This window comes from Methanospirillum lacunae (genome assembly GCF_003173355.1).
GTDB classification, from domain to species: Archaea; Halobacteriota; Methanomicrobia; order Methanomicrobiales; family Methanospirillaceae; genus Methanospirillum; species Methanospirillum lacunae.
Window position 1 is genome coordinate 57672 of the sequence record NZ_QGMY01000002.1, and the last position, 57671, is coordinate 115342.

Annotated in this window: 48 protein-coding genes (2 of these 48 cut by a window edge); 25 read left to right on the forward strand and 23 right to left on the reverse strand. The window is 42.3% G+C overall.

Going from position 1 to position 57671, the window contains the following annotated elements:
• On the reverse strand, positions 1-969 hold the start of the coding sequence (locus DK846_RS00630) for a chemotaxis protein CheB (protein WP_109966992.1). The gene continues 2661 nt to the left of window position 1, outside the view; 969 of the gene's 3630 nt are visible here — the first part of the coding sequence; the start codon lies at positions 967-969; the stop codon falls past the left edge of the window.
• A 595-nt stretch (positions 970-1564) separates the two neighbouring features.
• On the opposite strand from DK846_RS00630, the gene DK846_RS00640 reads away from it, so the two are divergent.
• The 8 genes from DK846_RS00640 (at position 1565) to DK846_RS00675 (ending at position 11103) form a co-directional block, all read left to right on the forward strand.
• The gene (locus DK846_RS00640; RefSeq protein WP_109966994.1) at positions 1565-4378 is read left to right on the forward strand and encodes a PAS domain-containing sensor histidine kinase; all 2814 of its coding nucleotides are present in this window, start codon (positions 1565-1567) and stop codon (positions 4376-4378) included.
• 6 nt (positions 4379-4384) lie between these two features.
• Positions 4385-5734: a response regulator gene (locus DK846_RS00645; protein ID WP_109966995.1), complete on the forward strand. Its 1350-nt coding sequence runs from the start codon at positions 4385-4387 to the stop codon at positions 5732-5734.
• Positions 5735-6286: 552 nt separating this feature from the next.
• Positions 6287-6571 (forward strand): Hsp20/alpha crystallin family protein, encoded by a 285-nt coding sequence (locus tag DK846_RS00650; RefSeq protein ID WP_109966996.1) that lies wholly within the window; start codon positions 6287-6289, stop codon positions 6569-6571.
• A gap of 98 nt (positions 6572-6669) precedes the next feature.
• A complete protein-coding gene (locus DK846_RS00655) occupies positions 6670-6906 on the forward strand; it encodes a hypothetical protein (protein ID WP_109966997.1) in 237 nt (78 codons plus the stop codon).
• 273 nt (positions 6907-7179) lie between these two features.
• On the forward strand, positions 7180-7692 hold the full coding sequence (locus tag DK846_RS00660; protein ID WP_109966998.1) for a nucleotide exchange factor GrpE: 513 nt from the start codon (positions 7180-7182) through the stop codon (positions 7690-7692).
• Positions 7664-9547: a molecular chaperone DnaK gene (gene dnaK / locus DK846_RS00665; RefSeq protein ID WP_109966999.1), complete on the forward strand. Its 1884-nt coding sequence runs from the start codon at positions 7664-7666 to the stop codon at positions 9545-9547. The genes DK846_RS00660 and dnaK overlap by 29 nt, the downstream gene beginning before the upstream one ends.
• A gap of 17 nt (positions 9548-9564) precedes the next feature.
• Positions 9565-10626 carry a molecular chaperone DnaJ gene (gene dnaJ / locus DK846_RS00670; protein ID WP_109967000.1) on the forward strand — a complete coding sequence of 354 codons (1062 nt, stop codon included), beginning with the start codon at positions 9565-9567 and terminating at the stop codon, positions 10624-10626.
• A 12-nt stretch (positions 10627-10638) separates the two neighbouring features.
• Positions 10639-11103 carry an Hsp20/alpha crystallin family protein gene (locus tag DK846_RS00675; RefSeq protein WP_109967001.1) on the forward strand — a complete coding sequence of 155 codons (465 nt, stop codon included), beginning with the start codon at positions 10639-10641 and terminating at the stop codon, positions 11101-11103.
• 240 nt (positions 11104-11343) lie between these two features.
• Here the strand turns inward: DK846_RS00675 and DK846_RS00685 are convergent, their stop codons facing one another.
• Positions 11344-13047 carry a solute carrier family 23 protein gene (locus tag DK846_RS00685; protein ID WP_109967003.1) on the reverse strand — a complete coding sequence of 568 codons (1704 nt, stop codon included), beginning with the start codon at positions 13045-13047 and terminating at the stop codon, positions 11344-11346.
• 612 nt (positions 13048-13659) lie between these two features.
• Positions 13660-13941, reverse strand: a complete 282-nt coding sequence (locus tag DK846_RS00690; RefSeq protein WP_109967004.1) for a hypothetical protein — start codon at positions 13939-13941, stop codon at positions 13660-13662.
• Positions 13942-14305: 364 nt separating this feature from the next.
• Here DK846_RS00690 and DK846_RS00695 point away from each other — a divergent pair, with 364 nt between their 5' ends.
• The 3 genes from DK846_RS00695 to DK846_RS00705 all read left to right on the forward strand — a co-directional run bounded on the left by DK846_RS00695 (position 14306) and on the right by DK846_RS00705 (position 16154).
• A complete protein-coding gene (locus DK846_RS00695; protein WP_109967005.1) occupies positions 14306-14518 on the forward strand; it encodes a hypothetical protein in 213 nt (70 codons plus the stop codon).
• A gap of 358 nt (positions 14519-14876) precedes the next feature.
• Positions 14877-15002 carry a hypothetical protein gene (locus DK846_RS18090; protein WP_281269800.1) on the forward strand — a complete coding sequence of 42 codons (126 nt, stop codon included), beginning with the start codon at positions 14877-14879 and terminating at the stop codon, positions 15000-15002.
• Positions 15003-15269: 267 nt separating this feature from the next.
• The gene (locus DK846_RS00705; RefSeq protein WP_219970597.1) at positions 15270-16154 is read left to right on the forward strand and encodes a nucleoside deaminase; all 885 of its coding nucleotides are present in this window, start codon (positions 15270-15272) and stop codon (positions 16152-16154) included.
• A 175-nt stretch (positions 16155-16329) separates the two neighbouring features.
• Here DK846_RS00705 and DK846_RS17505 read toward each other — a convergent pair whose 3' ends face one another.
• Entirely contained in the window at positions 16330-16479 is a 150-nt protein-coding gene (locus DK846_RS17505) for a hypothetical protein (RefSeq protein WP_181391560.1), read from the reverse strand.
• A gap of 665 nt (positions 16480-17144) precedes the next feature.
• Here DK846_RS17505 and DK846_RS00710 point away from each other — a divergent pair.
• On the forward strand, positions 17145-17360 hold the full coding sequence (locus DK846_RS00710) for a hypothetical protein (protein ID WP_146201085.1): 216 nt from the start codon (positions 17145-17147) through the stop codon (positions 17358-17360).
• Positions 17361-17629: 269 nt separating this feature from the next.
• Here DK846_RS00710 and DK846_RS00715 read toward each other — a convergent pair whose 3' ends face one another.
• Positions 17630-18460 carry a slipin family protein gene (locus DK846_RS00715; RefSeq protein ID WP_109967009.1) on the reverse strand — a complete coding sequence of 277 codons (831 nt, stop codon included), beginning with the start codon at positions 18458-18460 and terminating at the stop codon, positions 17630-17632.
• A gap of 481 nt (positions 18461-18941) precedes the next feature.
• Between DK846_RS00715 and mgtA the strand changes: the two genes are divergently transcribed.
• Complete coding sequence (mgtA, locus tag DK846_RS00720; protein WP_109967756.1) at positions 18942-21521, forward strand: magnesium-translocating P-type ATPase; 2580 nt, start codon at positions 18942-18944, stop codon at positions 21519-21521.
• Between the two features lie 80 nt (positions 21522-21601).
• On the opposite strand, the gene DK846_RS00725 is transcribed toward mgtA, so the two are convergent.
• The 5 genes from DK846_RS00725 to DK846_RS00745 all read right to left on the reverse strand — a co-directional run bounded on the left by DK846_RS00725 (position 21602) and on the right by DK846_RS00745 (position 33377).
• Positions 21602-22369: a 4'-phosphopantetheinyl transferase family protein gene (locus DK846_RS00725; protein ID WP_109967010.1), complete on the reverse strand. Its 768-nt coding sequence runs from the start codon at positions 22367-22369 to the stop codon at positions 21602-21604.
• A gap of 16 nt (positions 22370-22385) precedes the next feature.
• The gene (locus DK846_RS00730; protein WP_109967011.1) at positions 22386-30224 is read right to left on the reverse strand and encodes a non-ribosomal peptide synthetase; all 7839 of its coding nucleotides are present in this window, start codon (positions 30222-30224) and stop codon (positions 22386-22388) included.
• A 16-nt stretch (positions 30225-30240) separates the two neighbouring features.
• On the reverse strand, positions 30241-31659 hold the full coding sequence (locus DK846_RS00735; protein ID WP_146201086.1) for an MFS transporter: 1419 nt from the start codon (positions 31657-31659) through the stop codon (positions 30241-30243).
• 549 nt (positions 31660-32208) lie between these two features.
• A complete protein-coding gene (locus DK846_RS00740; protein WP_109967013.1) occupies positions 32209-32847 on the reverse strand; it encodes a DUF2284 domain-containing protein in 639 nt (212 codons plus the stop codon).
• Between the two features lie 95 nt (positions 32848-32942).
• A complete protein-coding gene (locus DK846_RS00745) occupies positions 32943-33377 on the reverse strand; it encodes an OsmC family protein (protein ID WP_109967014.1) in 435 nt (144 codons plus the stop codon).
• Between the two features lie 171 nt (positions 33378-33548).
• On the opposite strand from DK846_RS00745, the gene DK846_RS00750 reads away from it, so the two are divergent.
• The 4 genes from DK846_RS00750 to DK846_RS00770 all read left to right on the forward strand — a co-directional run bounded on the left by DK846_RS00750 (position 33549) and on the right by DK846_RS00770 (position 37886).
• Complete coding sequence (locus DK846_RS00750) at positions 33549-34196, forward strand: TetR/AcrR family transcriptional regulator (protein ID WP_245926415.1); 648 nt, start codon at positions 33549-33551, stop codon at positions 34194-34196.
• A 318-nt stretch (positions 34197-34514) separates the two neighbouring features.
• A complete protein-coding gene (locus DK846_RS00755) occupies positions 34515-35996 on the forward strand; it encodes a transglutaminase-like domain-containing protein (RefSeq protein ID WP_109967015.1) in 1482 nt (493 codons plus the stop codon).
• A 300-nt stretch (positions 35997-36296) separates the two neighbouring features.
• A complete protein-coding gene (locus tag DK846_RS00765) occupies positions 36297-36947 on the forward strand; it encodes a DUF2284 domain-containing protein (protein WP_109967017.1) in 651 nt (216 codons plus the stop codon).
• A 9-nt stretch (positions 36948-36956) separates the two neighbouring features.
• Positions 36957-37886: an MBL fold metallo-hydrolase gene (locus tag DK846_RS00770; RefSeq protein WP_109967018.1), complete on the forward strand. Its 930-nt coding sequence runs from the start codon at positions 36957-36959 to the stop codon at positions 37884-37886.
• 202 nt (positions 37887-38088) lie between these two features.
• Here the strand turns inward: DK846_RS00770 and DK846_RS17510 are convergent, their stop codons facing one another.
• The 3 genes from DK846_RS17510 to DK846_RS00780 form a co-directional block, all read right to left on the reverse strand.
• Positions 38089-38226, reverse strand: coding sequence for a hypothetical protein (locus DK846_RS17510; RefSeq protein WP_181391561.1), 138 nt, complete (start codon positions 38224-38226; stop codon positions 38089-38091).
• A gap of 185 nt (positions 38227-38411) precedes the next feature.
• Positions 38412-39287, reverse strand: coding sequence for a class I SAM-dependent methyltransferase (locus DK846_RS00775; RefSeq protein WP_109967019.1), 876 nt, complete (start codon positions 39285-39287; stop codon positions 38412-38414).
• A gap of 55 nt (positions 39288-39342) precedes the next feature.
• The gene (locus tag DK846_RS00780) at positions 39343-40317 is read right to left on the reverse strand and encodes a carboxypeptidase-like regulatory domain-containing protein (protein ID WP_146201087.1); all 975 of its coding nucleotides are present in this window, start codon (positions 40315-40317) and stop codon (positions 39343-39345) included.
• Between the two features lie 1141 nt (positions 40318-41458).
• On the opposite strand from DK846_RS00780, the gene DK846_RS00785 reads away from it, so the two are divergent.
• The 4 genes from DK846_RS00785 (at position 41459) to DK846_RS00800 (ending at position 45108) form a co-directional block, all read left to right on the forward strand.
• A complete protein-coding gene (locus DK846_RS00785; RefSeq protein WP_109967021.1) occupies positions 41459-41977 on the forward strand; it encodes a hypothetical protein in 519 nt (172 codons plus the stop codon).
• A gap of 154 nt (positions 41978-42131) precedes the next feature.
• Complete coding sequence (locus tag DK846_RS00790) at positions 42132-42878, forward strand: SagB/ThcOx family dehydrogenase (protein ID WP_109967022.1); 747 nt, start codon at positions 42132-42134, stop codon at positions 42876-42878.
• 376 nt (positions 42879-43254) lie between these two features.
• On the forward strand, positions 43255-43647 hold the full coding sequence (locus tag DK846_RS00795) for a hypothetical protein (RefSeq protein ID WP_109967023.1): 393 nt from the start codon (positions 43255-43257) through the stop codon (positions 43645-43647).
• Between the two features lie 123 nt (positions 43648-43770).
• Positions 43771-45108, forward strand: coding sequence for a pyridoxal phosphate-dependent aminotransferase (locus tag DK846_RS00800; RefSeq protein ID WP_146201088.1), 1338 nt, complete (start codon positions 43771-43773; stop codon positions 45106-45108).
• A 50-nt stretch (positions 45109-45158) separates the two neighbouring features.
• Here the strand turns inward: DK846_RS00800 and DK846_RS00805 are convergent, their stop codons facing one another.
• Both DK846_RS00805 and DK846_RS00810 read right to left on the reverse strand, forming a co-directional pair.
• On the reverse strand, positions 45159-46565 hold the full coding sequence (locus DK846_RS00805) for a hypothetical protein (RefSeq protein ID WP_245926416.1): 1407 nt from the start codon (positions 46563-46565) through the stop codon (positions 45159-45161).
• Positions 46558-47283, reverse strand: a complete 726-nt coding sequence (locus DK846_RS00810) for an ABC transporter ATP-binding protein (protein ID WP_109967025.1) — start codon at positions 47281-47283, stop codon at positions 46558-46560. The genes DK846_RS00805 and DK846_RS00810 overlap by 8 nt, the downstream gene beginning before the upstream one ends.
• Positions 47284-47429: 146 nt before the next feature.
• On the opposite strand from DK846_RS00810, the gene DK846_RS00815 reads away from it, so the two are divergent.
• Positions 47430-47915 carry a hypothetical protein gene (locus DK846_RS00815; protein ID WP_109967026.1) on the forward strand — a complete coding sequence of 162 codons (486 nt, stop codon included), beginning with the start codon at positions 47430-47432 and terminating at the stop codon, positions 47913-47915.
• Between the two features lie 97 nt (positions 47916-48012).
• A complete protein-coding gene (locus DK846_RS00820) occupies positions 48013-48567 on the forward strand; it encodes a DUF3795 domain-containing protein (protein ID WP_109967027.1) in 555 nt (184 codons plus the stop codon).
• Between the two features lie 68 nt (positions 48568-48635).
• On the opposite strand, the gene DK846_RS00825 is transcribed toward DK846_RS00820, so the two are convergent.
• The 4 genes from DK846_RS00825 to DK846_RS00840 all read right to left on the reverse strand — a co-directional run bounded on the left by DK846_RS00825 (position 48636) and on the right by DK846_RS00840 (position 54595).
• Positions 48636-49658: an IPT/TIG domain-containing protein gene (locus DK846_RS00825; RefSeq protein ID WP_109967028.1), complete on the reverse strand. Its 1023-nt coding sequence runs from the start codon at positions 49656-49658 to the stop codon at positions 48636-48638.
• A 179-nt stretch (positions 49659-49837) separates the two neighbouring features.
• Positions 49838-51622: an amylo-alpha-1,6-glucosidase gene (locus DK846_RS00830; RefSeq protein WP_109967029.1), complete on the reverse strand. Its 1785-nt coding sequence runs from the start codon at positions 51620-51622 to the stop codon at positions 49838-49840.
• Between the two features lie 108 nt (positions 51623-51730).
• On the reverse strand, positions 51731-52864 hold the full coding sequence (locus tag DK846_RS00835) for a glycosyltransferase family 4 protein (protein ID WP_109967030.1): 1134 nt from the start codon (positions 52862-52864) through the stop codon (positions 51731-51733).
• 285 nt (positions 52865-53149) lie between these two features.
• Positions 53150-54595, reverse strand: coding sequence for a glycoside hydrolase family 57 protein (locus tag DK846_RS00840; RefSeq protein WP_109967031.1), 1446 nt, complete (start codon positions 54593-54595; stop codon positions 53150-53152).
• A gap of 215 nt (positions 54596-54810) precedes the next feature.
• On the opposite strand from DK846_RS00840, the gene DK846_RS00845 reads away from it, so the two are divergent.
• Complete coding sequence (locus tag DK846_RS00845) at positions 54811-55230, forward strand: hypothetical protein (protein WP_109967032.1); 420 nt, start codon at positions 54811-54813, stop codon at positions 55228-55230.
• Between the two features lie 8 nt (positions 55231-55238).
• Here DK846_RS00845 and DK846_RS00850 read toward each other — a convergent pair whose 3' ends face one another.
• Genes DK846_RS00850 through DK846_RS17935 form a run of 3 tightly spaced genes read right to left on the reverse strand, consistent with a single transcriptional unit; the run spans position 55239 to position 56093 of the window.
• Positions 55239-55739, reverse strand: a complete 501-nt coding sequence (locus tag DK846_RS00850; protein WP_342769645.1) for a nucleoside deaminase — start codon at positions 55737-55739, stop codon at positions 55239-55241.
• A complete protein-coding gene (locus DK846_RS00855; protein ID WP_245926417.1) occupies positions 55733-55981 on the reverse strand; it encodes a cupin domain-containing protein in 249 nt (82 codons plus the stop codon). Before DK846_RS00855 ends, DK846_RS00850 begins: the two co-directional genes overlap by 7 nt.
• Entirely contained in the window at positions 55950-56093 is a 144-nt protein-coding gene (locus tag DK846_RS17935; protein WP_245926418.1) for a hypothetical protein, read from the reverse strand. The genes DK846_RS00855 and DK846_RS17935 overlap by 32 nt, the downstream gene beginning before the upstream one ends.
• Before the next feature lie 125 nt (positions 56094-56218).
• Here DK846_RS17935 and DK846_RS00860 point away from each other — a divergent pair, with 125 nt between their 5' ends.
• Positions 56219-56479, forward strand: coding sequence for a pro-sigmaK processing inhibitor BofA family protein (locus tag DK846_RS00860; RefSeq protein ID WP_109967033.1), 261 nt, complete (start codon positions 56219-56221; stop codon positions 56477-56479).
• 72 nt (positions 56480-56551) lie between these two features.
• On the opposite strand, the gene DK846_RS00865 is transcribed toward DK846_RS00860, so the two are convergent.
• Positions 56552-57671, reverse strand: the 3' portion of a protein-coding gene (locus DK846_RS00865) for a hypothetical protein (RefSeq protein ID WP_109967034.1). Its footprint extends 521 nt past the window's final position; 1120 of the gene's 1641 nt are visible here — the last part of the coding sequence; its start codon lies beyond the right edge, outside the window; its stop codon occupies positions 56552-56554.

Genomic DNA, 57671 nt, shown 5'->3' on the forward strand with positions numbered 1-57671 from the left:
CTTATTTCTGATTAGATCAGGAAGAACTTTCGTCTTTAAAAATTCGAACGCTTCCGGGTCCCGAAAGAAACTGGTGACATTGATGAGTATTTCACGAAAGAGTATCTTTACCTCATCCGGATGTTCTTCCACGTACCTGGCATAACCCAAAATATCCTCAATGGCAAGAACAGAGATGCGTCTTGCGATCCTGCGGGTTATTGTACTCTTTTTGTATTGAGAAAAATCGTGTCCGGTCCGTGTTCTGATGATTCTCAAAATCCTGCTAATGGCGCCCTTGTTGTTAGATTCGGTTGCTTCATCAATAGCTGGATGAGATGCTGGTATTGCACCAAATAGATTTAAAATACCAGAGATAAGCTGGGCAGGCATCCGTGCCACCGGAAGGATGTAGGTTGCATACCCACTATCTATGGCACTGGAGGGCATGCCATTATATCTGGCCTCATTTGGGTCCTGAACAAAGGTTAGCCCGCCCCCTCCCTGAATTGCCCGAAGGCCAAGGGTCCCATCTGTTCCGGTACCGGAGAGAACGATACCAATTGCTTTATCCCCCAGTTCTTCAGCCAGGGATCTGAAAAACAGATCAATTTTCATACGCTGACCCTGAACTGTGTCAGGCATACTGAGGTGAATCATGGCATGGTGAATGGTCATCATCCGGTTCGGCGGGATGATATACACATGATCCGGCTGAATCAGCATCTGGTCTTCGGCTTCAATAACCGGCATTTTTGTGACCCGTCCGAGAATATCAGCAAGCATACTCTCGTGATCAGGATCAAGATGGGGAATGAGGACAAAAGCGGCGCCGCTGTCAATTGGAACGAGACGAAGAAATTGCTCGAAAGCTTCCAGACCTCCGGCTGATGCACCGATTCCAACGATTGGAAATGTCTGAATCTCGGGGATTGATGCTGCTACAACACCTGTATCAACAGACCGATCTGGGTTGGTTTTTTTTGGCATCGTTTTTCTGGGAATCAGATCTCATGTGATTGGTATGGGATGCGAACCGAAGCCTCCATAAAATTATTGTGGCTATTTGACGGTATGCCATATATCTGTTGTGTAGGCTCTGATGCTGAAGAATGTATCAATAAGGATAATGAGATGATCAAATTGACTATTCAATATAATTAATATTTTTCTAACCAGAATGGAGATATTCAGATTGTACCTGTTCAGCAGGTCTAATCCATCACCGGTACTCATCATGATAATCGTTTCAAAATTTGTAACCTGGAAGTAGGTTTTTAAGGAGTAGGAGAAAGAAAAGAAATAGGTTCTATCTGGATATTTGCGTTGTACCATTTGAATAGCGATACAAATCCTCAACAGGGAGTGGGCTGATTTTTTAATTGCTTCAATAAAAATCCCTGTTGAGATAATACTTTATGATTGATCCGTGTTGAGTACTGCATGAGGCGCCAGAACCAGATCAGGACTCAATAATTCGAGATATCCATATCAGTCAACTCGTGCGGAACCATTCAGTACCGTATCATTCAAGCACTGAATCTCCTCTCATGACTCAAGAAGAAAGCATACCAGGAAAGATACGATGAAAACAGGAGATCCCAATGAGGGGCATGATAGAGGTTCACTTCAGGATAATGCTATCGAAAAGATCAACAATTTTCCAAAGATTCTAAAATCGGCACCTGGAAAGACATCAGAAGAACTGCTTTATGATCTGCAGGTGCATCAGGTTGAATTAGAGATACAGGCTGAGGACCTCAGGCAGGCACATCTAACTATAGAGGAGTCCCGTGATAAGTACCTTGATCTCTATGATTTCGCTCCGGTTGGATATATTACGCTCACACATACGGCAATAGTATATGAGGCTAACCTTACTGCTGCAACACTTCTCCGTGTTGACCGGAGAAAACTGATTCATTCTCGGTTTAGATCCTGGATAGATCCACAAGAGAGAGAGATCTGGGATCATTATCTGGTGAATCTGCTGCGAACAGATACGAAACTCACCATTACCTGCATGCTCAGGCGAAGTGATGGAACTGTCTTCCCTGCCAGAATGGAGAGCATAAATCTCACTCACACTCCTCATAATCAATCGATCCGGGTAGTGATCAGTGATATTTCTGATCTGAAAAAGACAGAAGACGAGTTAAAGGAAAGTCAGGATCGCTTCAGGCTTGCGATACAAAATGCCCATGTATCGGTTGCTATCCAGGATACGGACCTTGTTTTTCAGTGGGGATATAATCAGCAGATCATGCAGAATGAAGAGATCAAAGGAAAGAAGGATACTGATCTTTTCACTCAGGAAGATGCACACCATCTGATAGACCTCAAACGCAGGGTTCTTGAGACAGGGGAGGAATTCCATGAAAAAATGTGGATGACCATTCAGGGGAAACGAAAATTTCTTGAACTCAATCTGCAACCCATCCATGATGATAAAGGATGCATCACCGGTATTGGGACCGCGACCCTTGATCTCACTGAGCAAAAACAGATTGAAGATGCGTTAAGGCACAGCGAAGAGAATCTCCAGCAGACTCAGGAGATACTGGAAGCAGTAACAAAAGGAACTGATGTACTCATCGCCGCACAGGACATGAATTTTCGCTATATCTTTTTCAATCAGGCGTATAAAGAGGAGATGAAACGACGGACCGGGAAAGATCTGTTGTTAGGATCCAGTATGATTGACTTATTTGAGGGGGATCCGCAGGGACATACGGTGCAGGAATGGAGGCGAGTGCTTCAGGGTGAAAATGTAAATATGGAGGTGGAATTTGGGGAAAAAGGCAAGAACCGCAGAATCTATCATGTTCTGTACACTCCAATCAGGGATACCCAGGGAATGATCATTGGTGCAGGAGAAGTTGCGTATGATGTCACTAACCAGGTATTGATGGATGAAGAGTTGAGGGAGACAAAGGATTATCTTGATAATCTCATTACTTACGCCAACGCTCCGATTATTGTCTGGGACCCGAAATACAGAATAACGCTATTCAACCATGCATTTGAACAGTTAACCGGGAGAACTGCTCATGATGTTATCGGAGAAAAACTGGAGATTCTGTTTCATGAACGATACCTTGCTTCTGTTATGGATCTCATCAAAAGAACAAAAGAAGGAGAACGATGGGAAAGTGTCGAGCTTCCCATTCTCCATGAAAATGGTGATATCAGAACAGTACTCTGGAATTCATCATGTATTTTTGGATCTGATGGAAAGACTATCGTTTCAACAATCGCCCAGGGACAGGATATTACTGACCGGAAAAAAATTGAATCTGAATTCAGACTCCGGGCTTTTGAATACGAGAAGTTGAATGAGACTTTAAATGAAGAGATCAGGCAACGGATACAAGCAGATACCACCCTGAAAAAAACTCTTTCTCTCCTGCATGCATCACTTGAATCAACCGCAGATGGCATCTTTGTAATCGATCAAGAGGGTAAAATCTCGAGTTATAATCAGAATTTTGCTTCCATGTGGAATATTCCCCGGAGAATCCTGGAGTCCGGAGAAGCTCATACAGTCCTGGATGTAATACTTCCACAAATTAAAACACCAGAAAAATTTGCAGACACCATTACCAATTTCCATTCACATCCAACCCGTGAAAGTTTTGATATGATTGAATTTATCGACGGGAAGATCTTTGAACGTTATTCAAAACCCCAAATTATCGGCGACGTCGTAGTTGGAAGGGTCTGGAGTTTTCGTGATATTACCGATCGAAAACGTGCAGAAAGAAGACTGGTAGCCTCATTACAGGAGAAAGAAGTTCTTCTTCGGGAGATCCATCACCGTGTCAAGAATAATCTTCAGCTGATATCAGGACTGCTGGATATGACCCGGATGCGGACAGAAGATAAATCAATCTACAGTATTCTGACTGATATGATGCTCAAGATTCAGACCATGGCTCAGATCCATACGAGGCTCTATGAAAGTAAGCAGTTTGGCAAGATCAATATCACGGATCAGATCAGGGACCAGTCAAAAGCATTATCTAATATATATTCCAAAGAAGGGCATGAGATCACCTGCGAAATTCAACCAAATGAAATTTTTCTTCCGGTGGATCTGGCACTTCCCTGTGCCCTGGTTGTAAATGAGATTCTCTCGAATGCGTATAAACATGCATTTCTCGGAAGAGAGAAGGGAACAATTGAGATAGCAGTGGAAGAGAAGGATGGATGTATCAGGATTTCGATACGTGACAATGGAATTGGGATACCAGATTCAGAAGATCTCAGTCGTTCAAACAGTCTTGGGGTGAAGCTAATCAGGACTCTGGTTCAGCATCAACTCAAAGGTTCTCTGATTATTACAAGTGTTCAGGGAACTCAGATTCTGGTAGAATTCCCATATCTCGTAAAGGAATAAGTACCCATGTCTAAAATTCTCATTGTTGATGATGAAGCGATCATCACCATGCAACTTGAAGAGCGCCTCAGTGCAATGGGATATGAGGTGGCAGGGATGGCTGCCTCTGGTGAAGAGAGCATCGAGAAAGCGAGACGATTGGGACCAGATCTTATTCTTATGGATATCGTGATGCCTGGAAAGATGAATGGCATTGATGCGGCAAAGATCATCACCACTGAATTACATATCCCTGTTGTTTTTATCACTGCATATGCAGATGATGCCATCATCGCAAAAGCGAAGAGTGTACGGCCCTACGGGTATATCGTCAAACCCTTCAACGAACTGGAGATAAAAGCTGCTATTGAAGTAGCATTATTTCGCAGATCAGCAGAGCAGGAAGAAGAGAGATCAGTCAGATCAATTCACCGGAAAATTCCTTCATCGCCTGATGCTGACCAGATTGATGGAGACGTGACCTATCTGGATCGACCTGAAATAAAAACTGTGTTACTTGAAGATATCTTCACTGATATCATGCTCTTTCTGTATACGGATCAGGCTGAGAAAGATCCCATCTTTAAATTTGCAATAGAGGAAGGGATAAAGAAAGGTGGACGTAATCTGTTTGCCTATTCTCATTCTACACTCCAGAAATACTTCCCTAAAGAGATCTCAAAACACGAACTCTACATCCACCGGATAAAAATCAACGAACTCTACACACTCCTGTCTATTCTGGAAAAATGTACCGACTCGCTTCTCTATGAAGGCACAAAAGATTCACTCCAGATTCTTATTGATTTTTCAGAGACAGAAGAGTTCGATGAGATTATTGCTATCAAAAATCTGCTCATTGATAAAAAGAAGAGTGGGACCCTCATATCAGGGATGATCGCCCTTAATATCGGAAAAATGGATCATACCCTGATAAAAGTCCTCGCAGAGGGGATCTCCAGAATCATTGTCTCTACCGGCAAGGAGACTACCCTTTCATTTGCCCATCACACCTATCCGGTCGATTCACTTTCGGTTGTTCCCCAGTCTACCATCGATGATGTTGTAAAAAAATTACTTGAGCCTGTAGTCCTTTCTCTTCTGGATAAACCTGTTTCAGGATATGATATTGTTCATGAGATTCATAGCCGGTATCAGGTTTTAATCCCTCAGGCCCGGGTATACACCCTCCTTCATGACCTGCTTGAGAATGGATATCTTGAGATACGGATTTCGGGAAAATCAAAATTATATTGTCCAACTGATAAGGGAAAAATTCACATCAATCAGAAACTTAACGACTTCAAAAAAGTATTTGAGCATATTCTGGGTGGAGGAAGGGGATTACCCACCAATGACACAGATTCCAGGATGTGACGAGCATCCATTCTTACCGGATTTATCGAAAATACTCACCCCATATACTATCAGAATTAATCCTGCTCTTTTTTGCCATGGCTAAATCAAAAAATGAAACAAGATTTGTATTATGTAGTCAGGTTTATCTCGTTTCATATAGTGGAAGTAAATGGGTACAAGGATACCTACAAGAGGAGAACCTACACCATTGAAGAAATACATGAACTCATCTGACCAGGTGAAAGCAAACATATCAATCCTACATATTGTCATACTCAAGATGCATTAGAAAGATCTCAACCAACAATATCTGCGGTTCTTCTTTCGAAGTACTCCGGATATCTACGACACGATATCCAGAGGTACGTACCATGTTCAGGTCAACATTGAGTACTGCATTGCAATTTCTCCGGGTAATGGGTTGCATACCATTTTCAATTGGGTAGTTCTCCTCCTGTTTGTTTTTTTATTGGCAGTAAACCTACCAGAACTGAACTGATGTGAGTTTTAAAAGCTCAGTATGGTCCGAGTATTTGATGCTGATACAAAAAACCAGGAAATTTGGAACATATGAAGCCAGACACCATAACCGAGCCTTTCACAACACTCATAGATGAGGAGATATTTCTTCGGATTCTTACGATTCTGCCAGATATAGATGAAGAAAAGATCAGGATTGATCTTGAGAATAATGAATCGCTGATTACCATAACAGCATCAGGTACCAGAGTTCAGTTTCAGAAAAAAATTGTCATCCCCTGCGATGTACGGCTTTTGAAAAAGCGATTTTCTGATGGGGTTCTAGAGATAATTCTAGAAAAAACACTTCCAAATCCATCACATAATCAGCCGTAACGAGCCCTCTTCTAACCTGAAAATCTATTACAGATTTTGTTTCAAAATTTGATTTCTGCCAACAATTCTATACAAATCATCATTCCATATTCCGCCGGGTGAGGGTAATTTCCAGCAGTACAGGTAAGCGGGAAAGGTACCAGATAGGCGATGATATCGGCCTTATCTGGGGAAAGTATCTCGATGTGAAAAGAAATTTCCACAAAAACCATGCATCCGGATATTTAAACTTTGGTGCGGCTGACGCAGTTGTCGGAAATACCAGTCTTGAGTCTCTGGATCATCTGTACAACGAATATATTCGGATGTACTGGAAATTTCCCCCTGGTAACTAATGATCCATGGATAGCACGAGCAGGAACACGTGAGACAGCGGTCGATTTATCAAAAATTCTGTTTGATACATCATCCACCTGAATACCGGTATGGTTTGGGTCAAATCTGATGAATGGATTTCAGGTCTGTCTAAAGGATATATTATCGTAAATTACACTTTCATGCTAGAATAAGGGAAAATCAGAGGGTATTTACCATTTCATTGGGCTGCCCGGAAAGTACTGATCTCAGGCATCATGATGCAATAGACGAAGACTGGAAAAAGGGGAACAATGGTAGAAGATCTGGAGCAGATAACAAAGGATCTCGAGAGGCATGTCAAACTTGCTGAAGACCGGCTCAATCAGCTGAAGTACCTTCAGGCCGATTTTGAGAACTATCGCAAATGGTCTGAAAAAGAAAAGGCATCAGTCATCGCCCTGGCGAATGAGAGTCTGATCAAAGATCTTCTGGTGATACTGGATGATTTTGACCAGGCTATCCCCTCTCTTGAGAAGGAGGAGAATCGGGAAGGGCTCCTCATGATCCGGAAAAAAATGATGAAAATCCTGGGTGAGTATGGGCTTCAACCAATTGAGTGCGTAGGTAAAAAATTTGACCCCCATTTTCACGAGGTAATCAGCAAGGAGAAGTGTCAGCAGGAATCAGATACGATTCTTAAAGATTTCAGCACCGGATACCAGTTGAAATCAAAGGTCATCAGGCCATCTAAAGTAAAGATTGCAGAACAGATTGCAGAGAATGTAGGTGATAATTATGGCAAAAGAGAAGATTATTGGGATTGACCTGGGAACATCCAACAGCGAAGCGGCGGTCATACTTGGTGGAAAACCAACCATCATTCCTTCAGCTGAAGGAGCCACGGTAGCTGGGAAGATGTTTCCCTCCTATATCGCGTTTACTGCTGAAGGACATCTTCTTGTTGGAGAACCTGCACGGAGACAGGCAGTGAGTAATCCCGAAGACACTGTGACTGGTGCAAAACGAAAGATGGGCACCGATTATATCTACAAAATATCGGGAAAGGAATACACGCCTCAGCAGATCTCTGCATTTCTTCTGCAAAAGATAAAACGGGATGCAGAAGCATTTCTCGGGGAACCGATAACCAAGGCTGTGATCACCGTACCTGCATATTTCAATGACAACCAGCGAACCGCAACGAAAGATGCAGGAAAGATTGCAGGACTTGATGTGGTCAGACTGGTGAATGAGCCTACTGCTGCTTCAATGGCATATGGTCTTGATCGGAGCGGAGAATACAAAATCCTCGTATTTGATCTTGGGGGTGGTACGCTTGATGTCACCATCATGGAGTTTGGAGGAGGAACGTTCACGGTTCTGGCAACCTCTGGAGATACCCAACTCGGAGGTACTGACATGGACAATGCAGTCTATGAGTGGATTGCAGCCGAGTTTCAAAAACTTGAGGGAATCGACATCAGGAATGACAAGATGGCGATAACCCGGGTAAAGGAAGCAGCAGAGAAGGCAAAGATTGAGTTATCAAATGTTATCGAGACTGAGATCAATCTGCCCTACGTTTCAGCTACCCAGGCAGGACCCAAGCACCTCTCGATGAAACTGAGCAGGTCTAAACTTGAACAACTGGTTGAACCGATCATCAAGCGCTGCATTCATCCTTTTGAACAGGCACTCACTGATGCCAGTCTGACCAAGGAGGATATCCAGAAAGTAATCCTTGTTGGCGGACCCACCCGAATGCCGGTTGTTCAGAAGTTTATCGAGGATCATATCGGTAAAAAGGTCGAGCGAGGAATTGACCCGATGGAGTGTGTGGCTATCGGAGCAGCTATCCAGGGTGCAATATTAGGTGGCGAGATCACCGATATGGTGCTGCTCGATGTGACTCCGCTCACCCTTGGTATCGAGACAATGGGAGGGGTCAGAACCGGATTGATCGAGAGAAACACCACTATCCCTACGAAAAAAAGTGAAATTTTCTCAACTGCAGCCGATTACCAGACTTCGGTCACGGTTCACGTTCTCCAGGGAGAACGTCCCATGGCAAGTGACAATGTCAGTCTGGGCCAGTTTAATCTGGTAGGTATTCCCCCAGCTCCCCGTGGAGTACCTCAGATTGAAGTGACCTTTGATATCGATGCATCAGGTATCCTGAATGTGTCAGCAAAAGATCTCGGGACCGGCAAAGAGCAGAAGATGACCATCACGGCTTCAACAAAACTTCCTGATACTGATGTGAAGAAGATGGTCAATGAAGCAAAGCAGTTTGAGGAGGATGATAGGAAACGCAAAGAAGAGGTCGAGGCCCGCAACTCTGCAGATTCGTTGCTTTACACAGCAGAAAAAACAAAAACAGATCTTGCTGACAAACTGGGCCCAGAAATTGTTGAAACTATAAATGCTGCCATTGTGGCGTTGAAAACAACTTTAGAAGGAAAGGATGCTTCCCGAATCAGGACGGAGACTGAAAAACTCCAGAAAGTTCTGGGTGAAGCTGGATCTGCTGTGTACCAGAAGACCGCCCAGAAGTATGCTCAGCAGCAGGGGGGTGAGCAGTGTTCCTCACCTGGATGCGATCCATCAGGTACGGGAACAAGTTCATCTGGTGAAGAGAAGGTGGTAGATGCAGATTTCAAGGTTAAGGATGAGGAATAAGCCATTCCACATACATTATGGCAAAGAAGGACTTCTATGAGATCCTGGGCGTGAAAAAAGATGCGTCACAGGACGATTTGAAGAAAGCATTCCGGCATCTTGCCAGAAAATATCATCCCGATCTCAATCAGGGGAGTAGAGAAGCCGAAGAAAAATTCAAGGAGATCAATGAAGCGTACCAGGTTCTGAGCGATCCACAGAAGAAAACCCAGTACGATCAGGTAGGACATGCAGACTTCAAACCTGGTGAGTATACGCAGGCTAAAACTCCCAGTTATGAAGATCTATTCAGGGATTTCGGGCTGGGAGATATATTTGATGCGGTTTCCACCGGTACTACCAGAGCCCGAAGCAGGGCAGGTGCTGATCTCAGGTATGATATAGAAATCTCCCTTACTGACGCTTTTTACGGGACAAAAAATACCGTAACAGTTCCTCACCAGATCTCCTGCACCTCCTGTCACGGGACCGGAGCAGAACCCGGTTTTTCCAGAACCTGTACTTCCTGCCACGGGACCGGGGAGATTCGGACAGTGCAGAAGAGAGGCCATCAGCAGGTGATGAATATTGCACAGTGCCCGGTATGCGGTGGGATTGGGACGATCATTGAGAAGCCCTGTAAAACCTGCCAGGGAAGAGGGGTACTTCAAAAAACCAGAAAACTTGAGGTTTCTATTCCCCGTGGTGTTAAGGACAAGCAATTTTTGCGAATTGCCGGTGAAGGAGAACCAGGAGAGAACCAGGGACCACCGGGAGATCTGTATGCAGTTGTCCATGTAAAACCTGACCCCTCATTTGAGAGACAGGGAACAGATCTGTATAGTAAAGCCATTATCGGAGTGAAAACGGCTATACTTGGAGGAGAGATCTCCGTGCGTACGATTACCGGCATGGCGTCCCTGAAAATTCCTAGGGGGACCCAGAGTAACACACTCTTTCGACTCAAGGGACAGGGCATGCCCTACCTAAACGGTACTAAACGGGGAGATCTTATGGTAAAAATCATTGTAACCATCCCGCAAAATCTGACCCCCAGACAGGAAAGTCTTATACTGGAAGCCTTTGCAGGAGAAAAATAGGGGGTGAACAAGATGAAACGATTGTATTTCCAGCAGGTTTACGAAGAACTTGAGGTGATGAGAAATTATATGGATTCACTCTTTCAGCAGATCCAGGAGAACAGCCCGATTCTCTTACTTCCTTCTTCAGATGTCCTATCAAGGAAGTTACTTCCGGGTGTGCAGGATAATCTCCAGATTCAACTTGTAGAGTTTAAAGATGAGATTGTAGTAAGTGCTCAAATGATTCCCGGTGATCTCAAACGAGACATCACGATAGACCTGATCCATCCAATGGCCTTGAAAATCTCCTGTGTACGCAGAGAGTGGAAAAAAGAGGATAAAATTGAATATACCATGTGTGAACACAGTTTTGGGTATATCTCACAGATTATTCCTCTTTCTGTGCCAGTCTCCAGAGACGGAATATATACTTCATTGAAGAATGGCGTTCTGAAAGTACACCTCAAAAAATGCGATGCAAATCCGGAACGGTAGCATCAGATACTTCAGAGGATAACTAAAAGACCCACTCTTTTACGGTATGGTAAATATTAACACCCTACAAACTGCCCATCTTCTTCGAATTGAATATGATTCAGGATGGTTGCATATTTGGCGAATCTTTTTTGCCCCTTTTTCATCCATATGGTGGCATCCTGTATATATTATAGTGACCGGATTGCATGATCTGAATTTTGTGAAAGATACATACTTAAATCCCTCTTTACTTCCGGTTTAATGATCCATATGGATTTTCAGTATTGACTGCCCATCGGATGATGATGAACTAACGTTATCAGCATGTTTTCGGATAAGAAATCCTCCAAGCCCGGTCATCATAGAGGGATCATTAAGGATCTCGTCTTCACCTGGTGGTTTTTCAGGTAAGGGGAGGAGTTCCCCGGCATAGGATATCTGGGCATCTAAATTATATTCATCAAATGAGACTGATATTTTTACCGGACCGGAAGATAGCAGGTGATATACAATCAGTTCAGCCCCCTCGGTCAACGCGGTAGACATCCGAATGATTACCTCTTTTCTCGCAGCCCAGGCTTCACCTTGTCTCTCCATAAGGGTGAAGATCTGATTATAAATATTGCCATCAGGATCAATGGAAATCATGACTTTTTCCCTGATCCCGATTCTCAGCAGTAGATTGAGAATTATTGCAATAATCGTTGCAAGTGAGAGAGCTGAATCAAATATCGGTTTTATGATAATTGGAACACCTGAATAGGCATTTGGGATAAGATAAACGCTGATTCCAAAAATAAATGAAATTCCTATCAATAATATTTTCCGTGAATCAAGCATCCGTGAAGTAATCGTCTGGATACCTCCGACGATAATAAATCCGGCTACATAAATTATCGTTCCACCTATGACGGGACCCGGCATAATAAGGAAAACCGTGGCAAGAATAGGAATAAAGGCGAGTGCGATGAGAATTCCACCGGTAACAAATCCGATGTACCTGCTAGTCGAGCGGGTGGCTATCGAGAGTCCGATATTCGAAGAAGAACCCGTCTGCCCCATTCCCCCTAAAAGACCTCCGATACATGATGCAATGCCATCTGCAAAGAGACCGGACCTGATATTCATCATATCCGGCCGTTTCCATTCCGGATTATTGATTCGTTGACAGATAGAAAATTCACCGATACTTTTTACAAACGTAACAAGAGCAGCAATGGTAAATGGAATTATGAGCTCAGTTTTAAAGGAAAGTCCAAAATATGAGATATTGGGTAACGCAACCAATGGTGAAGATGCAATTTTGCCTAATGGATCATTGCCGGCAATACCGAGACTGATACATAAGGCATACCCCACCGCCATTCCAACGATAACTGGAAAGAGCTTCAGGCTACCTTTCCCCCAGACGGTCACACTGACCGTAACCAGGAGGGTTATTATTGCGATAAGTGTTGCTAGAGGATTAGGAGTTGAGTTCACATCACTCATTCCAAAAAAATTGGGTAATGCATAGGGAATCACAGTAACTCCAAGCATCATGATCACAATGCCAGTCACTTCTACCGGGAAGAGGACACGAAGTTTATGGACTATCCGGGAGAGGAGAGCCTGTAGTATACCGGAGAAAGCAGTCATCCCACAAAGGAGTGAAAGACCTCCGCCCTGAAGGGCCAATACGGAAGCAGAAACAAAATTAGGGCCATTTACGCGGGGGATGAGGAAGCCTGATCCAAACTCCGGGTGTTTTATTGCCTGAAATATGCACGCAATACCATTTGAGAGCATGGACATTGAGACAAAAAAGGCTGCAGCACCGGTCTCAAGATTTGCAGTTCTTGCGACAATGATGGGAAATATAAATGCAGTGGCCACGATGCCCAAATGTTGCAGCCCAAGCAGGAACATCGTAGGAAATGGTGGTTTATCATCTGCGGCGTATTCAAGGTTCGAAGGCTGCATACTTTTTATATTCCTACTTCAACTATTTATCTAATTATATTTCATCAGAGGAAACAAAAGGGTCTAACTCGGTTTGCAGGAAAAGTGAGTGTTACTAAAGATTTGCAATAAGAGTTAGCAGGATTGAAAGTGCCCAATCACTTTCAAATTAACTATTGTTACTACTTTTTTGAAAGGCAAAAGAAGGAGGAACAAAGCGATTAACTATGAATATGTTGTATTTGGGATTGATTGGGGATTTAGAAAGATTTTCAGAATATTTCATACTCGATTCGCAATTGAATCGTCATACCGGATGAGAAACCGTTCAAAGCCTAAGAAATCCTCTAAAAGTGTAAAACTTAAGTATTTTTACGCCATTATTTCAATCCTTTTAAAGAATATCTGGCTCGCAACAACATGGGATTATTTCTCACCTATTCAGATTGGTCCTCGTGTAATAATTCTGCGTGCATTCCGGTTTGAGTGGTTCACTAAGCTCTTTTGGAATTATGCAAAAAAACGGAGACGGTTTAGATCTCGAATTCCCTAATTCAGGGTTAGAATCTACTGTAAAACAAAAAGAAATAATATTAATCTAAAATATATCTATATTTTTCATACAAGGGAAAACTATTCGGTCCCTTTTTTTGTCATCTTCTTTGAAGGTTTAATAGGACTTGGAGGGTTAGTATGTTCTGGTAGATCATCTCCATGGAGATGCGAATGGGCATCATGCCTGGGAGGAAGAACTGGTTTATCCTGTGGGTGGTGAGGGGGATGGGGTAGTGGATGAGCCATGGGATGATGGTGTTCTTCTTCATCATGCCTCTGTTTGTCCTGACTATCGATTGATTCTGCAAGTTGCGGTGCATCTTTTGGATATGCTTTGTGTTTCTGCTCTGGTGTCATCATAACTCCTTTCTCTCCCTCTGGATGAGATACAAATTGAATAGCCCGGAGTCAGGGAATAAGTATCTAATTATTTCAAATTTTGTTTCAAATAATGAAATTCAGGATATAGATTATGAGTGATTACTGAGCACGATAAGATCAGAACGATATGCCATTCGAGCGTTTACCCACCTGTGCCTCAAAAGCAGAATCGCATCCTTGATTAGGGATTTTTTCAAGTGGTTTGCTTGACCGGAAAGTTACTTTCATGGTGATGGAGGGTGTTTAGAAGACACCCGTTCCTCCATGGAGATCTGTATGGTGTCCGTTTGTCATATCGTAGCATGTGAACACATTTGCACTGACTGATGGAGGATGATTTGGTATGCCTTACACATGGAAAACTGAGGTTGATGTTGATGAAACGATTGTTGTACTCATGAATGTTCTTGATAAGAATACAGAACTGCCAAATTGGCTTGTTTGCACAATAAATGGGTCAATATCTGATTCTAAACCGGAAATCGTCAAGTATTTCTTCGAAGAAGTGAAACAGCACATTCCTGCAGCCTTGAAATATTTTGAAACTACGATGTAGGAGAATATATGGTATTTAGTTCCTTCCCTTTTAAAATCATGTAGGTAGGGATCGGGAGAATCGTTTCTTGGAAATAAATATGAAGTGAGGGGATCTGAACCCGATAACCAATGTTGGATGATACCAGTTATTTTCGTTCTAGAATTGCATGAATTTTATCCCTGATCTTGAATCGTGACTATTTTACCCCTCTTAATGTTTTCTAAACTATCAACTCCCCTTCTCTTCAAATTTACCCGTTTTCGCTCAAATGCTCTATAATTTTCAAAACATCTTTAAATTTCAGCTTATACCTGTTTTTATCGGAATGGAACTACCTGAAGAGATCAAATCCAATTTTTCAGAGAGGGATATCCGGATGATGAAGGTAAAAATAAAAATCTCCGGGGGGGGGTTCAGGGATCGAGCAACCGCTGAAGCAGTACCTTTGATCAGAGGTTGCATCTCACCAACCTGGAAGAATGGGAAAAGTATTGCAGGCTAATGGCAAGATATCTGTGTAATACAATATGTAGGTCTATTTTTCGGCTAAATTTCCTTTCTCCATTTGATTACAAAAATTGTTTCACAATTTGATATTAAGGCAAGATTCTATCGTTTATCATTTAGAATGACCTTCGTTCAAGATTTCTCCTTATTACGTAAGTTGTGAATCAGTGAGGATCTTGACGATGAAAGATTCTAAGACTGATTAGCAATCAGCGGATTCTCTGTCTTACTTCTGAAACCAGAAAAAATGAAGATGATACTAATGAAATATTGTAATCTGAATAAACCATACAGAGTTGTAGCCTTAATGGCCATATTGGTGCTTTTTATCGTTACGTTAACTTTAGCCGTTGATACCCCTAACAATTCGCAGGAGACTGGAACTTTCAGTTATACATACGATACACAGTACACCCATTTAAAGGCAATTGAAGTTAATGCTCCGTATGAAGGGATACCAAAACCACTTGATAAAAAGCCTTCTTTTGGATATGTACAGCCCTGGGACGGATATGTTACAAACTGTACATTAATTGATAAAGATATGTGCATGTATTTCCCGGCGCAGACATCAAATATAAAACCGGACGAGACATATGCCGGAATTGAAGTTGGGGACAATCAGTGGCAGAAAATGGCCGGTGAAGAAGCACTGTTGTCTGTTCAGCATAATGGCGGACCATTCGGTGCAGTTATTGTACAGATCGATGATGAAACGGGTGAAGTTATCAGGTACTGGAGAAATCACAATCATGTCACTGAATGGAATGACCCAACTGCTCATGCAGAAGTAACAACAATAAAGGCGGCATGCCAAGAACTCGGGGTATTTGAACTGGGAACAATCAGGAAAGAAGTTTCAAAACTCCCACAAAAAGGAAATACGTCACATTGCGAGCTCTATGTGAATGCTGAGCCCTGTCCCATGTGCTATGGCGCAATATTCTGGGCCAATCTGTCGACAGTGGTTTATGGTGCAACCCGTTATGATGCGGCTGTAGAAGGCGTGAATTTTGGAGATGCGGCACTATATGGGGAGCTTCAGAAACCATATAAAGACAGAACAAGAACGGTTCGTCAGGCAACATCAGCGAATTCATTGGATGCTTTTAACGAGTGGAAACGGGTACAGAAGATAGACTACTAAGGTTCAGATCCTTGTACTCTCCGTATTGGTAGATGTAGGGGGAACCAACCTGCACAATGTTAAGAACAGTCACAAAGAAACCATCAAATAATGACCTCCGGGTCACAGACCTATTTTTTCATCCATCAATCAATTACCGAGTGATAATAAAATCCGGTTTGAATTTCCAGAGGAACTAGTCTTTGTTGTTACGTTCGGCAATGGTACCGGGTAAAATGGTATCTTCCGGTCTGATAAGTTCATGGGTGTTTCTATACAGTCGGGCAATAATTCTTTCGTGATCAGAGTTGAAATAAAACCCACAGACGATTTGAAGTCTGGTCATCTCTGTACTCACTTCGGGCTGTTAGAGATCCGTAAACTATTCAAGTTCACATGAAGTCGGTTCGAAGCCCCAAAAAAGAGAACGACTATTCATATCTCAGTGTTTTAGGAGATTTAAACAGGAAATGAACTATCTCCTCTTCAATATCTCCTTGAACCGTCTCCAGCAGATTCCAGTTCGCTGAAGTAGCATGAACTATGTACCGGTGGGAAATAAGATGGATACAAAGTAATCCACGGAAGCTGTGCAATCTTCATTGGACAGGGTGTAAAAGAGCCCTAAATCGATGACGGTATTGAAGGTCATATGATCTTGAAAAGGTCTGTGGTTCAGGATAAGAAATTATACGAGAAATCCTCTTTCAGTAACCTTTTGATTAGCCGGGGGAGGAGTCAATCCCGATACTTCATACTCTTCACCTGTAACAGAGAGGGCATGCTCGTGGTAAATATGATGATTGAGTGACAGATGAGTATTTGGGTTGCTCGTAATCCTTACGCGAGGTAATTTACAAGTGGTATGAACCATTACTTTTCTTTTGATTAAAACACATATCTTTCAACTAACCAGATTTCAGATGCATATTTTCATGTTTAGTTTCAATAATTGTATCATAACCGAATCTATTTACCGTTCTTTTCCCCTCTGGAAATCTTTAGAGAGAAATGATGGGATCAAGACAGATACAGCATCATCAAAGTTCGTGCGGAGTTGTTGCCTTACACAGAGGAGATGAATGCAACGGGTTTGAAGGGAACCGTTTGGATCAGTCTCTAAAAGAGGCGGTAATCTATGGAAGTGCCATTTATTTCACTCGAAACCATCCCTGTTGTCCAGATGTAACTGTTCAGGGAGAACCGATTTATAATAGCAGATATTGAATTTCTGCGGCCTTAATCTTTAGAATGGGGGAATAAACGATTACCCGGAAATTATTGCAATGATGAGTCGGGACTTTGTCAGGTATAGTAATCGAGTTTACCGTTCAATAGATTTTGTCACCGATTCGAACCTCGGTTGTTTTTTCAGCTGGACAGAAAATAGTGTGTAGATTTCTTCAGTTCAGGTTATGGACCCTGAATATGAGATCCTGAATCTGGTCTTTGTATGGGAGTTGTTATGAGCGGGGAGACAACCTCCTCTCCTCTCATCACAATGGCTCTTGAGTATCAGGTTCTTTTGTATCCTCACGCTGTATCATTTTTGCAAGTGCAATGGTGCCGGTTGTATCTCCAAGGGTCATCGTTTCGAGAGCAGTAGATGGGACCATGACAATGGTTGAATGTCCGCCCTTTAATCCTTCATACAGCATGTTCATTGCTCTGAGGTGAAGAGCAGTGGGATTGTTCTCATAACTTTTCGCAGCCATTTCAAATTTCTCAGCAATTTGTCGCTCAGAGTCAGCGAGAATGACCCGTGCCTGCCGCTCACGTTCGGCCTGTGCCTGCATGGACATTGCATCCTGAAGTGCTCCCGGAATCACCACATCACGGATCTCAACAGACATAATGCTAATTCCCCATCCTCTTACTCTGTCTCCAATTAACCGCTGTAGTTCATTGTCTATAGCCTCTCTCCCGGTAAGCATATCTGAAAGAACTGTTTTTCCGATAACATCCCTGAGGGCAGTCTGAGATGCCAGCGAAATTGATTGCATGTAGTCCTTGACTTCCAGTGCCGCTTTTTCTACGTCAACAACCTGCCAGAATAAGACTGCATCTACATTGACCGGAACGGTGTCTTTCGTCAAGGTCTGTTCTGCTTTGAATGAAGTAGTGATCACCCGGAGATCAATAACATAGGGGATCCGGTTTACGAAGGGAATGATAATAAACAATCCGGGACCCTTTATGCCTACGAATTTTCCCAGAAAAAGGATTACCGCCCGTTCCCACTGATTTACAATCCGGATTGCCATAATGAGAATTGCAATAATTACTACCAGAATTACTGCAAGAATGAGAAGAGTAAATATGTCCATGGTTATGCCTCCTGGAATGAACTGATATCCGAGTGATCAATCCATCACATCGAAGATGGCATCAGATTACAAACATGAGGTATTCTCCTGATAAGTTGAGTTAATCTTCAGATATTTGCTGAAGATACCATATCGTTGAGAATACAATCCATTTCTGTCTGCCCTTCGGTTGTAAGTGTGTATCCTTTTTTTAACAACTATTGGTTGAGAATCAAAGGGTGAAACAAAAATTGGAGCGTATGGCGATCCTGATTCTAGATCCTGAATGACTTTACCATAATCCTGTGTCTATTAATCCAGATATTTTTAAATCAACAGTCACATTCACATCTCGTCCTCGTAGAGTCAGAGGTTTACCCTTTCATGATGTGGTGGTCTAGTTTTCAGAGAAAGATAATGCAACCTAATCTGACCAGTAATCAGTATATACATATAAATGCTTTCTCATATGATTTGATACCAGAATTCAGGGGTGGTTCCATTGAATAATTCTGTGCACAACAATGCTACGCCAGGTAAAGACTATCACTCTATTTCTATAGACGACCTCTATCTTCAACTCCACTCGTCTGAACAAGGATTGACTACAGAAGAGGCTGAACGTCAACGAGAGCATCATGGGCGAAATGATATTGCCAGTTCAAAAAAACAATCTCCGATTCTTCAGTTACTGGAGCAGTTCAAAAACCCTCTTGTTCTCATTCTGCTTTTTGCCGCGGTTATCTCACTCATCGTTAACGAAGTTACCAACGCAATTATTATTATCAGTATTATTCTGATCAGTGTTATCCTTGATTTTTTTCAGAGATACAAGGCCGAGAGTGCTGCAGAGTTACTAATTAAAAAGATCTTAACCCGTGCCAGTGTGAAACGGAATGGAACAGAACAGGAGATCCCTATTGTTGATCTGGTGCCTGGTGACATTATTTCACTCAAAGCAGGTGATATGATCCCTGCTGATGCCAGATTAACAAAAACACGTGATTTTTTCGTTAATGAATCATCTCTTACCGGTGAGCCATATCCGGTTGAAAAGAATGACATCCTTTCAGATGTACATAAACCGATATCAGAAGCAGAGAATTATGTATTTCTCGGAACCTCTGTGATAAGCGGGATGGCAGAGGCCATTATTACGAAAACCGGCCTGTCTACAGAATATGGGAAAATAGCTAAAAAACTGGTAGAACGACCACCTGAAACTGAGTTTGAGCATGGACTCAAACAATTCAGTTACCTGATGTCAAAGTTTGTGTTCAGCCTTGTTATTATAGTCTTTTTTATTAATTCATTGTTTAAACAGGATATTTTACAATCACTTCTCTTTTCTGTAGCACTTGCTGTCGGAATGACTCCTGAACTCCTCCCCATGATCCTGTCCCTGAATATGACAAAAGGGGCAATTGCTATGTCAGCAAAAGGTGCCATCGTGAAACATCCAGAGTCTATCCAGAATTTTGGGAGTATGGATATTCTCTGTACTGATAAGACCGGTACACTAACTGACAATAAGATCGCACTTATGAAACATCTGGATATCGGAGGACAAGACAACGAAAAGGTCCTGCTGTACTCATATATCAACAGTTATTTCCACACTGGCCTGAAAAACCCCCTTGATGAGGCAATTATTGCGTTCCAGTTTAAAGACACAGATAAGTATCAGAAAATTGATGAAATTCCGTTTGATTTTATTCGGAGGCGAACATCAGTTGTTGTCTCCGGAGAATCAGGTCACCTTCTGATAACAAAAGGGGCTCCTGAAGAAACATTAGCGATATGTACCCAAATTGAAAAGAATGGTTCAGTTTCTACGTTAACCGAAATAGATCGGAAAACGATTCTGACTCTTTACAACAAACAGAGCAGTGAAGGATTTCGGACACTTGCAGTATGCTATCGGGACCTGGCCGGAGATCAGAATACATATTCCATTGATGATGAGAAGGAGATGGTAATTCTCGGTCTTGTAACTTTTATCGATCCTCCTAAAGAGAGTGCGAAGGTATCTATAGAATTGCTTGCAGCATCTGGAATTGAATTAAAAATTCTTACTGGTGATGATGAATTAGTAACACAGAAGACCTGCGAACTGATCGGGCTTCCGGTTAAAGGGCATCTATCAGGCAGAGAGGTAGAACATATGGACCAGGAGACACTTGCCAGAGTGGTGGGGGATGTTACCATCTTCTCACGGGTGACCCCGGTTCAAAAAAATCTCATCATGAACTCCCTGAAACGAAATGGGCACGTAGTCGGATTCATGGGTGACGGTATCAACGATGCTCCTTCCATCAGGGAAGCTGATGTAGGTATTTCTGTGGAAAATGCGGTTGATATCGCTAAAGAGTCTGCAGATATCATTCTGCTGAAAAACGATCTTCGACTCCTTCACGATGGGGTTCTTGAAGGGAGAAAGACATTTGGCAATACCATGAAGTATATTCTGATGGGAACAAGCTCAAACTTTGGGAATATGTTCAGTGTGGCTGGTGCTTCATTTTTCCTTGGATTTCTTCCGATGCTCCCGATTCAGATATTGCTAAATAATCTCCTTTATGATATATCTGAATCTGCAATTCCAACTGATAATGTAGACCGGTCTTATATCGCCTCTCCGAAAAAATGGGATATTGAGTTTATCAAAAAATTTATTTTTGTTTTTGGTCCAATAAGTTCTCTGTTCGATATTCTCACGTTTTGCATTCTTCTCTTTGTCTTTAACGCTGATCCTTCCCTTTTTCAAACTGCCTGGTTTATCGAGTCGATATGTACCCAGACCCTGATTATATTTGTTATCCGCACAAGGATTGTTCCATTTTATAAGAGTAAACCAAGTATACCCCTCATGATAAGTACCTTGCTTATTGTGGCTGTTTCCTGTATATTGCCATTCACTGTCATAGGTAGTATCTTTGGATTCGTACAACCTCCGGTTTCGTTCTTTGCAGTACTAGTTGGACTGGTGACTGGATATCTGGTTTTAGTTGAAGTGGTGAAAAAATGGTTTTACAATAAATATTCGCTTTTTATCGAGAGGAAACGAGTAATTCTTGAGTAAAAAATATTTTAGTCTTGAAGGTGAAGAAATCTCAATTCACATTTCAGACTACAGTCAGCACACTTGCAGAAATATCTATACTAAACCTCCTTCCCTTCATCAGATAGAATAAGGGATTCAGACGATGTACGCACTATGACCGATGCCTGGTAATCTCTCTGGACCTGGATTCGATATGCATACCATTCACTTCCTTGAGATGAGAACGTACCTTCTCCATCACAGAGATCACTCATAACTGGCATGTTCTCAACCGGAAGAGAAAACCCAAGTCCAAGGGCTTTGCAATATGCTTCTTTTAGTGCCCATATCCGAAAGAATTCATGACGTAATTCATCACCGCTGAATTTGGCAAGATATGAGGAGTCAACTGATCCGAAAACGCGATTTGCGATCTTCATCTCCGGGAAATTATCAGATTCAAATTGAATATCAACACCAATATCCCTGTTTTTGCAAATACCAAAAAGGAGTATTTCATGAGAGTGGGATGTGTTGAAAGTTACCCCATCTGGATTCTGATTGGAAATGAACGGTTTTCCGTATTGATTTGTCCTAAACTGTATCTCTGCTGGTGTAATCGAGATATATCTGCTCAGAATTACTCTTCGAAAGCCATTTGATACGATAAAAAAAGAACGCCTGTTTTGATCGTACATATCATCTACACGTTTTTTCTCTTCCATAGAGAGATATGAATAGAACCTGTCAGTATCCTGGATAAAAGCAGGAAGATGTATCTCATACAGATCAACAGCATCAGGGGCTGTTCGCCTGATACTGCACCATGAGTTCGGCCTGTTAAGAGTATAATGGCAAATTGGGGGGATATTCTCTGAATGAATCATAACAGATCTGCTTCCATCATCCCATCTCGATCAAAAGATTGCCCAGTTGCCGTATTGTTTCAAATAATGTTCTCATAAATGCTGTGGAGATATCCGGATTCTCTTCCAGGTACCGCTTGAGATCCTGTTGTTCGACAGTATATATGAACAGATCCTCAAATGCCTCTACACTGAAGGGTGAATTTGCTGCAACAATAGCCTCTAATCCGCACATGTCACCCGGACCGAGCAGTTTTATAGTTCCCTCCCACCCGTCAATTGAGTGTTTGAAAACCTCTGCAAAACCCTGAGAAATTATGGAAACGCCGTCTGGTTGATTGTTTTCTCTTAAAAGCATCTCCCCGTCCCTGACATAATGGGGAACGATTATCCTGGCAAGCTGGGTAATCTGCGGAATTTTGACAGATTCAAATGATGAGACTGAACTGAGAAATTGTATTCTACCGGCTAGCGCCCGATCAATGAATTGATTCATCATCAACGGGTTTGGGATCGACCAGGAGCATGAATACTGTGAAAGGAGTGCCAGACTACGTTCAGAATAAACAAAAAACGGAGTATTTTTATTGCCATCTAGCATATCACGCCAACCGAGATGGAGCAGAAGTCTGTCAATGTATTCTGAAAACCCTGGAGCCTTATACAGTCTTGTTATCGTTGAAATAAATTCTGGAAATGGGAGAACCCGTATTTTCAGATTGCTTCTCTGGTCTTGAAAAATCTCTGAGAAATGCACGATGTGTGGATTTACCAGATGAATTGTCTGAAATACATTATCATCAAGGATTTTATTATCAAACAATGTTACAAGAAATCTACTGGTTTCATTTACATAAGACAGGTTCCTCTGATCATGCTGATCAGGAACCATACCCAGATTTACGTATGCCTTTATCTGCTGGAAAAATGCATTTTCCTCAACGTTCTGCTGGAATGACCCGGTTTCTGAGTCAAAAGTGATATTTCCTGCCCTGAAAATTGTTGTGACAATCCCTTGTGTACGGGCATTTCGAACCAGATTTTCTGCTTCAAACTTGCTCTTTACATAAGGATTCTCGAGCTCCTGTCCGAGATCGAGTGAATCTTCAGCAAAAAATTCGCCCTGACTGTCAGGGATAAGTCCGCTTCCAACAGATACTGTTGAAATATAGTGGAAATCTTTTCGTTGTCCATGTAAACAGAGAGCAAGAAGGTTTTGAGTGCTTACAACATTAGCCTTGTAAAATTCCTGGTAATCTCCAATATGCTTGGTAAGAGCTGCAGAATGAATGATAGCATCTACCTGGAGAGAGAGTCTGTCCCAGGTATTATCATCAAGGCCGCAATGGTCAGAACTCAAGTCTCCCTGAACTACTGAAATTCTTTCCAGGTATGGCTTCAGATAACCCGGTCCAAAGGATTCTTCCATTCTCCTGGTCACACGATTTAGTGCATCTGTCTGATCGTGACCCCGTGCAATAAGGACAACATCATAACCCGTCAGTTCAAGGAGATCTCTGAGAAGATATCCTCCCAGTGTTCCGGTAACACCGGTTAGGAGAATAGTTTTGTAACTCCTCTTTCCCTCCAGGTTGTAGTTGTTCCAGTCAAGGTTGCGGATTGTATCTGCGTAGGCAGTTTCCTTTGCTATCACATCAGGTGTTCGCTCTGGTGACTGTAACAGGTTGATGAGGAGGGGAATCCTGTCTGCAAATCCTGATTCACTTCTGGATAAGTTCGCAGCCTGATCAGCAATTGTTCGAAAAGAAAAGATATCAGAAATCGAAACGTTAAAGTTCTTTTCCAGTTCTATCAGAAGAGCAATCGCCCGGAGTGAATCTGCTCCTATATCAAAAAAATCATCAGTTATACTGATACAGGACTTTCCAAGAACTTTCTTCCATGCATCTGCGATACATTGTTCTGTCTGATTTCTGGGATACTCATAGGAAACATCGCATGATTGAATAGTATCAGGACCGGGAAGCAACTTTCTGTCCACCTTTCCGTTCCGGTTTAAGGGAAATGATACAAGATGAACAAATCTTACAGGAATCATGTATTCAGGGAGGATTCTCCGCAGTGATGATTTGAGTTCAGACTCAGTAAGGGGAGAATCTGCCTCATAATATCCGCACAGATACTTTCCGATGGAAGAGTCGTCAATAGCCAGAACAATAGCGTTATTGATACCGGGTACAGTTCTGATAGCAGACTCGATCTCTCCTGGTTCAATCCGGTATCCCCGAATCTTTACCTGAAAGTCAATCCTTCCGATATACTCTAACATTCCATCAGAGCGAATCCGTGCCCGGTCACCTGTCCGGTACATCCGCTCTCCGGAAACAAACGGGTCAGAAAGGAATTTTTCACGTGTTAAATCCGGTTTGTTCAGGTATCCACGTGAAACTCCTTCACCTGCAATATAGAGTTCTCCAGGTATTCCTACCGGTAGGAGAGTACATCCAGTTCCGAGTACATAAATCCTGGTATTAGCGATCGGGTATCCAATTGGCGGATTTGGAACAACACTCTTTATTTCGGTGCTGGTCGATGCCATGGTCGTCTCGGTAGGTCCGTATTCATTTACAAGTTGATAGGATCCGATTTTATACCGTTTGAGACGATCTCCACCAACTACCAGTCGTTTGAGTGATCTGTTGCTGCATACTTGGATGAATTGTTCTGCAAACTGCGTTGGGAAATGGGCATGGGTAATCCTGTTCTCTTCGCAGTACCTGTCAAGATCATGGGGGGATAGCCTGAGTGATTCTGGAATAATATGTAATTCTCCTCCTGTAACCAGAGGAGCAAATATCTGAACTACTGAAACATCAAACGAGAGCGATGCAAATTCAAGAATCCTGCTTCCTGAATCAAACTGATGATGACGAGTATACCATGCAATAAAGTTCACCATTGAATGGTGCTCTATCATCACCCCTTTTGGTTTCCCGGTTGACCCAGATGTATAAATCAGATATGCAAGATCATTCGGGGATGGATCCGGAATCTTTGTTTGTTCAGAGTCATCTTTGGCATCCCTGGACAAAGTGTCAAGATTGATCTTGGCACCAGAATACTGTGATATATTTTCCAGGGATTTTTCTGTTCCGATGAGCAGGCAAGCCTTGGTATCATCAAGAATGAACCTGATCCGATCCTTCGGATAACCTGGATCAATGACCACGTAGGGAGTATCTGTTTTAAGTGCTCCAACCATTGCGGCAACCGTGAGAAATGATCGGTCTCCGATTATCCCGATTATTGAGTCATGGCTGGTACCTGCATCTTTGATTCGTATGGATATCTTTCCAGCTATCTGATCAGAAATAGTATTGAGTTCACGATAGGTTATGCATCCGTCTGGAGCAACTATAGCTCGGTTCTCCGGGTACTGAAGGCAGGATCTGGTGACAGCCTCACCAATTGTAGTCCACTCCGGAAGCGGTGTTTTTGTATTGTTAACCTCCCTGAGAAGAAATGCTCTCTCTTCGTCATCAATGAGTTCATAATCACCTGCATTTTTCGAGGAGTCTGATACAATTGAGCGGATCAGAGAGAGCAGATGCAGCTCAAGGTACCGGATTGTGTCATCTGAGAAAAGAGGGCTCCGGTAATCAATTTTAAAGAAAATATGTCCTTCTTTTTCCCATGCTCCAATGCTGATGTCAAATTTTACCTGATTCAGGTCATAGATCTGATGTGTGGATGATATTCCTTCTGCAACAAAGGAATTATCTTCCATGTTCTGAATGTTTACATTGAGATCAATAAACGGGTGTCTTCCCGGACCTCTTGTCTCTGCAACTGATTCGTACACACGTGAAAGTGAGAATGGCTGATGGTCATAGAGATCGAAGAGATTATCTCGAACCTGCTGCAGGTATGAAATAACTGGTAGATCGTCGGTAACCTGGATTCTGACAGGTATCGTCTCGACAAACATCCCGACAACCGAATCTGATCCCTCGGGACCTCTGCCATTTGTTGTCGTCCCGATAACAACATCTTTCTGCTGCGTGTATATCGAATAGAGGAGCCCGATAATTCCCATCAAGGCAGAATGCAGGGTGGTTTCACTTTTTTCAATTAGATCGTGAAGTGATGTAGTGAGATCTGAATCAAGAATAAATTCCCGGGTTTTTCCTGAAAAATCCGGAACTTTTGGTCGTTCATTATCTGTTAGTAATTCTGCAGGCCTGTAATCAGTTAGATATTTAATCCAGAATGAGTCATTTTCTTTCAATAGTCCATCTTTCTCAAGTGTATTCAGCCAGACTGCATAATCTTTGAACTGAAATGCAGGTGGTTTCAGATCTTCACCTGTATAAATCCGGGATAATTCATCAAATATCAGCGATATTGATATTCCGTCTGCAATAATGTGATGGATGTTAAGCAGCAGGATAAACTGTTCTGGTGAACATTGAACCAGTTTTATCTTTAGAAGCGGTGCTTTTTCAAGATCAAACCTGGTAAAAAAGGAATGGATCACCCGGTTTGTCTGGTTATACGGGATCTCTTCATATGATAGCCTGATTTTTACTTCTGGTTCTACTATCTGAACTGTTTCTCCGTTCTCAATTCCAAACTTTGTCCTGAATACTTCATGCCTCTGAAAGAGGATCATCAGCGAATCAGAAAGACGTTTTTTATCAAGTTCTCCTTTAATTTCAAGAACCAGGGGAATACTATATGCATTTTGTATGGTCTTAAGCTGCTCAAGCATGAAGAGCTGCTGTTGCGGCTCTGTTACCGGGTAGTTGTGTGAAAGTGGTGCAGAAACTATCTTTGGGAATTGTTTTTTAGCCGGTTTGGTAACAAGAGAACTGACTCCCCGTGGTGTTTTCAATCTAAAAAACTCACGGAATGGTATACTACATGAGTATTCTGATTCCAGTCTTGATATGATCAGGATTGCCTTGATTGAGTCACCACCAATTGAGAAGAAATCATCGAGGGCTCCAACCGGATGAAGGTCAAGGACTTCCTCAAATATCCGTGCAATGGTTACCTCTTCATCACCTTCAGGTTCAATAAACACTTTCTGTGCTGATGATTGCTCTGGTTTAGGGAGATTTCTCCGATCAATCTTGCCACTTTGCGTCTTTGGTATCTCATCAGTACCAACAAGAAACGATGGAACCATAAATTCGGGAATAGCCGAATGGAGGTATTCTCTTATGGTTTCCTGCTCAATGGATCCAGACGGTACATAATATCCGCAAAGTGAGATTCTTCCTGTATCATCCCTGAAATCGATTACAGCTGCTTCAGAAATTTCAGGGATCTCCATAAGAGCCTTTTCAATCTCTCCAAGTTCAATTCGAAATCCCCTGATCTTTACCTGCCTGTCCATCCTGCCGAGATGAAGAAGACATCCGTCTTCAGTCCAGCAGGCAAGATCCCCGGTTTTATAGAGCCTTTCCCCAGGCATGAAAGGATCTTCAATAAACATATCTGCAGTTTTTTCAGGAAGATTCAGGTATCCCCGAGCAAGAGAAATGCCTGATATACACAGTTCTCCGGGAACCCCGATTGGCTGAAGATTATTCCAGTGATCAATGATTGTTATCTGATAATTTGGAATTGCATATCCAATGGGAATATTCTCAAAATCCTGCTCCACTTTGAAATATGTTGCCATTATGGTGCATTCTGTCGGCCCATAGGCATTGTATAAGGTATAGGGACGTTTTTTAAACTTCCTGAGTTTTTCTCCACCGGTCAGAAGGCACCGGAGTGATGAATTATCCACATATTCCATGAACTGTTCGCCGAACTGGGTTGTAAATCCGGCAATAGTGATCTCGTTTTCTTCAAAATATTCGTTTAAATGATTCAGAGAGAATCTGATCTCTTCACTGATGATATGAAGGGTGGCCCCGATAATGAGTGTCGGGTATATCTCGAGCATCGAGAGATCAAAACTGAAACTGGCATGTTTAGCCACGTTATCTGAATCGGTAAGGGCAAATTCATCAATAAACCAATGTGAAAAGTTTACAAATGACCGGTGCTCAAGCATGACCCCTTTCGGGTTTCCTGTTGAGCCAGACGTATAGATGAGAACGGCAAGATCAGATGGTGCCCCTCTATCCTCATATGATACATGAGTACCTGAAAATGTATCCGGATCTGTCAGGTCAATAATATTTGGAATTTCAACTGAATTGTCCTCCAGGAATCTTATAAATCTGGGACTTGCGAGCATGATCGTGCAGACACTATCATCAATCATATACCTGATTCGATCAGGGGGATATGAAGGATCAATGGGCATGAATGCTGCGCCGGATTTCAGCACCGCTACCTGGGCGATAACAAGAAATGCAGAGCGATCAGCAAGAATTCCTACAAACTGATCTTTCCCGGCTCCAAGCTTCACCAGTTTTTCAGCCAGGATTGTTGACATCTCATCCAGTTCAGCATATGTGTATCGTGTGTTCTGGTACACGATTGCGACATTATCTGGTTGCCTGATGGCCCGGTTATGAATTAACTCATGCAGATAGTGTTCAGGAGAGAGATCAGACCGGGAGTTGAATCCGCAAAGTAACTGATTTGTTTCATCTTCACCAAGGAACCTGAAACTCCTGACTTTCAAATCTGATGATGCACATCCGGTACCTACAATCGACTCGATATGGCCAGCAATTCTCTCGATTGCTGACTTTGTAAACAATTCAGGGTTGTATTCAATATAGAGATCTATCGGAACTTCCTCACCTTTACCTGCAGTTCTGCAGAATATACAAAGACTATTCTCTGATTCAACCGGAGGATGATATGTTGCCTTTACATCTGATCCGGCTTCAATGAAAATGTTCTGAACAAACGTATAATCTATGAAATTATGTGTTTCTCCGGTCTTGTTTCTGACATCTGCGATAAATGATTCATACGGATATCGTGAATGGGTCTGTGTCTCCTTAAGGACTGTGGTTACTGATGTAAGTAGTTCATAAAATGAAGATTCCGGATCGCAGGTGAGGAACAACGGTGATGTTGAGACAAACATCCCCAGGGCATCATGCATTTCCTTTGGATACCGGTTTGCAAAGGCAGTCCCCAGTGCTATCTCCTCATTTCCGGTCAGACGTGAGGTGTATAATGAAAAAGCTGTTAAAAAAACCCGGAATGGCGATGTTTTTATCCGGTTGCAATACTGGTATACTGCATTGCAGATTTCAGGGGAAACAGGATAAACAAAGGTTTCCCTTTTAATACTGTCAGATCTGTGAGATGTAAATGATACAGGTTCAGGAATTGTGTCGGTTTTCTTCTGCCAGAATTCCTGGTCTGCCAGGTAATCCGCAGATGAAATATATGATTCTTCGTATGAAGTGAATAGTGGAAAATGAGGGACTGAATGAACAGTTTGGGTTTTCCCCAGTGAAATTTCACGAATTGCCTGAGAAATCCTGTTTATAAGTATCGCGATTGATGTTCCATCAATAATGATATGATGGGTATTGCAAAAAACCGTGTATTGCTGATTTGAGATCTCAATGATAACAAATTTAGCAAGAGCACCGCCGTTAATTAAATCAAGGGGAATTAACCTCTCTTTAGCAAGCCACTCAAGATATCCGGCCTTCCCCCCATTGTTTCTGAAACTGATATACGTGATGGGGATTGGCTTATCTGAATAATACTGAAAAGGGATACCTGATTCTATCCCTATTCGGAGTGAAAGAGTCTTTTCAAGTCTGATAATTTCGGTTAATGCCTGGTGAATGGTCTCATATGATACCGGGTACTCCAGTTCAAGAGTTGCCATCATGTTCCACATGACTGTTCCGGGATTTATCGATTCGACGAGATATATCCTCTGTTGTGCATGATTCAGGGGGTATCGGTTTTGGTCCATTATTTTTCACCGGTAATCAGGTTAGTTCGGGCTTGGTTTTTTTCATAATATCTGATGATATCTTCCTTGCGGAAATACATACAATGAGAGAGAGAATTGAAGATATAATTACAAATAACATGGCGAAATGGAAATTTGAAAGATACTGGTATTGCGAAATTATATCAGAAAATCCGGAGGTTGAAATTCCGAATGTATAGATTATTGTAAAGACTGTAAGACCGGTAATGCTACCCAACTGAAGAATCAGTGATTTTAATGATGATATCATCCCCCGGTTTTTTTCTTCTGACTGGTTCATAACAAAGGCCACACTTGCAGGAACGAAGAGGCCGATTCCTATTCCATACAGTACTAATGAAAAACAGATGTTTACTCCTGAAGTTGTCATTGTCAGTCCATGAAATGCGATACCGGCAAACAGGCAGAAGAACATTCCCATGATACAGGGAATTATTGGACCTAGTTTATCTGTAAGCCAACCTGACACGTAGGCAAGAAAAATACTTGATGCAGTCGGTATTGCCAGGAATAATCCTGCGGTAGACGCAGAATAATTGAGAAGGTCTATCAGGTAAAACGGAAGAAGAAGACTGACTCCTGAAAGAATAAATGTATAAAAAAACGAAGCACATAACGCAAGATTCAGGATTCTGTCTTTGAAAACAGAAAAGTCAAGAAGTGGTGACGGTGCTCTTTTCTGATGGAATACGAAGATGGCCAGTGCGATTCCCACAATGGTAATTGAGAGAGGAAGGAGAGGGTACGAAGATGATTCACTTAATATATGCAAGGTGAAAGACAGGGAACCAATAAAAGCTAAACTTAAAATAAAACCAACAATGTCAGGGGTTTCGGTATTTGTCCTGGTGTATGGCTTATTAAGTAACAGTCTGACCAGTACTATGCCTGCTATGCCTATTGGTATATTGACAAAAAAAATCCATCTCCACCCAATTGTATCCTGGATGTACCCGCCGACAGGTGATCCAAGAGCAAATCCAATACAGGCAAATAATCCATTTACTCCAAATGCTCTTCCCCACCAGTCTGATGCGATATATCTTGTAATGATGACCGCAGAGGTTGAGAAGAGCAGTGCTGCACCGATCCCCTGGATAAACCTGAATATCTCGAGTCCTTGCAGTGATTGTGACAATCCGCATAATGCTGAACTTATGATAAAGATTCCATATCCAGCACTGAGCATGAGTTCAGGACCAAATATATCTGATAGTTTTCCTGCAATCAGGAGAAACGATGTCATAGAAACAAGATATAGGAGGTTTATAAGAGATATATCGTTGAATGAAACGTGAAATGTGTTGACTAATAATGGGAGCACCACATTAACTATTGATACATCGATGTTAGCCATAAAAATGGCTAATGCACTTGAGAGGAGCACACCCCATTTAAGATATTTTTCATCCATTGTGTATGCTATTGGCTTATCTTCTTGTGTAATATATATTACTGCTTGATACCGGTGGTTTTTTATTTGATGTGATTGTGAGGTCCCATTTTCAGAGGGAAATATGAGTCCAATCACTCAGTCACCCTATTACATCATGTTTATACGTTAGGATCCTGTACAGGTCAGAACCGGTAATAACTCCCGCTGTATTTATAGTACATATTCCCGTGTTTTCAGGTCAGACCCGACTTGTTATTACATTTCATAAGCATCTCTCCTCCTGTTGTTTGGTTGAATCAGCATTCTTTTCCTAATCAATATTCCAAGATGGCAGATGTCCGGATCAAATCTCCCGAATACGTGATTATAGTATTGTTGTTTTTTTAAGAGCAGGAAAAGCTATGTTCAAAACAAGAATCTGTAACTGAAGATGCCTCCGCAATTGATAATAATCCGTATTTCCTTGATTAACATTTTTGGTATTTCTATTGGACTGTTCGCACATAACAGACAACAGGAAAAAACGACCTCATTCATATAATCTAAAAAAGAATTGTCGTTTGTCTGTTAATCAATCAGAAGAAGAGCCATGGGTGAAGGATGGCCGATTACAGGAAAACTAATTGGTATTCCGGCACGTTCTGCAGTTTTGATCATATTGATACCGACCGCATGTTCTGGAATCCGTGCTCTGGTGGGATGTAGGCATTTCCCTTCTTTTGTATTACAGGTTTCACATAATCTACATGATCCGTTTACGAATGCGAGAGCAAAGGTATATCCTGCATTAAATGCCTGCTTTTCAAGTTCAAGCATAGTATTCAGGCGATCAGTATTGCCTTCTACATATTGGGACATGAATGCAGTAGCTTTCTCTCTTTTATCTGGATCTCCCTTTTTATCATTCATTAATTGGGTTAGTGAACAGATTATATCCGGATCAGCCAAAGCGGGTGAAGTGAATTTTACCAACAGGGCGTATCGGTATTCTGAGAGGATTGTTCTAAATTCGTCTGGTGTAGGAACGTGAGGTGGGCATGTAAGTTTTGTGCCGTAGGTAATGCAACCGGTTCTGCACTTTAGTGGAACCCTGTTCTCAACGATTACCTCTGAACTTTTAATAACTCGTGTGTCTGTTGCACCAAGGTTCAGTGCTGTTTGTCTAAGAAATTCAAACTGGGTAATTTCAGATTCATCTTGATTCATATAAATCACATCATTTTGTTGAAAATGAGATAGCCTAAATTAATTCTGGGTATTCTCAAGTGTAAAATTCAATGGTTTTTGTATCATTGTATTTATCAGATATCAGGCTTTTTTACTCTGAATTCCCACGTAACTTTGGCGATCCTACTGATCATGACATTAACTGGGCAAGAGAGAGTCATGGTATCTTGGATTGCTTTATTCACGACTGTTTCGTCAAGATGTCCAGTGACAGTGATGACCAGGTGAATCTGTTCCAGGATTTCAGGTGGAGATTGAAATCTGGTGTATTTCATCCCTATTCCTATTTGGTCCGGTTCATTTCCGATCTTGGTAAGATGGATATGTGTCTTTATCGCGATGCATGTACCGATAGATGCGATCAAATACTCCATAGGATTTGGATATTCACCCTTGCCACCGAGTATACCTGAAGGCTCAGCGATGATCTCCTTTCCGGAACTTGTTTTTGCCATATATCGCAATGGTTCTACTTGTGAAACCTGCATCGTCACTGATGGACTAATCATTATGAATTCTCCATTTCTGGTTCAATTGCCGTCTTTTATCCAAATTTCACTACTTTTTTTCAAATTTACATGCCAATATATATCCTCATTGATTCTTTATATTCACCTCGATAAATATACATTCAATTTGGTATGTATTAATTCAATCGGTTTGTATTCTGAGATTCGACATTGTTTTCAACTGGCGGGGGAAATAATTACTCAATATCAATGCCAAAAGTCGTCCCCGAGTATAAAGAAGAAGCGAAACGGCGAATTATCAATGCAGCAATCGATGTGATTGCTGAAAGGGGATCTGACCAGTTAACCTTTGATCGAGTGGCAAAAAAGATAGGTGTCACAAAAGGGGCGGTATATTGGTATTTTAAAACTAAGGATGAACTTATTATCGCCGTGATGAAGAAATTCAAGTGCGATTTTGAGAGAATTACCTTTGATTCATTCTACAATCGTTCACTTGAAGAGACATTCCTCCAGATATTTGATACGTTTACTCTGACTGATAACCGGCAACGAGCCATTTTTTTTGAGATGTTTGCACAAGCTATCCGAAGTTCTGATATAAGGCATGCTACACGTGATTATTATACAGGTCTTGTTGCCACATTTGAAGATGTAATTGAAAAAGGACAGAAACAACAAATTGTTAATTCAAAAGTGGATCCACATACCTTAGCACTTTTAATGGTTGCATTATATTCCGGATTACAGAATTATGAGCTTGTCTGGATGTGCCCGGAGGAGATTAGGGATCTCTGGATTAAAGGGATGAATCTTCTTTTTGAATGTAAATCTGTGGATTCTTCCGAACATAAATAAATCTATAAAAAAATCTATGATTTCTCAACGATTCATTCCAACGGAAATCATTGTGTATATTGAATTCTGAAACGTTGTAATCCACCCGGAATTATCCAATTGTTTGATGGTTTATCCAGATCAGGTATTGGAGAGCATAATTCTAAAATAAGGGCTGGTATTACATTTAATGTATGCTCTTTCTTCTTGAAAATAGAGGCGTAAATAATCCCGAATCCTGTCTGGCCTAGGATAAATTATTGTGGGACCTTTCGACTCTCAAAACTCAGTTTATCCCAGCAACCTTTTTTAGAATCATGTCATTGTTTTTTTAAGGTTATGAGATACGTCCTTTTTGTCTTTGGGTTATCGTTATTCCTTACCTCTGTCTGCATTGCAGACAATCTCCCTGCTGATGACTTCTATATGTCCGGAATACATGAATACCTCAATGGTTCCTATGAGAAAGCTGGCGATTTGTTCAACAAGTCCATGGTTGCATATGATCAGGAAGGAGATGTTGACAATGCACGAAGAGCTCTTGGTATGAGGAATAGGGCTTTTTGGATTCTGGTTGAGATGCCGCTCAATAGAACCACAGCGGAAAATAATCTTAAGCAATCCTTTCCCAGTCTTTCAGAGAATGATATATCCCGCATTCTTCAGCCGGGTAATTCAATTCAGATAGACTCAGATGGTCAGACCAGGTATTTCTACAACATTGCAAATAATGTAGCATATCACAATATCACGATAATGCAGGATAATTCCCGGAAAACAAATCATTCCCCATTCTTTGATGAAGTATTCCCACTGATAAGCAATAACACCTCTTTTACCGGTTGGTATGGCAATCCACATACGTTTATGGCAAAAAGTTCAGTTTCACTTCCCCGTAATGTACTGCCTGCAAACGGAACCCTGGAGGTCTGGATGCCCCTGCCTATTGAGACAGATAGTCAGAAGGATATAAAAATTCTCGATATTCAGCCTCAACAGTACATATCTTCAGATCCGGTGACATCCGGGGATCTTGGGCAGGTGTACTTTACGATTCCGCTTAATGAGATGGATAGTCAGTTCATCAATCTCTCGGCAGATTACGAATTTACAACAGATGAGCAACGATTTGTCATAGACCCGGATTCGATTGAACCTTATGACACTTCAAGCGATTTGTACCGGGAATATACAGCATCACAACCGAATATCGAAATTAATCCAGAGATCCGGAATCTCAGTTCCTCCATCGTTGGTGATGAAAACAATCCATACCGTAAAGCAAAACTGATTTATGACTACATTATTCATACATATCCATACAGTAACGTACCCCATACCTACCTTGTAGGGTCGCAGATACCAGAGTCGACATATATGTTTGATACCGGTTTTGGAGACTGTGGTACTCAAAGTATGTTCTTCGCGGCTCTCTGCCGGGCTGCCGGAATTCCTGCACGGGCAACTGGTGGGTACCAACTTGCACCAGGTCTTGCCGGACCCCATTTCTGGGCTGAGTTCTATCTCCAGGGATATGGCTGGATTCCTGCTGATGTCACAATTGCAGAGAGTTCAGACTGGGCTTTTGACAAGACTGATTCAGATCGAAACCGGTTCAAGGATTATTATTTTGGGAATCTGGACCCCTATCGGTACACGATTCAGAATGATGTCGATATCTCCTTCACTCCAGATCCGGGAAATGACATCATTATGAACATGGTCCATCAGACACCTGCACTGGTCTGTCGTGAAAGCAGAGAAGATGTAGAACTGCTAGGCATGCAATGCTGGAATATTACTCTGTCAGAAGTTGACTAACCAGGTATTTCTGATAGGATAAATGAGTGATTTTCTGGATTCACCCTTTATTTCGTTGTAGATAGCCGTCCCCCTTTTTTCATTTGTATGTTGAACAGGGATACTATCGGTCATCAATGGTTCACATACAATGGGGTTGCTCGGCTTGAGTGATTCGTTTATCCTGTTCATCACCCCTGTCTTATTATTACGTGCGGTAGCATGAAAATATTCAAAAGATTGGATTTTTATCGAGGAAACTAAAATTCTGTTCCAATATTACGCTTTCATTTTAGTAGAATAGTGTCAAATATATATTTGATGACTGGTACTAATTCTATTACTTCAGATATTTCTCATGAATTTCAATATCTTATCGAAAAAGCCCGCTCTCTTGGTGCTTCAGAAGCAAAGGTAATCCTTACATCTGATATAGTCGTTGAGAATAGAGTTGCACTCAAATGTCGGACTGGCTGTATTGGATATGGTAAGAAACTTACCTGTCCTCCATATGTTCCAACTCCTGAAGAATTTAGAAAAATATTATCTGAATATACATATGCCCTCCTTGTAGGGTTTATTTCACCGGCACATGCTGATGAGGATGTAATCTGTTCGATATACCGGTACTGGCTTGATCCGAAAGCCCCGGCAGATAAAAAAGAGAAAGCAACCCAGTTCTGGACTGATCATTTCAATGGAACAGGATCTTTTGCTCCGGTAATGCTTGAACTGGAACGGACTGCTTTTAATGCAGGAAATGCCCTTGCTCTGGCGCTCATAAACGGCTCATGCAGGCTATGTAAAACCTGTAATATTAAAGAAGGAATCTGTATTCATCCGACACAGGCACGAATTCCTGAGCATGCTTTGGGGGTAAATATGATAAAAACAGCGGAAAAAGCAGGTATGCCCATAAAATTCCCGGTACAGGGCCATCCCGAATTGAGAGCATTGCTTTTGATAGACTGAGGGATAATTATGGCTTTAAATTTAAAATCAGCAGACAAGATCGAGATTACGGTGTTAGTTGATAACTACATTGACATCTTTGTACCATCGTCCACACCCATAGATCATCGGCTGCCTTTTGATCCTTCTCGTGAACTTCTGGCAGAACATGGTTTTTCCTGCTTAATCCAGGTGATTGACGGAGGGGAAAAGCATACGATTCTGCTGGATGCCGGACTTTCACGCAGATGTATGCTTTGGAATGCAGGTTTCCTTGGGATCTCATTATCAGATATTGAGGCTGTGGTTCTTAGCCATGGCCACTTCGATCACATCGGGGGTCTTTACGAGTTTTTTTCAAATGTTGAGGGGAATATGCCGCTCATTCTCCATCCTGATGCATTGCTCAGGCGAAGACTCAACAATCCGGTAAGAGGGCCGGTTGATCTGCCACAGGTCGATCAGAAAACTCTCACTGAATCCGGGGCAAAGATCTGTCTATCCAGTGAACCCTCACTTCTGGGTAAAGGTTGTTTGCTTGTGACTGGAGAGGTAGATCGTAAAATCTCGTTTGAGACCGGGATGCCAGGAATGGAAATGTATATGAATGAAACATGGGTGCCAGATCCAATACTGGATGACCAGGCACTGGTGTTCCATGTCAGAAATAAAGGTCTAATTATTCTGAGCGGATGTGCTCATGCAGGAATCATCAATACTGTTCAATATTCACAAAAAATAACCGGGTCATCGCATGTTCATGCTGTTCTAGGTGGATTTCATCTTACCGGTCCTGCATTTGAATCCCGGATTATGCCTACAATCACTGCAATGAAAGAGATCAATCCTGATTTTATCGTTCCAATGCACTGCACCGGGTGGAATGCTATCAATAGTTTTTCAGAAAATATCCCCGGAAAATGTATTCTGAATACTGTCGGAACCACGTATATATTCTGATTTCAAGAACTTTTTTTATAAATGGATTTAAAGCCTGCAAACCACCGTAAACACGTCTCCTTTATCTCCCTTAACCGGGTCAACCTTGCGAGATCGGTTTTGTTTCAACTTTAGCATCTCTGTGTTGCGATTATGTATCCATTAACCGATGCTGGGATCTTTACAGGTATCAAACAAAAAAGAGATTTAGAGAATGAAGGTCTTACTTGATTTTTTTCTCTAGTTTCTTGAGTTTCTTCTTGGCTGCTTCGCTTCCTGCAGCCACCTGCTTTGAGAGTTCTTCTGCCTTGACCTTCTTCGCTCTGTTCAGCTTTCCCAGCTGTTTCTTACTTGTTGGCATACTGTCACATCGCTCTATATCTGGCGAGTTCTATTAGTTTTTTCCTTCTTATAATGTCTCTGTGTGCTGGTGGTGGAAATATTACTAAACCCACAGAATGGCACATGTGTATCCAGTATATTTTTATCAAATAATGTTAGGCATTCAGTTCTAATGATGAAGCATTACAGTATTGAAAATAGGAATTACCCATTTTCCGCTGTCAGGATATTATTTTCTGTAGGGATTGCAAGAGCACCCTTTTCAATCCATGGCGCAAGTCTCCTTTCTATGCAATGAAACATCCGGTTTCGTTCCTCATCAGTAAGTTCTGAAATAAGGGAGGCGACAGGAAAAATGGAGAAATATGCAGGAAGGAATCGTGCGAATGAGGGATGGTGGGCGACTTTCACCTCTGTTTTTATGGAAATGTTTGAAAAACCAGCCTCCCGGAGCAGATCGTTGAGCAGATCATGACTGGAAAGACAACATGCCACCTGGAACATCTGTGTTGAATCCGGGCCAAAAAATTCTGTGAAAACATCACAAATGACCATCACGTGCGGGCTGTTTTCAGGGCGGCCCCATACACTGAGTGCCAGGGTCCCATGTGGCACAAGAACTCGTTTTATCTCCTGAAGAGCTCCTAATTTGTCAGGGAAAAACTGAAGTCCCTGCTGGCATAGAACGATGTCAAATTCCCCATTTGAAAAAGGCATCTGTGTTACATCACAGTGATACCACTCAATACCTGTTACACCTGTTTGTTCAGCACACCTGCAGGCCACCCGGAGCATTCCTTCGTTGAGATCTACGGACGCAAACCTTCCTTCCGGCCCTACTAATGCTGCTGCTCTTCGTGCCATGATACCAGTGCCACAAGCAACATCTAAAACTCGTTGATTTGGGCCAATATGTCCAGCTTCGATAAGGTTCAGTGCCCAGTCATCCATCCATGTTGAAACTATACACTCCTCATATGTTTCAGGACCATCGGTACTCATCTGCCATTTGAAGGTGGATTCAATCTCCTCTTTCCCGGTTTTAGATTCAGAAAAGGTTTCTGGACGCACTGAACTCATGTTTATCTATCCGCACGTTTGTCTCGAATGTTTACTCTGGTAAAAAAAAAGGAAATTAATGGGCAGAAAACATGATAGTATTGCTATCTGCTGAAGAATGTGTTTTGTCACCATCATAATGGGCCTGCATTCCTACGGTATATGCATAGGAAACCCCGACGGTAAATTTAAAACTTCCATCAGAACTAGTCTGGGTCGTTGTTAATGGATCCTCACCTGAGTACCCGGTTTCATCCATGGTCACTGTAGCTCCGCTGATCCCCTTCCCATTCTGATCAATAAGTTTGCCGGTAACTGTTACGGTCTCACCGACTGCCGGGGTTGTTGTGCTCGCACTGATGGTGAGATGAGACAGACCATACTCTTCCTGATTGCCTGAAATTGGGATTATCGTCTGATCTGTGGAAGGAGCAGGTTTAATTATGGCAGATGATTTTTTAACCGGAGTGACAATAGGATCAGCAGTTATTTGGTTATTCTCATCTGTGAACCTGATTGCATTTGAGGTTGCTTCCAGACTTCCAGACCGTGCAGACACCCTAAAGAGATCTGTGCTACTTTGGGAACTTGGTACTGCCCAGACAAATAGTCCCTTTTCATCAGGTATTATCTGAGTAATATCGGAAAATTCAGAATCAGAATCTTTTTTTCCAGCGATGGTGAAAGTTACCCCTGTAGTGGTTCCACTGACATACCCTACAATCTCGTGTAGTGTTTTATCTCCCATTGACACAGAGAATGGAGAAATTGTTACCTGAACCTTACCCAGGATCGGCTTTGAAGTGATGGAAGAAGACGGACTGCGGGTATTAAGCGGTTCAATTGTCAGTGTGGAAGAGACTTCAGCTAAATATGGTGGGGCATTTCCCCAGCCATACGGGTTATTTGGGTTTGCGTATGCTTCAATTGGATAATCTTCATCGTCATCAAGAGACGCTGAAACCGGTATACCGATTAGAAGCAGTACAACAACAGATACGATACTAATAAGAGACATTTTTTTGAGAAACTTGTAACGATTTGATACCATATGAAATACTTTCAAGGAAAGGAGAAATAGTTGTTTATTCATTCTATATTTAATTACTCAAAAATTATAACTCAGTATTTGGTCCTGAAAGTAATAATTTTTTAGAAATAGTAGGTCATCTCAAGAATTTCTTTGAAATATTGGAATTTTAACTATATATTATCATCTTTTTATTTATATGGATTTACTAAAGTTTTATCTTGTGGGTGTCATAAATTTGAGCGATAAGAGGATATAAGTTATAATTGCTCAAGGACCTGAAGAAATTTCAATACACTCGTCATTTTGTATCTAGTTTTTCATTTCTTTCATTACTATTCTCCGTGGGATTTCGTGTCCGAATAGATCTTGGGTTTTGTCTGCCATTTACAGACCGAGATTTCACTTCTGATACATCCTGCATCAATGATTGAAATATACTTATCTTTGGAGGTTGGAGGGCGTGAAATCACGAATAAACCATTTAATCTCTATGATCTTATTAATATCAACTGTGATTTCCCCTCCTGTATAATCTGTAATAAAACTAACCCTCGATGAGTCAGGAAATGGCCAAAACTCACTGCCGGAATACTGAATATTATCGACCGCAATGCCAACTAACTCTTTGATTTCTTGATGGCCGGTCTGTAAAAGATTCTTTCCTAGCTCAAAAAACCCCTATAAATCAATGGGGCCCGGTATGTGACCTTGAAGACTGGGTAAGACGGATTTAATCCGCGTCGAAGAGGAAAAATTTCCTGACATGCATCTAATGTTGTTATGGTTCTTAAGCATGAGATGATGATGTAACTGTGATTTATTTTCCATATTATATTTATATTATTACTATTATTCGAGTGTGAGAAAATCTTGGATATATTATACTCGCCTGAATTCTTTAACTGCGTGAAGTAATCTGTCGTCTGGTTTCCAAAATTTCTTGAAACAACAGTAGTTTCTTTTTCAGTATGGGATCATTCCTTCTGATATCGTGATCATAGGGGTTATGTCGGCTTACTATTACCATCTCATAAAAAAGGCAATCAAATCGGGAAAATATTCGCTAGATATTAAGTCAAGCCGTTATTATTATTACAGTATATCTCGATTAAAGAATATGGAACGCTTAATCAGGGTAGTACTAGTGATGTCTCTATTTATGGCTGTGATCCCTATGGGTCTTGCAGAATCGTCTGCAAATTCAACGGGCTCCTCTGGGATTGATGTCACCAAGATGACTCCTACCTTCAAAACTATTCCCGCGGCAAATGTTTCCTTTCCAGCAATCAAGCAACTGAATGTAAACATCCAGGCCACCCCTGCCCCGGTAGCAACCGTGAAGGCAAACACAACTGAAGCAAAGGCAAATGCAACTCCGGCAGCAACAGTAAAGGCAAATACCACTGAAGCAAAGGCAAATGCAACTCCGGCAGCAACAGTAAAGGCAAATACCACTGAAGCAAAGGCAAATGCAACTCCGGCAGCAACAGTAAAGGCAAACACCACTGAGGCAAAGCCAACCACCGCTCCAGTAGCAACTGTAAAGGCAAACACTACCGAAGCAAAGCCAACAACCACCAATGCAACGGCAATCAACGCAACTGCAACCAAGGCAACAAATACAACTGCTGCCGCTAATGTAACTGCATCACTTAACTCAACTGTAAAGAAGCAGTAATTTTTCCCTTTTTTTTATTAATTTCTTACTTAAGTATCTTCTATTCTATTTCTTCGAAATGAATGCAATGTTGAGCGATCTGCTTGTATTCTTTTTATCTCGCTACAAGTCATTTGAGATGACTATTTTGTTACAGTATAACTTGTGATGTGTGATGACGCAAAAACAGATAATGTTTCAGATATGTGGAATATTTTTTGGATTAATTATTCTGTGCATTATTCAAGCCGCTGTCTTTGCTCAAGATATTCCTTTAATTTCACAGCAGACTTTTAAGATTCCTGATATCTCTGGTGTACAAGGAGATACGAACGTTTTTTCTCTCCCATCTCCTGATCACTCAAAGTCAGCCACGCTTGATGAAGTCCTTCAAAATCGCCGGTCAGTCAGGGAATACCAGAATATCTCGATATCGGCACAGGAACTATCAAATCTTCTCTGGGCTGCCCAGGGGATCACCGATGGAAACAGTGGGAAGCGCACTGCACCATCTGGACAGCAAATTTACCCGATAACACTTCATGTTGCTGTCAATCGGGGAGATGATGTTCCAACCGGTGTATATACTTACCACGTATCTGGTCATCAGTTAATCAGAGAATTGGATAAAACGGGAGAACAGAATCTGATAGAGGCCCTGGGACAAAAAAGTGTAACCTCCAGTGCGGCTTGTATCATAATGAGTGGTAATTATTCTCCATACCAGAAATTTGACACCGATATGGCGAATCAGAGCATGTATCTGGAAGCTGGTCATATAGCACAGAATATTCTGCTTGAACTCACATCCCTGGATCTTTCAGGTGTTCCACTTGCAGGGTTTAATTATGAGAACGTTGGAAATGTACTGGGTCTTGATTCGGATCACCCGGTTCTCTATGGAATCGCTTTTGGAAAGTAACCCTAAGTTTGAATTATCCCTTTTTTTGTATTCCAGCATTTTTATCCCCTGAATAGGTAAGTCATCCATATCTCTACTACTACTGAATTATATCCCGCGCTAAAGGGAGAGAAGCGTCCATAGTTGAGATACGGTTTTTGAGCGTAAATTCAGGTTTATAGAGGCGATCAAGAAAAAAATTCGCAACTTCAGATCTTTATCGCCTGCAATGACGTTCAAAAAAAGATAATCCGCTGAATTTTACAGAAACGATATTCAATGGCTCATGATATCTCATATTACTATGATATTTCAGATACTTTTATATCTTGGAGTAGATTGTGGTTCCGATATAATAATAACGACATAAAAATTATGGTTATATCAGGGGGTATGGATGGATCTGAATATTAGTTTACAGTTTTCAGAGAATGATCTGGAAATTTCTAAGATTTTAACCGATGTGGGGTTGAAAAACAATGAGGCACGGGTCCTGGTTGTACTATTCAAGGGATATGATCTCACTTCAAGGGAGATTGAACGGATTGTAGATCTCAGGCAACCAGAAGTCAGTATCGCTATTAATCAGTTGATTGAACGAAAGTGGGCACAGGTAACAAGTCTCATAACGGAAAAAAAAGGGCGGCCTGTAAAAGTTTATACCCTCTCCCGGACTGTTGACAGTATCCTTGATCAGATTGAAGAACAGATCGAAGGAGAATATCGTGGAAGACTTGAAATCATTGAACGTGTAAGGTCAATGGTTAAGGAATCCCGGGTTACTGAATAAGATTTCCCATATCTTTTTTGTCATATCTTTCAGTGTTGCAGGTCTTGTTCTGAAATCTCACCAAAAGATATATGTAATCTCCTCCGATATTCTCACCAAGGTGGTAAGAGAGTGGCCGGGATTATGATTGATGCACGGGTGGACCGAATTCAGCAGCCTGATACCATACGGTTCAGCCAACTGGTATCTGAACAGAAGAAAACGTGCCAGGCATCTGCATGTTGTGATTCTGTTTTTTCGTTTGGGAAAGCAGAATCTCCGTTTCCAATTCCTGATGATATCAGAATAGAGATATCTGGAAAGTCATGTCCTGGAACCCTTGCTGACCCAGCCGGACTGCCGGAGCTCAGGGAAGCGGTAAGTGGATTTTATGCAAGAAATTATAATATCTCTGCAGATCCTGACCGGGTTATTATTGGCCACGGGGTCAAAGGCTTGGTTCTTCCGATTTTCACCATTATTGCTGGTTCAGTTATTGTTCCTTCACCCGGGTGGCTTGGATACCTGCCGCAACTGAGAATCTTAAATAAACCCTATTACCGGTTATATGATCATTTTCCGTCACAATACAAGATTCGTCCGCCACAACTCGCTGCCATGTTGAAAGGACTTGTTAAATCGCAGCATCTTTTAATCCTGAACAATCCCGGATATCCGACCGGGAACCTCTACACAGAGAGCGATCTCCGGGAGATTGCATCTATTTGTCGTGAGTATAACACACTCGTCCTCGCAAATGAGGCATACAGCCTTCTCACCTATGACCTGTCAAAGTTTATCAGCATGGGTACAGTTTATCCGGAAGGGACATTTGTTTTGAATGGACTTTCGATGGATCGATCAGCAGGCGGGCTTCGTATCGGTACGTGTATTCTGCCTGAGGGATCTGATCAGATCCTAAAAAATGAGTTCATCAAAATTCTTGCAACCGTGTACACAGCAGCAGTGACACCAGTGCAGCAGGCTGCCATACCTGCCTATCTTCCAAATACTGCGATGGATACGTATCTGCATGACACACGGGAAGTTCATCGTATAATGACTACGCAACTCGCTACCCGATGTGCAGCAATAGAGGGAGTCAGAACGATCATTCCTGAAGGTGGTTTTTCATTTATGGCTGATCTCAATAGTATGATAGCCGCAATCAGGGCAGCTGGTGTCCAGTACTCGAATGATCTTGCCCCTGCGATGATACAGCATCCATACCATATCGCTACAGTGACCGGTGAAGCGATGATGGCAGGGTACGATGATTTTTACATCCGGTTCTCAGCAACTGATTATGATGGCACGGCAGCACTGGAGTCATACCACTCTTCTCCTCCTCAAACTTCTTCTGAAGAAGAGGCGTTTTTCATGAAGCACGGAGCACGAATGGCAGCCGGAATGGAGATGTTTAGTCGATGGATCAGTGATATCAGATCAGGAAATTTCAAGTTCGAGAAAAAAATTGATTAAATAAAAATTTTTTATGCTCGGTCAAATGTAAAAACCTGTTCCGTTGCACCCTAATACATCGGCTGCTCGTGCTCCTCCCATTTTCTACATCCTATCTGTATAAGATACCAGGCCGGAACAGCTAAAATTATTGATGATAACGATGCCCATGGATTTGCAAAAGCAATCGAACTGAAGATCGTGGTAACGATACCGATGATGGTGAAGTATCTTGCCATAACTTTCACATCATAGACGAGGACATTTGGCGAAAGCCCTGCAAGCCAAATTGTTAATCCGAGTGTGAAGTACGATGTTGAAAGGGCAAGCACTATAACCGGAACTGTGTAGATAGCCTGTCCTGAAATTGTGCAGATGATTGCGAGGAATACTGCTGGGACAACCTGGAGTACTGAAAAACTGGCAATCTTACTGATGATAACCGTTTTCACACTCACTGGCAGGCAGGTGTATGCAGCATAGGAATCGAATGCTGTTATCCAGGTGTACATTGTCGAGGCTATGATCCCGGTGGTCATGGCATAGAGGAAGAGTACATTCCTCTTAGGCAGATAATCGTTGGTCAGTGAAAGAAAAAACCAGATTACAAGAAGAGGAATAAGAAATGAGAAGAGTGTCTGCCCGATGGCACTTCCGCTCCTATACAGGTCAATCAGGTCTTTTGCAGAGAGGGCAGGTGTTGGGAACCTGGATAATAATCGGGATAGAGAGATGATCTGATCTTTGTACTGCCTGGAGGCACCGATGTTTTCTGGTGTGAACAGCAGGATACCAGCTGTGGAAAAGATACCAATTCCTATGAGGCTCTCGACCAGAAGTGAAAGCGAGAAATCCTGAAACAAAATAATGGGTGGAAAAAGTTTTGCCGGATTGTCCCCTGTCGCGATGCTGTATCCTGCAAGTCCAAGGATCAAAATACCAATGATTATGAGTAGTCCTTTATGGCTTCTACTGTACAATGACGAAAGAAAGAACACCAAAGAGAGACCTGAAAGAAAGGATATTATCAGGGTCAGGCTCAGCAGGAGGGGGAGATCCAGCGGGATACCGATGAATGGAGATGCAAGGAGAAAACCGAGTGAAAATGGGAACACCCAGAGCACGAAGTAATACAGGAGATCCTTAAGCACAAAAGTCGCAAAGATCGCCCGGTCAGACACCGGAAGAGTCCTGGCTGAATAGGCTATCAGACTTGCCTGTCCAAACCTCCGATTCATCGCCTCGTTGCCAAGAAGGCCAAAGGCCCCTACCATGAATCCGAGAAGCAGGTAATTTGAGTGTAGGATCAGTGATAAATTTCCTGGTGGGAGTGTTTTCCTGATGAATGGAAGCAGGAACGATCCCATGAATGCGATACCGCCTACCATGATTGGAAAGAGAGCAAAACTCAGGCTCCCGAACATGGTGGAATGAAGCCTCCATTCTTCCTTCAGCATCAACCAGAGGAGTTTACGCATCTTTGTTCCTTCCAACCAGACGTAAAAAGTAATCATCAAGACTGATCCCTTCTTCTGAAAGTTCCTGCGGTGAGCCGGTTTTGAGAAGGTTCCCTTTGTGGAGGATGGCAAATCCGGAGCAGATCTCCTCGGCTATTGAGAGGATATGAGTGGAGATAAATAATGTATTGCCAGTCTTGACATATTCTACAAAGAAATCTTTGACTACCCTCTGCATGACTGGATCAAAGTTGATGAGTGGTTCATCAATAAATGCGAGTTCTGGTTGATGAATAAATGCCTGGGCAAGCATGAGTTTCTGCCGTGTTCCACGTGAAAGATCCTTGCAGAGGACGTTCTTTTTGTCAGCAAAGTCCAGAAAGTCAAACCACCAGTCCGCCCTGCTCGTGATATCTGGCAGATTTCTGATTGATCCCACCAGGTCAAGGTACTCTAATGCGGTCAGGAAACTGGGTGGCGTCTCCTGTTCAGGGAGTATTCCTACCTGCTGCCTCACCCATATTGGTTCTGCTGCAACTTCCCGGCCAAGTACCAGAGCCGAGCCGCTGGTTTGTCTTATCTGTCCGGTCAGCATCTTGATCATGGTAGTCTTTCCTGATCCATTAGGCCCGAGCAATCCGAAAAGTGCTCCTTTTTCAACCGAGAGGGTGATGCTGTTCACTGCAGTCACGTCTCCGTAGGTTTTCTTCAGGTTGGTGGTTTGAATGATGGGTGTCATATCTGTGAATCCTGATGTTTGCCTCTAGGCTGGTAATATGTGATAGCGGTTCATGGTAATAGCCGTGTCTGGTGTGTATATATTAAACCATTATCTTGATGCTCTCTCAATAAAGAGAAGATCTGGAAGATAAGGCAGTGTAGGGTATGAAAAAGAAAAATGTATACTATATCGGATTTGGGATTGTTATTATTGCGATTGTGATTGCAGGGCTTATGGTTGCAACAACTCCCCGTATTACCCCGGTCCTGGAAAAAAAGCCGATTGTTACGATCTCGGTTTTCGAGTCACCACAGATGCAAAAGACTGAAGCAGGAACGGTCATCTCGTATGCCATCAATACCTCCCGGTTTGCTGATGATGATCTTGATCTGATAAAAATTGAAGTCCTGGATACAAATACTGAGAAAACACTTCTGAAACTGGAGGGAACCAGCCTTGATGAGAAGTACTCTTCTGCAGATCAAGCCGGGAAGTCAGGATACCCTGTAGTAAAGTTAAACGTTACAGTCTCTTCTGATAAGATCCCATCTGATATTACAAACCGGCTTACCTTTGTATCAAAGAATAAAGCGGCTTTGCCATTTTCCGTTACAGGCGGGGATATTCACCTCCTCTCTGCTGAAGTATAACCGTCATGGCGGGATACCTTTTTTTGCCTGTATGGTGGTCATGGAGTCACCTTGATTTGATTTGATTTGTTTTCGTTTTTATTGAGGATAGAATAATATGAAAATTCAATATCCTGAAGTCGGTATTTGTGGACTATCCTGCCGGCTCTGTCCCCAGTATTATACTGAGGGTCATAGTCGATGTGGGGGATGTAAAACCGAAACCCGGATGTGTGTTGGTTGTCCTTTCATCACTTGTGCCATAAAGAAGAAAGGAATCGAGTTCTGTTGGGATTGCGATGAGCATGAATCCTGTGAAAAATGGAAAAATCACCGGGAAGCAGGGAAAAAAGCTGATTCGTTTAAGTGTTACCAGAACCTTGAGCATGATATTGCCTTCATCAGGAAGAATGGGATCGATACTTTTGAGAAAATACAAAAATCAAGGGGAGATCTTCTTACCAGAATGCTGGATGAGTTCAATGATGGGCGTTCAAAGAGTTTCTATTGCATTGCAGCAACCATTCTTGAGATACATGAATTGGAAGATATCATGGAACGGGCGAAAAAGGAATCCGGTGGTATGGATAAGAAAAGCAAAGCCCGGGTACTTCGTGATATTATCAATAAAACCAGTGAGCAGCGTGGATATTATCTGAAGTTGAGAAAGTAAAGAACCATTGTGATAGTTATTCTAATGGTAAAGCTGGTTTCAGATAGGATTAGTGGAGTCCATCAGGATTACTGCAGGTTCATCTGAAATAATGTCACAACATCGTGGAGATTAATGTACCCATTCTGGTCAAAATCAAAAACCCACCATGGTTGGTCTGAATTTACTTTATTTATCTGGTTGAAAAAAGTCACAATATCATTGAAATCAGATCTTCCATTCCCATTAATATCTTCATACAAACTGTCACTGTTTATATCGCGGGGGAGAGGATATGTCTGACCTGATGTTGAATTAAAAGGAAGAAGGGTTTTTACCTGGACCGGAAAGGCTGTGTATCCGCTTCCATACATGGTGCCATCATCAGCAGTTGCCGAGTTCAGGATACAATGCAGGAACCCGGTACCATTTTCACCACCGATGAATGAGAGGTTCGCGAGGGACACATCCGTTGATACTGTGTTTACCATATTATTCCCATCGCTTCCGGTAACCTGGATCTGATGGTCATCAAGAACTGTTATTCTGGGATCTGTTACCCACGATGGCAATGACAGGATAAAGAACGAGAATGGAGCAGACGAATCTGAATAAAGGGTCATGTTGAATGTTGAGAGACCTCCGGATAGAGATCTAACTAGTACAGTTCCCTTTCCTGTTCCTGCTTTGAGGAGATAGACATTCAGGGGTTTTGTATACAATGGGAAAGACTGTCCGTTGTCAGTCACTGCAAATATTCCTAGATTGGAGTCTCCACCGCAAACACCCGGGTTCTGTACTCTCACATAATGCTGACCTGGTGTAGCAATATCAGATGCTGTGATAATGGCTGTCATTTGGTGTGAGGAGAGATATGATCCTGTTCTGTTCTGAATATCCCAGAGCACATTGCTCTCTGGAAGAAAGTTATTGCCATCAACAGTGAGAGTAAAGGAATTCCCTCCAGCGAGCACTGAGTCCGGGTACATAGAAAGAAGAACCGGGGAAGGCCAGGATGCTGATGAAGAAACAGTTGTGTTGCTTATCGAAGGATCACATTGATCTGCAGAAAGAGAATAATTGCCATATCCGCCCACATTAGTTTCTGCCATTGCAAATCCCTGTATAGTACAAGATATTAAAATGAGAAAAATCGCCAGCAGACAGCGGCAGGAACATCTGATCATCAGTAAATTCACCTTTTATCTGTGTGTGGATATATATCTATGGCCTGGATTGTGAACCTGGGATCGGAAAATTCGGTAATGTATTATTAATCCCATCAATCCATTCATGCAAACAGGTAATTATCTGTATCAATTTTTTCTGGTACTGTCTTCCCGGTCCATCTGATTATTGCATTTCTCGCCCTGATAAGTTCCGCAATACTCCATGCCTGGCAGATTGTTCCGGCCGGCTCGTGTGGAGCATCTCCATTAAACATTTCAGGAATCATTCCCGCTCCGTCGGTCAGGAAATATTCCCATAACGGGGTAATCATTGACTGAACTTTTTCATGGTCTGTTCCGTATTGAATAAGTGCGTCAATGTATAGACCGGTCTGCCATGGCCAGACCATCCCGTTATGATACGAGATATCACCTGCATACCTGCCATGGTATCCTGCTGAAGAAGGAGATACAGATCTAAGTCCATAAGGTGTAAGAAGTTCTTTTCCTATTACTCCCAAGGCACGATGTCCGTCATCAAACGGGATTAACCCAAATGCAAGTGCAATAATCTGGTTTGATCTGATTGTAGGGTCATCAGGCATAAGCCTGTCATACAAACAACCGGTATCAGGGTTCCAGAAATGTTGAAACTCTTTGTGGGCATCCTGTGAACTCACGGGGGTTGAGAATTTCAGGTACTCCATGAGTTCAAGGGCAAGAATCCAGAGGGCATTGATCTCGACCGGCATTCCGTCTCGTGGAGTGGCGGGAGTATCCATCCAGGTGGATCCTCCAGTGACTTTTATCAGGTTCCCTTCCAGCAAAGCCACCCCGCTTTGGGTGTACTCGCTGAGGAGTTCTTCGAGTTCATGCCTGATGGTTGCAACAAAGGGGGAGCCGGGAAGTTTTTGTATATAGTGAAAAAGAGCCCAGAAGAACCAGAGTGTTGCATCTGAAGAAGTATATGAATCAGGATAACGATTCAATATCAGACCGCTTTTTTGATGTGCAAGATGCCATCTGAATATATCTTCTGCTTCCCTATACCGGCCGGTCTCAAGCAATAGTCCTGGGAGACTGATAAAAGTGTCACGACCCCAGGTCTCGGTAAACCAGTGGTAACCGGCAAGGATCTCAGTTCCCTTTATACACAACCGGGATGCATGGTCAATGATATCCTGAAATATATGTGGCTCTGATTCATGGTTCAGTTCTGGTCCGGCACCAGGAGGAGCAAACCGAATCTCAACCGTTCCGTTTGTGACAATCCCGGAAAAGTATCCTGGTGAGACAAGGTTTTCAACTGAATCATAACCCCGCTCTTCTTCACGAGGATACCTGGCATTCAGATACTTCTGTTTCTCTTCCGTGAACCTGAGATCAGACCTTACTGTACATCCGTTTAATATTCGCGTTCCCTCAATAATTTCGGCATTAAGGTCCGGGTTTCCTGAAAGATCTTCCACAGCCCGGCTGGTCATAAGAGGCCTGATCATTAGTGATGCGGTCCCGGTTATTTCATACCTGATCGTAAGGACTCTATCCAGGATGAAGGATCTGCGAATCCTGACTCCCGGAATTGCAAACTCCTGGATTACAGGGTATAATGATGCACCAAGTGTCCAGGGGAGTCCTCCTTCAACAAAGGTATCGCCCCAGTATCCTGGTGAGAGCCTGATCCCATTTGCTTCGTCATGAAGTGAACTGACCAGTATCATTCCTTTTTGTACTAGGAGCCCATGATATCGCCTTGTATTTCCAGCAAATGATGAAGAACAATATACCTCGCCATCTGTCATCAGGAACTCACGAATCCCTGAAATTTCAGGAATTCTCAGTTCACGCCCATACCTGATATTGGTTGGAACATTCTTCAGATTTTGATCAGGATTCAGTAATATCACCCGGTAACTGCAAGCATGATGCTGGTATAGTATTGGATCTTTAAGTACATTGTTTATATGTTAAAGGTGGTTATGGGAAATCAGGCTTGGATCAGGCCATCTCTGCAATCATGTCTCATTATAGACGTTCATGATCTGCTCAGCGATCGAGTCCCAGAAGAATCGCCTGTCTACCTGGTTATATCCTCCCCTTCCGAGTCTTGTTCGCTCATTCTGGTTCTCCAGGTAGTGATTCACTCCCCATGCAATTCCATCTGCAGTTGGATCTACAACAAGCCCGGTGACTTCATGTTCAACGTTTTCTGCCAGTCCGCCGACCCTGGTTACCACAACCGGTCTGTTTGCGCTCCAGGCTTCCAGGAGAACAATCCCAAATGGTTCATTCCTGCTTGGAATTACAACAATATCGCTTGCATGCAAAAGCCTGACGTACTCTGAATCGGTGATAAACCCGGGAAACTGCACAGGCATTCCCTGTGTCCTGTTTATCAGCCAGTCTTTCATTCCGCCGCTTCCGGCGAGAATGAATTGTGCATTCCAGAAGCGGTTTAAGATCATGGGAATCGCATCAACAAGAATATCTGGTCCCTTCTGGTATACCATTCTGCCAACAAAGAGGACAAGAGGAGCAAGATAATGGATTCCATATGTCTTTTTTATGGCTCCCTGATCGATACTTACGTCAAACTGCTCTTTTACTACTCCGTTTGGAATTACCCTTATATTTCCAGGATCTACTTTGTAGAGATCGATCACTTCCTGTTTGAGCTGACCCGAAACCGCAACACAACGTTTTGCTATCTGCCCGGCGTACCACTCTTTTCCACAGATCTCATGGTACTCCCACCAGTCTCCATGTACTCCCCCGTTTCTTCCAAACTCGGTTGAATGGTATGTGAAAATAGTCCTGCGATGGCTGAGAAGATGCATTGCTTCGACAACGTGCCAGTCATGAAAATGCAGGATATCAAATGGTTTTTCATCGTACTGATTGAACCGGTTTACAAGTCCATGCGAGAGATCAGAGCAGTACTCCACAACATTGGATCCATATGGTCTCCACACATGGTAGAAGACACCACTCATCTCAAAGTCCTGATCCCCCCTGGTGAAGAAATGCACCTCATGTTTTTTTGCCAGTGATTGTGCCAGATAAGTTGCAGCATTGGATAAACCTCCGACCCGATCAGAGTACAAACTCTCCCAGCAGAATATTGCAATTTTTAACCGTGTTTCACTCACTACTCTACACTTCCTGAGTTATTTTTTGTTCAGCGTAATTTTTCTGAAATGGTGTTCCTCTCCTCGTATGGAGGATTGAGTGCCGTCAATTGTAATCTATGGTATTATTTTTTGACTTATGATAAAATCCTGATACCTATACAGAGGATTGATGATGATCCGTTATATATCTCACCGCTTATGCTATGATGCAACAGAGGGATATCCCAAAAAAAATGAAGAAAAAAGTATGAATTTCAGGGTATTGAACCCGGAGAATTATGTTCTAAAAAATATTATGCGTTTTCAGGCTCTCCACAATTCATCGCATCTGTTCTCTGCAGCCTGAATCAGATCCTGTCGTGTTCGGGCCTGCTCAAGAGAAGATGCCAGAGGTTCATCCTTGACAACATCTCTGACCCAGGCTGTAAAGTCCCCGTTCTGACGATGGAATTCTATAGAATCTGCAGGGACGATGGAGAGCATATCAGCAAACTGGTCGAGATCAAATGCAACATGCCCGGTGAATCCTACCGGACTAGAGAAGTAGAAGGCGTCATCGATATTGATTGATCTGAGTGGATACATCTTTTCTTTTGTAGAGTCATTGAGAATACATTGTTCCTCGTAATCTGCAACAACATCCATGTAGGTGATGAATGCCTGGTGTTCTGGCTGGTGGCTGAAATATGAATGAACCTCACCACAGGATCCATTTTTGCATGACATGTAATAGAAATGATCACTGATCTGTAAACACCGCCAGAGCCGTTCATCACATGTAAAGCGTTGTGCCCTCTGTATTGCCCTGACTGCGTTCTTCTGCTTCCTGTTCTCTATCCAGGCTGTTGCGTCTTTCTCTGCATCTGCCCATGAGACCGGAACAGGTACAGAGAATTCATCCCGTACTGGGTATTTGAGAATATCAGACGGGTTGATCATCTCTACCCCTGATCTTCTGAGTTCAGGGCCCAGGTGCCTGAAAAACTCTAGAATTCCCGTGTCTGCCCAATAGTGCTCGCCCAGAGTTTCATAATCAATAAACACCGGGATAAAGTCCCCCGGTGTCTGTGATACCCAGTTTGCATATTTGTCTGCAGTTAGTGGCCATGCTTCCCAGTCCCTGCATGTGAATCTGAATGCGATGTCATCGGAGAGTTTGAAATTTCTCATGATGAGTGGCAATCCCTGGCACTGGTACAGGTAATTCGGACTTCTCCATTTCAGAATATGGTCGACTCCTTCTGTAAAGCAGGCTGAGAAACCCATCTCCCTGATATTCTGTGCAATCCGGTTATCAAGAATAAATTCGGTATTCTCAAAGATCTTTGGGGTTACCCCGAAGACATCCTTGAGAAGCTGCCGGTGCATGGAAACCTGGTGTCTAAATTCATCCATCTCCCAGAACAGGCTTGAAATGCTGTGATAGTAGGTTTGGCAAATCATCTCCACCCGTGGGTGGTGTGCAGCCTGAACAAACAGGTCCAGAACATCAGGTGCCCATCTCTCAAGTTGTTCGACCAGAACTCCTGATATTGAGAATGCACATGCAAATCCATCATCCAGTTGATCAAGGATGATTGAAGTAGCAGGACCATAACATTTATCGCAAACCCTCAATAGGATCTCCTTGTTGGCAGGATCAAAATACCGTTTGATGTGATCCTCCTTATCGGATTCTTGTCTATATGTAAATTTTTTATTCAGACGGTAAGGCTGATGTACCTCAAAGCCGAGACAGAATTGTTTCATCCTGTCCCTCTTTGGCAGGGTAAAGTACTGTTATTATATAGTTGCACAATAAATGGAATTTTCAGACTGAAAAGAAATTGGAGCATACTATTGATACTGTTTCATTTGCATATTTATAGATGCCGCCTGATGAATCCTATTCTCTATGATAACAATCGTGAATGGTTGAAAAGGAATCAGAAATCTTTTATTATGAAAAGAGTTGATGATATCTGATGGAATTTGGGGTATATCAGTTCCTGGCAGATCCGGTCCTGATTGCCTTTCTTATTTTGACTGCATTTTCTGTAATCTGGAAATTTTTCAAGGTATGGATCGCTTCAATTATTACCTGTTCATTAGCGGGAGCTTTGATCGTAGTTATCCTGATCACAGCTAGTCAGGTTGCAGGCGCTGATGACCTTATCAGATATCTTATCACTTCCCATTACCGGTTTATGGGGTCTTTAACCCTCAGTTTTCGCGATATCCTTTTGATGCTCCTTCTTATCATCTCATTCCAGCTCGCCTTAGCAGGTCATACACTGGAGATTGAAAAGAAATTAAATGAGCATCTGTTCTGGATTCCCTCCAGGGGCACCCATCATTATGAGATGGAACATACTCTTGAGTGTGAGAAAAAAGCGAATAAATAATTGCCAGGTCACAGAGTTCCAATATCTTCGTTCCAAAGGTCAGGATTATCCAAAATAAACCTCTTCATCATTGAAATACATCTCAGGTTATTCAGATTGGTGACCCTGATCCCATGAGATCTCATAAAAACCTCTGCACCCTCAAATGTCTGCGATTCACCAACTATTACTGTTGGTATCTGAAACTGAACGACAGCTCCTGCACAAAGGAAACATGGCATCAGGGTTGAATAGAGTATACAGTCTTTGTATGATCCGATTCTTCCCGTATTGCGAAGGCAGTCAATCTCGGCATGGATCATGGGATCATCGTTCTGTACCCTCCGGTTATGTCCCCTACCAATAATAGTACCGTTTTTTACCAGGACTGCTCCTATTGGAATTCCTCCTTCAGACAACCCTTTTTCAGCCTCGCAGATTGCCTCTTCCATAAAGGAATCATGATTCTCACTGGCTTGTTCTGGTGATCCAAGAATTTCATCTTCAGCTGTCCAGGCAGGATCTACGATTGCAAGAAATGTAAGTTCATCATCCCCGGTATTTTTATAAACTGAACTGATCCGGGAGGTATGTACACGAGTTGTCCTGCTGATACCAGTTTTTCTTCTGCCCCGATATGCATCAAGCCAGTTCCCTGCAGAATGTAATATACCTCTGACGATCTGAGCAGAGTATGGGGGAGGGTTTCCTGCCCTGAAGCAATCCTGGCATGAGCAACGCTATACGCTATATCTGGATGAGATCCGGTCACCAAAATCCTTGGGATGAAATAACTCGCCAAGCAGTGATTTGTCCATCACTTCCTTATATGGGATTTGACTGATGTTGGTGATGAGCATACCTTCGGTATTAGGTGTCGACATGTTATACATACATGCTGACAGTCTGTAAGCAGGACAGGGTAGTAGCCAATATGGCTTGACTATACGACTCTATACCAATAACCGGTATCCTCATCTATTATCCGGGCAGAATAGTCTGAAAGACTATGATCGACACTATCATCCTGATTCTGCTGGGACTCATTATTCTTGTTATTCTGTGGAAACTCGTAAAGAATGTGATGAACCTTGTGATTAATTCCATCATGGGACTTATCATTCTGATTGCTGTCAATTTTCTCCATCTGTTTGGCCTTTTGGGGAAGACCGACATTCCGATCAACATTATATCTGTAATTGTCTGTGCCCTTGCAGGAATCCCAGGGGCAATTTTGTTGATCCTTCTTCATCTTGTCGGGCTTTATTAACCCATTTTTTCAAAAAAAGTTTTGTATTACCTGTCGTCCATGATGTACTGCACGAGGTAACAACGGATTTAATTATTCGATCTTATTTTCCGGAGTCATATTCTCTGTACCTTGATTACCAGCACTATTTTCAGGCCCGGTTATGATAAGTGCAAGAATTCCTGAATCAGCAGGACCGAAGAAGTCTGAACCACTATATACTCCTCTGTAATAATGGAATCCCGTCTTTTTCGGAACATCCACCATTGCTACAGTTCCATCACTTCGTGTTGTGAGGTTTCCATTGCCGTTCATGAACCAGGTAAATCCATCTTCTGAGAAGTACATCTGTACCGGCTCCTCTGCCAGGGGATTACCGTCAGGATCAGACAGAGTAAATGTGATCAGGGCTTTTTCATTAACCTGCACTTCTGAAGGTTCACTCTTAACCGTGAGTACTGCAGGCAGGATTGATGAATTGGTTTCTGTCTGACCCCTGACAACCAGAGGAAGAACATGGGAAAATAATGGTTTGCCAGTCTGTTCTTTCTTGGAAACAACTGCAAGATATGAGATTCCTGTGAGGTTTGGACCACTTACATTGAATGCATAATATCCGTCATCATTCGTGATTGCTTCAGAGGTGTTTCTGAATCTATCCCAGATCCTGTCAGCAAAATTGTACCAGTACAGGTTGAGACGACCTGAAGCGATTCCGTTTCCTTCCCCGTCCGAGAACCAACCAGAAATCGTGATATTTTCATCAGGTTTGAGGATTGCGGCATTCAGTCCGGCATCAATACTTCTGACACCTGTTCTGTCACGAGCCATAGGCGTGAAATCCTGCGTTTTCTCAAACTGCAATGTCACAATATTACTGGTGAGATCCTTTCCAAGATCATCTGTGGAGAGTGCCCTGAATGAGAGTGGCCCGGGGCCTGTAAGATAATATGAAGATGTAAATGAACCATCTGCCTCGGTTGTGATTGTATCACCAATCTTAGTGTATTGACCATCCTCTCCTCTCTTCTGGATGTTCACTGGCAGATACGGAAGGGGAGTCTGGTTTTCCCCGGTTATTGATCCTGAAAATGTGACATTTTCCCCGGAGATGTATGATTCTGGGCTATAAAGGATACATTCAGATCCCTCTGATATTTGTTTGATATCACTCTCATTCTGAGTATCATCAGATTCTGGTATCTCATCTTCA

Bases quoted from the DNA above. Each gene is read 5' to 3' on its own strand.
- DK846_RS00640 (WP_109966994.1), top strand. From the start codon at position 1,565: ATGAAAACAGGAGATCCCAATGAGGGGCATGATAGAGGTTCACTTCAG.
- DK846_RS00645 (WP_109966995.1), top strand. From the start codon at position 4,385: ATGTCTAAAATTCTCATTGTTGATGATGAAGCGATCATCACCATGCAA.
- DK846_RS00650 (WP_109966996.1), top strand. From the start codon at position 6,287: ATGAAGCCAGACACCATAACCGAGCCTTTCACAACACTCATAGATGAG.
- DK846_RS00660 (WP_109966998.1), top strand. From the start codon at position 7,180: ATGGTAGAAGATCTGGAGCAGATAACAAAGGATCTCGAGAGGCATGTC.
- dnaK (WP_109966999.1), top strand. From the start codon at position 7,664: ATGGCAAAAGAGAAGATTATTGGGATTGACCTGGGAACATCCAACAGC.
- dnaJ (WP_109967000.1), top strand. From the start codon at position 9,565: ATGGCAAAGAAGGACTTCTATGAGATCCTGGGCGTGAAAAAAGATGCG.
- DK846_RS00675 (WP_109967001.1), top strand. From the start codon at position 10,639: ATGAAACGATTGTATTTCCAGCAGGTTTACGAAGAACTTGAGGTGATG.
- DK846_RS00685 (WP_109967003.1), bottom strand. From the start codon at position 13,047: ATGCAGCCTTCGAACCTTGAATACGCCGCAGATGATAAACCACCATTT.
- DK846_RS00690 (WP_109967004.1), bottom strand. From the start codon at position 13,941: ATGATGACACCAGAGCAGAAACACAAAGCATATCCAAAAGATGCACCG.
- DK846_RS00695 (WP_109967005.1), top strand. From the start codon at position 14,306: ATGCCTTACACATGGAAAACTGAGGTTGATGTTGATGAAACGATTGTT.
- DK846_RS18090 (WP_281269800.1), top strand. From the start codon at position 14,877: ATGATGAAGGTAAAAATAAAAATCTCCGGGGGGGGGTTCAGGGATCGA.
- DK846_RS00705 (WP_219970597.1), top strand. From the start codon at position 15,270: ATGAAATATTGTAATCTGAATAAACCATACAGAGTTGTAGCCTTAATG.
- DK846_RS17505 (WP_181391560.1), bottom strand. From the start codon at position 16,479: ATGACCAGACTTCAAATCGTCTGTGGGTTTTATTTCAACTCTGATCAC.
- DK846_RS00710 (WP_146201085.1), top strand. From the start codon at position 17,145: ATGATGGGATCAAGACAGATACAGCATCATCAAAGTTCGTGCGGAGTT.
- DK846_RS00715 (WP_109967009.1), bottom strand. From the start codon at position 18,460: ATGGACATATTTACTCTTCTCATTCTTGCAGTAATTCTGGTAGTAATT.
- DK846_RS00725 (WP_109967010.1), bottom strand. From the start codon at position 22,369: ATGATTCATTCAGAGAATATCCCCCCAATTTGCCATTATACTCTTAAC.
- DK846_RS00730 (WP_109967011.1), bottom strand. From the start codon at position 30,224: ATGGACCAAAACCGATACCCCCTGAATCATGCACAACAGAGGATATAT.
- DK846_RS00735 (WP_146201086.1), bottom strand. From the start codon at position 31,659: ATGGATGAAAAATATCTTAAATGGGGTGTGCTCCTCTCAAGTGCATTA.
- DK846_RS00740 (WP_109967013.1), bottom strand. From the start codon at position 32,847: ATGAATCAAGATGAATCTGAAATTACCCAGTTTGAATTTCTTAGACAA.
- DK846_RS00745 (WP_109967014.1), bottom strand. From the start codon at position 33,377: ATGATTAGTCCATCAGTGACGATGCAGGTTTCACAAGTAGAACCATTG.
- DK846_RS00755 (WP_109967015.1), top strand. From the start codon at position 34,515: ATGAGATACGTCCTTTTTGTCTTTGGGTTATCGTTATTCCTTACCTCT.
- DK846_RS00765 (WP_109967017.1), top strand. From the start codon at position 36,297: ATGACTGGTACTAATTCTATTACTTCAGATATTTCTCATGAATTTCAA.
- DK846_RS00770 (WP_109967018.1), top strand. From the start codon at position 36,957: ATGGCTTTAAATTTAAAATCAGCAGACAAGATCGAGATTACGGTGTTA.
- DK846_RS17510 (WP_181391561.1), bottom strand. From the start codon at position 38,226: ATGCCAACAAGTAAGAAACAGCTGGGAAAGCTGAACAGAGCGAAGAAG.
- DK846_RS00775 (WP_109967019.1), bottom strand. From the start codon at position 39,287: ATGAGTTCAGTGCGTCCAGAAACCTTTTCTGAATCTAAAACCGGGAAA.
- DK846_RS00780 (WP_146201087.1), bottom strand. From the start codon at position 40,317: ATGGTATCAAATCGTTACAAGTTTCTCAAAAAAATGTCTCTTATTAGT.
- DK846_RS00785 (WP_109967021.1), top strand. From the start codon at position 41,459: ATGGCTGTGATCCCTATGGGTCTTGCAGAATCGTCTGCAAATTCAACG.
- DK846_RS00790 (WP_109967022.1), top strand. From the start codon at position 42,132: ATGACGCAAAAACAGATAATGTTTCAGATATGTGGAATATTTTTTGGA.
- DK846_RS00795 (WP_109967023.1), top strand. From the start codon at position 43,255: ATGGATCTGAATATTAGTTTACAGTTTTCAGAGAATGATCTGGAAATT.
- DK846_RS00800 (WP_146201088.1), top strand. From the start codon at position 43,771: ATGATTGATGCACGGGTGGACCGAATTCAGCAGCCTGATACCATACGG.
- DK846_RS00805 (WP_245926416.1), bottom strand. From the start codon at position 46,565: ATGCGTAAACTCCTCTGGTTGATGCTGAAGGAAGAATGGAGGCTTCAT.
- DK846_RS00810 (WP_109967025.1), bottom strand. From the start codon at position 47,283: ATGACACCCATCATTCAAACCACCAACCTGAAGAAAACCTACGGAGAC.
- DK846_RS00815 (WP_109967026.1), top strand. From the start codon at position 47,430: ATGAAAAAGAAAAATGTATACTATATCGGATTTGGGATTGTTATTATT.
- DK846_RS00820 (WP_109967027.1), top strand. From the start codon at position 48,013: ATGAAAATTCAATATCCTGAAGTCGGTATTTGTGGACTATCCTGCCGG.
- DK846_RS00825 (WP_109967028.1), bottom strand. From the start codon at position 49,658: ATGGCAGAAACTAATGTGGGCGGATATGGCAATTATTCTCTTTCTGCA.
- DK846_RS00840 (WP_109967031.1), bottom strand. From the start codon at position 54,595: ATGAAACAATTCTGTCTCGGCTTTGAGGTACATCAGCCTTACCGTCTG.
- DK846_RS00845 (WP_109967032.1), top strand. From the start codon at position 54,811: ATGGAATTTGGGGTATATCAGTTCCTGGCAGATCCGGTCCTGATTGCC.
- DK846_RS17935 (WP_245926418.1), bottom strand. From the start codon at position 56,093: ATGTCGACACCTAATACCGAAGGTATGCTCATCACCAACATCAGTCAA.
- DK846_RS00860 (WP_109967033.1), top strand. From the start codon at position 56,219: ATGATCGACACTATCATCCTGATTCTGCTGGGACTCATTATTCTTGTT.